This is a genomic window from Pseudoalteromonas sp. NFXS53, assembly GCF_056629255.1.
Genome location: NZ_JBWVBR010000002.1, coordinates 115,344 through 173,014, shown reverse-complemented (window position 1 = coordinate 173,014; position 57,671 = coordinate 115,344). Strand labels below are relative to the sequence as shown.

Genomic DNA, 57,671 nt, shown 5'->3' with positions numbered 1-57,671 from the left:
TGCTTTTGACTTGTTAGAAAAAGGCCGAGGCGAAACACCACTGACTTATTTTGAGTTTGGTACGCTAGGCGCTTTGGCGATTTTTAAGCGCTTTGAAGTCGATTATGTGCTACTTGAAGTGGGTTTGGGCGGTCGTTTTGATGCCACTAATATTGTTGAGCCGATCGCAAGCGTTATTACAACTATCGACCTTGACCATAAAGAGTACTTAGGCGATACGCGTGAATTAGTTGGCTATGACAAAGCCGGTATTTTCCGCGCAGATAAACCGGCGATAGTGGGAGACTTAAATATTCCACATACGGTTACAGAGTATGGTGATGAGATTTCGGCTGAGCTGATACTCTCTAAGCGAGATTTTTTCTTTGAACCAAAACAGTCATCGTTTGTTTGGCGTTATAAATCGCACGAGTTTGAGTTTGAAAAGCCAAGTATTCCAGCACAAAATGTCGCCACAGCTTTGACATTACTGGCACGTTTAGAGTTGCTCCCTGAGCTATCAGTAATTGAAAAATGTTTAGCTGATTTAAAAGTCGAAGGGCGCTTTCAAAAGCTAAGTGACTCACCAAAAGTATTTACTGATGTTGCACATAACCCTGAATCAGCTCGCTACTTAAAGCAAAAATTAGTAGAGTTGAAGCAGCAAGGGTTTAAAATCCATGCATTAATCGCTATGCTTGCTGATAAAGATAAAGCCAGTGTAATCAATGAAGTGTCTGAACTAATTGATTATTGGTCATTAGCGTCTTTAGATGGTCCACGTGCAGAGCAAGCATCTAATTTGTTACCTCTGCTAACACAAGCGCAACAGCAAAGCGCAAATATGTTCGATTCGGTCCATATGGCACTCGACAGTCAGTTATCGCGACTTGATAATCAGACGGCAATGATTGTATTTGGCTCCTTCTTTACTGTTGCAGAAGCAATTCAGTATTGGCAAAAATAGAGAGATAAGCTGTGAACTCAGGATTTTTAAACCGTTTAGTGGGTACTAGTATTGTGGTGGTCGCTGCCATCATTTTCATACCGAATATTCTTGATGGTGAAAAGGTTCACTTTAAAGACGGTTTTAAAGCTATTCCGGAGCGCCCTGAGTTCACTACAATTGAAATTCAGCAAGAGATTGACGCAAAAGCTGAGCTTGCCCTTGAGATTAAGCCTGAAGCTTTGCATGATGAGATTGCACTTGACGCTGAGCCTGCGTCTACAGAAAAAGCTGATGGCTCAGAAACTAAAGAAGTTGTGAACACCGCACGAAACGATTCAAGCTCACAACCAATACAAGTTGTTGAAGAGGCAAAACCAGAGGTTGAAGTGGTAAAACCTCAACAGCAAGTGGTAGAGGCAGAAATAGCGCCTTTGCAACGTTCAGAAGAATCTAACTTAACCAGCATGGCGTACGTCATACAGCTCGGTAGTTTTTCTCATAAAGCCAATGTTGAAGCATTGATGAAAAAACTAAAGAATGCAGGTTTTACTGCATTTACACGACCTATTAAAACGCGAAATGGCGAATTAACAAAAGTATTCGTTGGCCCTCAGTTAGATAAGGCCGATTTAGAACAAAAATTGCCAGAGTTAGAAAAGCTTACAAAACTAAAAGGCCGACTAACCCAATTCGATATAACAAAATGATCTGGTAATTGACCCTTGGCTCTTATAGAATGCGCCCCAAATTAACGACTTGTTGGTTATTATGAACTGGGTTGATTACGCGATTCTCGGTATAGTTGGTCTTTCCACCTTATTCGGACTAATGCGAGGCTTTGTAAAAGAAGCAATGTCATTGGTTGTATGGATCAGCGCATTCTTCATTTCTAGTTTATTCTATCAATATCTAGCAACCTTCCTTACATCCATTTCAGAACCCCTTTTAAGAAATGCGGCCGCAATTGCCATATTATTTTTTGCGACCATACTGTTGGGTGGGCTTGTTAATTATATTCTGTCAGAACTTGTACAACGTACAGGCCTGTCAGGCACCGACCGTATCATAGGTATTGTGTTTGGTGCACTTCGAGGTGTATTAGTCGTGAGCGCCTTACTGTTTTTTCTGGATGCGTTTACCGGTGCACCAGATGCACCTTGGTGGACAGCATCAACTTTGATCCCTGAATTTAGTTTTGTTATTGAGTGGTTTTTTTCTTACTTAGAAGACAACTCTAGCTTTTTAAATTCAGTGAACCGTTAATCGGAAACCGTTAATCGGCGAGGAAAAATTTAATGTGTGGTATCGTTGGTATAGTCGCAACATCTCCTGTTAATCAGGCTTTGTATGACGGCTTAACTGTTTTGCAACACCGTGGGCAAGATGCAGCAGGCATCATCACAATCGATAACAATACGTTTAGCTTAAGAAAAGCAAATGGTCTTGTTAAAGATGTGTTTCATACCCGCCATATGAAGCGCCTTCAAGGCAATATTGGTATCGGCCATGTGCGTTACCCAACTGCAGGCTCTTCAAGTTCTGCAGAAGCACAGCCATTTTATGTAAACTCTCCATTTGGTATTGCCTTAGCGCACAATGGTAATTTAACAAACGCAGAAGCGCTTAAAGAGTTATTATTCAGCCAAGCTCGCCGTCATGTAAACACCACTTCAGATTCTGAAATTCTTTTAAACATCTTAGCGCATCAACTTTGCAAATCAGGTAAGTTAAAGCTTGAAGCTGAAGATATGTTCAGTGCAATCTCAAATGTGAATGAGCTAGTTGTTGGTGGTTACGCAAGTATTGCGATGATCATTGGTCACGGTATTGTGGCTTTCCGTGATCCGAAAGGCATTCGCCCACTTGTTTATGGTAAGCGTGAAACAGAAAGCGGCACTGAATATATGTTTGCTTCTGAAAGCGTAGCACTTAAAGCTGACGGCTTTGAATTTGTGCGCGATGTAGCACCTGGTGAAGCAATTTACGTGACTGAAGATGGCCAACTATTCTCACAAATGTGTGCTGTTAATACACAACATGCACCATGTATTTTTGAGTTTGTATACTTCGCACGTCCTGACTCTGTAATCGATAACATGTCAGTTTACGCGACACGTGTAAATATGGGTACGAAGCTAGGTGAGAAGATTGCACGTGAATGGGCTGATAAAGACATTGATGTGGTTATTCCAATCCCTGAAACGTCATGTGATGTTGCGCTAGAGATTGCAACGGTTTTAGACAAGCCTTACCGTCAAGGTTTTGTGAAGAACCGTTATATAGGCCGTACATTCATTATGCCAGGTCAAGAAATGCGTAAGAAATCTGTACGTCGTAAATTAAATGCGATCGACAGAGAATTCGAAGGTAAAAACGTATTACTTGTAGATGACTCAATTGTACGTGGTACAACTTCAGCTCAGATCGTTGAGATGGCACGTGAAGCAGGCGCGAAAAACGTTTACTTTGCTTCAGCAGCACCAGAAGTTCGTTTCCCTAACGTTTATGGTATCGACATGCCATCAGCTGCAGAGCTAATTGCACATGGTCGTGAAGTAGATGATATCAACCAGAGCATTGGCTCAGACGGCTTAATCTATCAATCTATTGAAGATCTAATCGCTGCAGTTCGTCAAGAAAACCCTGATGTAACAGAGTTCGAAACATCTGTATTTGATGGTCAGTATATCACGGGTGATATCGATCAAGATTATCTAAACCGTATCGATGCACTACGTAACGACTCTGCAAAGTCTACACGTGAGCAGGCAATGTCAGCTTCACTTGAGTTACATAACCAAGAAGAGTCAGAAGGCGAGTAATTACTCCTTCAACAAAGCATATAAAAAAGGAGCGATGATTCGCTCCTTTTAACTTTTGGATAAAAGCAAAAATTTAGGGGCTATTTAAAGCACCCTAACTAAAGGTAGGGCTAATTATGCCATTAGTCCATAAAATAGCCGTTCCAGCCATAATAATTACAATTAAGACCAATCCACAAGTCACTACAGAGCTGGCATAGATAAAGCCTCGCTCCTCTGGGATGTGCATTAAAATAGGCACACCGGTATAAAGTAAGTAAACAGAGTAAGCCAGTGCGGCCATACCGACAGTCACTACAAACCACAACTCAGGAAAAACAGCAGAAACAGCTGACATAAATAATGGTGTTGCTGTATAAGCTGCGAGCTCTAAAGTTTGCGTATACGTTGGCTTAGCCCCAAATGTAACCGCCATCCAGTGTGCTAAATAGGCTAGAGCAAATACCCCCATAATCAGTGCAAAATACATAGCGACACCAATCAATAGGGCACTTTCATGTGTTAGAAACGCGACGTCAGATGTGCCGATACGCCAGCCAATGTGTACAGAAGAAATATATCCCATAATACTTGGGATTAATGCGATAAGCGCGATATGAGATAAACTATACTTCATGCTCTCATGACGATTATCTATGGTTTGCCACTCTTCGAGTGGGTGAGCGTACAAGCCCCATAAATGATTTAAAATCATAAGGCCTCCTTATCAGAATTTGGCAAAGGGTGTGTGTTTTTTATACATCTTTCATAGTTATTTATGCGTAAGAAGCATTTCTTTGTCAAGAAATGGTTAAACTTTCGTCTAATTGAAAAGTTTTGAATTCTTTGAACGCAATAATCTTCCTTTGATCCAATGCATTAGCCTGAGCCAGTTTTATGATACAATTTCCGGTAATTTTTATTAGAGCCACCTTGAGAGTCAGCCTTGGATAAGCTTTTAGAGCCAATAAATCAATTCTTGCAATGCGAAACCCCAATTAGTTGGATTGAAGCCGCAAAAGACCCTAAAAACCTACCAGTCATTTTAATTGACCATATGGTCTGCGAATTAAAAGCAGCACAATCTGCTATGTATTTGATTCGTAAATACGCAGTAGATAAAGACAGTGGCACGGCGCTTCTAGAGTGGCTTAAGCCTTATGAAGATTTTACTTATCGAAAAATTGGCAGTTGGCAAGAGCTAGCAGATTGCAATAAGCTGAATAAATCAATGGTGCCTAAAGCACAGACTGCTTATGGGCAAGATTTGATAGATAAAATGGTCTTGCTTATCAAAGAAGAGTTACATCACTTTTATCAAGTATTAGAGATCATGCATGACTGTGGCGTTGAATACGAATATTGTGCATCAAGTCGTTACGCAAGTGGGCTACTTAAACATGTTCGCACGTATGAGCCAGAAAAACTCATTGATAAGTTGATTTGTGGCGCTTATATCGAAGCCCGCTCTTGTGAGCGATTTGCAAAGCTAGCACCACATGTAGATAAAAAGCTTGGTGATTTTTATGTGTCGTTACTGCGCTCTGAAGCGCGTCATTATCAGGACTACCTGACGCTGGCAGAAGAAATTGCAGGGAAAGACATATCTGAGCGCGTCGCATTTTTTGGTGAGGTAGAAGCTGAACTAATAGCCTCTCCAGATGTAGACTTCAAGTTTCACTCAGGTGCGCCAACTCAACTCTAAGATACACAGACGTCTTCAAAAATAAAGGCACCGAGGGTGCCTTCTTTATTCAACATACGCAATTCTTGTCTCCAAATTAAGTTGAATTATATTTTATAAAGAAGCTTTGCTAGCTGGAGCGATGTTTAGTTTCTGTGCTAGTGTAAATATGTATATGAACTTATGTTGATACCAATGAGTGGTGTTTGAGAAATTAGTGCATAAGTTCGATGGGGTTCGGTGATTAACTTTGTTTATTTTTAAGCTGGTTATTCAGAACATCCGTACTACATACATAGCAGTTTTATAAGGAATAGGCACTATGAATGACGCATCAATGTTTGAGTTTTCTGAATCTGACTCCGCGCCAAGCCGTGAGCAACAAAAGTGGAAAATCTTAACCGTTGAAGACGACCCAAGCTATCAGCAGGCACTTATTCAGACAATAAAAGCAGTTTCAGTAAGAGACAACCTCGAAATAGAAATATTATCAGCGAGCTGTGTTTCTGAGGCTGCATATGTACTTTCTCAACATAAAGACATTGCAATTGTTTTCATTGATGTTGTCATGGAAACAGACGATGCCGGTTTAAGACTTGTCGATACAATTAGAAACGTCGTTGGTAATAGTCAAATTCGCATTGTATTACTCACCGGTCAGCCTAGTTTTTCGCCACAAAAAGATGTGATGAAATTACTCGATATTGATGAGTATTGGAACAAAGCAGATCTTTCTGCTGAAAAACTGCATTCTGTCATAAACAGTAACCTACGTACGTTTAAATATATTCAACAAATTGAAAATGCCAAGCAGGGGTTGCAGCTCATACTGGATGCAGCCCGAAGCATAAATGGCAAAAATGACATCGTGTCATTTTCTCAAGCTGTTTTACACGAAATAGCCAAAATTATTCAAGTCACGGATGGTGGCGGAATTTTGTTTTCGGGAAAAAGCCAAGCCGATAGTTTACCTGTTTTGTCTACCAGTGGTTGCTTTAAAAATTTTGAAGGTCATGAAGTATCAGAAGAGGTTGTTGGTTCTGAGATTTTTAATGATATCCAATTAAGTCAAAAGTCTAAAAGCCATCGTATTACAGAACATTACTCGATCTTCTTTTTTGATACTCACCATATTGATTTCAAGCACTATATTATCTTGGTCAAAACAGATACGCCGTTATCTGAACAAAGTGCCGCTTTATTACAAGTTTTTAGCGAAAATGTCGGCAGTGGCTTTTCAAATATTGCTTTGTTGAACCGCTTAACCGAACTTGCATACACCAATATTTCACTGAATTTACCGAATAGGAATTGGCTGCAAAGAGAAATCGAAAAAATGAATTCTATTGAGATTAATCAAGCTCAACTTATTATTTTTGAGATTCAAGACTTTGATGAAAAAGCTTATGCACTTGGTTTTCAATTCTGTAAGAAAATTCTGCTGCGCTTAGTTGCCAATATCCAAAAATCCTATAAAGAATTAAACCCAAGAGTTTCATTATTCAAAGATGACAGTATTGCAGTAATTCTGCCCAACAAAACTGAGCTAAACGAACAAAAGGTCGCACAATTAAAAAGGCAGGTGTTTGAAATTAATAACGTCGAGCAATTTATTGATGTGAGAGTGTTAGTATTGAATTTAAGTCAGTTACGAAACTTGTCATCAGAGAAAATGCTCAATCTTGCGGAGTCAGCTCTAAGTAACGTTGATCCACAAGAAAATGAAATTATTTTCTTTACTTCTCAGCATGCCGATGAGATCTCATCTCGTTTTGAGTTAATGCAAAAATTACGTCATGCCATTGCAGACAAAGACATAACAGTCGCTTTTCAGCCAAAAATTGACCTTGTTAGTCACCAAGTAGTGGGTTTTGAAGCGCTAGCTCGATGGAAATTAAAAGACGGTTCTTTTGTGAGCCCTGACGAATTTATTTCCTTGGCTGAGACGTCTGGGCTGATCACCGAACTAGACAACCTTATTTTTACGAAAATTCTCGATGCAATTAAGGTCTTAAATAAGGTCATAGTTAGTGACTATCGAGTGGCGTTTAATGTATCAATTCTTGATTTAGTTTCAGATAATTATATTTCAGAAATTAATAATAAGGTGACTAATTCGGGCCTTGAAACCTGTCAACTTGAATTAGAAGTGACTGAAACACAGGCAATCCATAATTATGAGAGAGTAAACCGTTGTTTAGAAAAGTTTGTTGAATTGGGCTTTCATATCAGTATTGATGATTTTGGAACCGGATATTCTTCTCTCGAACATATTTCTGAAATACCTGCCTCTACCCTCAAAATAGACCGCTGCTTTGTTAATAAACTAGAAGTTGATTCGTCGAGCCAACATATCGTTAATATGATAATGATGCTAGCCGATACTTTTGAATTTGATGTGGTTGCTGAAGGGGTAGAAACGGCAGAGCAAGCGCAGTGGTTGGCTAATATTGGCTGTAAATTTGCACAAGGCTACTATTTTGCTAAGCCAATGTTTATTGATGAGCTCATTGTTTGGTTAGAGCACAGGCATGCATAACGGCTTTGATTTAGTAAAAACACAAAGCAAAATAAAGAAGCAGTTTGTTGTTACTGCGTGTTTATTGATGGCTGCAGTACTTTTCTGCAGTATCTTGGCGTTTTATTGGCTATCGCAATCTGACTTAAAAAAGGTCAAAGAACAACAAAATGATGCTTTGCTACAAGCAAGTTTAGTCATAAACAAAGAGCTATCAAGTGTTAGAGAAATCGTTAAGTTGCTTGTTGCAGACAAAACGCTGTTTCAAGATAAACAGAGTGACAGCCTAAATTTAACCGCTTTGAGTGAGCACTTTTCAGAATTCGGCAGTGTTATAAATAACATTTCTCAAATACGCTGGATAGACTCGCAAGGGCAAGAGCAAATAAGAGTTAACTTTAATCAGGGATTGCCAGAAATTGTTGCCAGTGACGCGTTACAAAATAAAGGAGGTCGTTATTACTTTAGCCAAGGTATGGCAAGTGCAGCACCGGATGTTTACATTTCTAGGCTCGATCTAAATGTTGAATATGGTGAGATTGTAGAGCCCTTTGAACCGACAATTCGCGCTTCCTATCGCACTTCATCAGATGACTATCTTTTAGATGGCTTAGTTGTCGTAAACTTTAATCTAGCAAAAACATTTAACTTGCTAAAGGAAATGAAGACAAGTGCAGCGAAAATACAAATTTTAAATGAGACTGGGCAATGGCTACTTCATGAAAACCCCGAATTAGAGTGGGCGTTTATGTTGGATCCTAAAGCGAATAAAACAACAATTAATCCCCAACATTGGCAATTTATAAAGCACTCTGAAGTTAAAAAAATACGGCATTTCGACCAAGGGCAATTTTTTAGTGTACTAAAACTCAACCTACAAGCTGAAGGAAGCACTTCTAAAAATGAAGCGCTTTACTTGTTAAGTAAAGCTGAAATGCAGTCTATCAACCAAGTTTATAGGCGCGCATTTATGCAAGCAGGCATATTATTTATTGCGTTTGTCATTATTGGATATTTTTACCTGTCCAATGATATTAAGTTGAAATTGGCACTGCTTACAATATCAAAGCAACTTGTTGACGAGAAAGAAAAGCTAGCGGATTTAAATGTTCAATTAGAAGAGCGAGTTCAGCAACTAAAGCTACTTCAAAATGATTTAGTTGAGGCACAAAAGTTAAGCTCTTTAGGCATGCTTGCAGCTGGTGTTGCTCATGAGATGAATACCCCAATTGGCGGGGCGATAATGTCGATTTCAAATGCACAATTATTGAGCATGGATTTGGCAAAGAAAATTGATACCGGATTTAGCAAACAGTATTTACAAAATTGTTTAGAGCAGTTTGAAGCTAATCTGAGCTTATCTCGAGAAAATTTAAATAAAGCTGCTGAACATGTGAAAAGCTTTAAAAGGATGGCAATAGAAAGAGGAGATGAGAGTAAGGATGCGATTTTCTTTGAATCATTGTTTGAAGATTTATGTCGAGTTTTACATCCAAGATTTAAAAACACAAGAATAGAGTTAAAAACTCAGGTATCAATTTATAACGAAATACGAGCTTACCCTGGTGTTATTTCAAGGATAATTGAAAATCTCGTGTTAAATGCGTTAGAGCATGGCTTTGGTGAAGGGGCAATCGGCTTAATTATTGTCAAAGCCGAGCAAAAGAAAAAGGATAGCGTTATTCTGCGAGTACAGGATACAGGCAGAGGAATAGAAGAACACCAATCGAAAAATATTTTTGACCCATTTTATACTGGCGCCAGAAGTAAAGGGCATACAGGGTTAGGTTTATTTATGGTGAATCAGTGGGTGACTAAAGTACTTGATGGAACCCTAAGTTTAACAAAGCTCGAAGCCCTACCTGAAGGCATCTCTACGGAGTTTGTTATTGAGTTTCCAACCACTGAAAGTTAGTTTTTGTCACTTAAAATCATGATTACAAAGAGTTTGAGTTGTTTCAGTAGCCACTAAATAAGAACTCTGTGAATACCAATCACCAAGTACCGTTCTGGTTAGGGTCTCCCCATCTTTTTCAATTGTATGCACATTTGGTCTGTGTGTATGACCGTGGATCATGTGCTTCACATGGTGCTTTGCAAACATGGCTAACACAGCGTCAGAGGTGACATCTAAAATATCTAATGGTTTGCCTTTTTGGCTTTCAATACTTTTTTGGCGTGCTTGTTTGGCAACTTTTCTTCTATAACTAAGTGGCATGGCGAGCATCAGTTTTGGCCACCACCAGCCTCGACTCTTCTTGCGAAACTTTTGATAGGCAATGTCTTGGGTGCACATTTCGTCGCCGTGCAGAATGACTGTAGGTGTACCGTATAAATCAATGACTTTTTGTTCAGGCAATAAAGTCATGCCTGCTTGCTTGGCATATTTTTTCCCAAGTAAAAAATCTCGATTACCATGAGTAAAAAATACTTGAATGCCTCTGTTTGACACAGACTTTAACAGCGAAGCTACCTCGTCAGTCAGCGCAGTATGACCATCATCGCCTATCCATACTTCAAAAAAATCTCCAAGAATATATAAAGCATCGACGTCATCAGTCATGTGCGTTTCAAGAAAAAGCTTGAATGCATTGGTGATGTCTGTGCGGTCTTCGGTTAAATGTAAGTCAGAGATAAAGTAGGTTTTGCGAGATGCCATTCAAAAAGCCTAGAAAGAAAATGAATAGTGAGTATGAAAAAGACAAGGCTAGGTGCATACCTAGCCTTAATTGCTTAGCACTCAGATTTAAGCAACCGTCACTTTCTCGATGATCACATCTTCAAGTGGAACGTCTTGGTGGAAGCCCGCAGAACCAGTAGCAACAGATTTGATCTTGTTTACTACGTCCATGCCTTCTACTACTTCACCGAATACACAGTAACCCCAACCTTGCGATGTTTCGCTTGAGAAGTTTAAGAAGTCATTGTCGTTCACGTTAATGAAGAACTGAGCCGTTGCTGAGTGAGGATCTGGTGTACGTGCCATAGCAAGTGTACCAGTTTTGTTGCTCAGACCGTTGTTTGCTTCATTTTGAATTGGTGCTTGAACAGACTTTTGTTCCATACCTTGAGCGAAACCACCACCTTGAACCATGAAACCGTCGATTACGCGGTGGAAGATAGTGCCGTCATAAAAACCTGACTTTGCATAGTTTAAAAAGTTTTCAACTGTTGCAGGCGCTTCTTCTGCAAAAAGGTTTACTTTGATTTCACCAAAGTTTGTTTGAAGTACAACCATTGTGGTTACCTATTCGATATGTGTTTATTAAAGGAATGTATTTTATAGCAGAATATAAATCGGTTAAAGCTTTGTGTTAATGGCGTATTTATCGGGAAATAGCTGCAATCGGGTATAGAGCAGGGCGAATTCAAGTGTTATGATTGCGGCTTATGTCTATTATTGGATTAGGAAACAGACTCAATGTTGCAGATATACAACACACTTACTCGTGAAAAAGCGCCGTTTAAACCTCTTGTCGAAGGCAAAGTCGACATGTATGTGTGTGGTATCACCATTTATGATTTCTGCCACGTGGGTCATGCGCGTACTTACGTTTCATTCGATGTGATGAATCGCTACCTTCGCTATTTAGGCTTTGATGTTACCTATGTGCGTAATATCACCGATGTAGACGACAAAATTATCAAGCGTGCTGCTGAAAACAATGAAGAAATAAAGGACTTAACGGTTCGTATGACTAAATCAATGCACGAAGACTTTGAAGCATTGAATATGTTGCCGGCTGATATCGAGCCGACGGTAACGGGTCACATGAATGAGATCATCGACATGATCGAACGCCTTGTTGAGAAGAAACACGCCTATGTTGCACAAAACGGTGACGTACTATTTGATGTCTCTACATTTGAACAATACGGTCAATTGTCTCAGCAAGATTTAGATATGCTGCAAGCAGGTGCACGAGTTGAAGTGGCTGAAGGCAAAGATGATCCTCTAGATTTCGTACTTTGGAAAAAAGCCAAAGCAGGCGAACCTTCTTGGTCATCACCTTGGGGCGAAGGTCGTCCTGGCTGGCACATCGAATGTAGTGCAATGAGCCAAAAACATTTAGGTGAGCACTTCGATATTCATGGTGGTGGTTCAGACTTACAGTTCCCGCACCATGAGAATGAAATTGCCCAGTCATGCTGCGCTAATAATGGTAACTACGTAAATACTTGGATCCACACGGGTATGGTACAAGTAAATAAAGAGAAGATGTCTAAATCATTAGGCAATTTCTTTACAGTGCGTGAAGTATTAAAGCAGTACGACCGCGAAACAGTGCGTTACTTCTTAATTAACGGTCACTACCGCAGCCAGCTTAACTACTCACAAGAAAACCTAGATCAAGCACGTTCTTCTCTTGAGCGTATTTACACCGCATTACGTGGTGTTGAGCTCGTTGAATTTGATTACAAGCAAACTGAGTTTGCTAAGCGTTTTGAAACAGCAATGAACGATGACTTCAATACGCCAGAAGCGCTGCCAGTTATCTTTGAATTAGCAAAAGAAGTGAACTTGCTAAAAGAAAAGGATGCAAAAGCGGCGGGCGAGCACGCGTTTATTCTTGTGAAGCTTGCAGAAGTGCTAGGTATTGCACAGCAACAGCCAGAGCAATTCTTACAAGGCGACCAAGACGATGATGAAGTCGCTAAGATTGAAGCGTTAATTGAGCAGCGTTTAACAGCGCGTGCGAATAAAGATTGGGCTGCTGCGGATGCAGCGCGTGATGCGTTAACGGCGATGGGTGTAGTACTAGAAGATAGTGCTGGAAAAACGACTTGGCGCAAAGCATAAATCAGCTTTAAGTTAAAAGTTTATACAGAGGCTCGATGTTGAATTATCGGGCCTTTTTTATGATTGTTTCTTAGTTAAGTCGAGCGGGCTTTTTTCTTAACATCACAAATCTTGCTTACTATGCCTAATAAAGAACCAAAAAGAGTGTTTCACTTATGAAACGGCTCTGTTATTATGCTGTAAATTTTTAGTCATGTATGACTCAACTTAATAAGACAGTTTTATTGAAAAAGCTAAGGATATAGCTTTTCTTGGAAAGGAAATAATGAAAGCAACCGAGCGCAAAAGGAAGACTTTTAGCTTCAAGGTTGAAGCACAGCGATTTATTCGCCAAATCAGGCAAGAACTAGGCTTAAGCCAAGCTGAGCTTGCTAAGCGTATGATATCTGAGTGCGACCAATCAACTATCTCAAATTGGGAAAGCGGTAAAAACGAAATCCCTCTCAGCAAATTTATCGACATACTGTTGATCAGTGGTCGCGATCCTGCCTCATACTTTGATATTTTTGGTAAGAAAAATGACAAAGAAAATAAGAATAATAAAGATGTTGAAGAGGTGAAAGAATGAGTTCTTATTTATTGGATTATTTAATTCCATTTACATTGATAATCTCTCTGTTTTTTTCATGGAAAGATATTAATGCTAGGTTCTTAGTATTAACTTTTCTTTTTGTAGAGTTTATAAGTCTATTAACCGTAGAATGGGCATTAGAAATGCCAATTGGTTTTTATGTATGGTCAATGCTAATTTATTCAACATTTTTGATTTTTGTATTCGGCAGGAGATTTTGGGCTTCAAAACTTAGTTCAATAAATTTATTTAATCTAATTTATGATAACCACAGATATACACCTCAAGAAGCTATTCTTGTTATTATTTTCGGTTTTTCAGTAGTTATAAATCTAGTGACTTTAATTGAGGTTTATTTATATCAAATTTACCTAATTGATAATGCATTTTTTAAGTTATACATCCGAGATAACTTACAGCATTTTTTACTATTTTTAGCTGCATTTTTATGTTTGTCGTTTGGTCTTAAAGTTTTCTCTAGAAAAAGCAAATTATCGGCAAGAACGGAAGTTTAATCTTATTAAGGGTTTAAAATGATTTTAGATAATGAAGTTGTAAAGATGGTCGTTGGTGGGCTAGGAACTGGTAGAAGCCCAGAACTTCCTCCAAGGGAAGAGCAAGCAGCAGAACAGCAAAAAGTTGAATTATCTTCAACTGATCCAATTGCTCCTGTAGAACCACCTAAGCCTTAACTTAAGTTGTTCTAGAGTAAAATACAAAAAAGCCGTTCTTTTCGAACGGCTTTTTTATGTCTTCTTGAGCATCGAATAATTATAAAAATTTGATTAACCTAGAACTTCGATCTCTAGTTTTGATTCTTTATCGTCACCACACGTTGCGGGAACGGTATTTCAACATCAGCGGCTTTAATCTGTGCATAGATTTGTTGGTTAATGTCGAGCTTAGTATCAATCAGCTCGGTAGTGGGTGCCCAGTAGCGGTAGCTAATAATCACCGCGCTATCATCGAAGCGTTCTATGCCAATTTTAGCGTGCGGCTCGTTGGCGACTTTGTCATGAGATGAGAGAATATTTTTAATAACGTTAATGGCTTTATCGCTGTCAGCGCTATAAGCAATGCCGATTTCGCCCATCACCAATGAGTTGTTAAATGAGTTATGCAATACTTCTCCAACGATATGCTTGTTAGGAATGGTGATCTCGACGTTTTCTTCATTGATTAAAATGGTATGGCCCAGCTCTATCATTTTAACCTGACCTGACTCACCCTTTACAGAAATCGTATCACCGACAACAAATGGGCGCGTAGCAATTATCGCAAGGCCCGACCCATAGTTTGAAAGCATTCCCTGTAAAGCCAAGCCCGCACCGAGTGAGGCTGCACCTATGGCTGCAACAAACGGCGTAATACTGATCCCGAGTTTTCCGAGGGCAATCACCACAAACATCACAATAAGCAGCACTTTCACCACATTGGCAATAAAGTTGGTTAATGCAATATCAATATTATGCTTTAGTAATAAACGTTCTACCGTTTTAGAGAGCTTCTTAGAAACCCACAAACCTATTATGAGGATTAAGATTGCAGCAGCCACTTGCATGCTGTAGTTGACTAAATAGTCTTTAATAATGGTGTAGTAACGTTCAACTTGTTCTATTTCTTGTTGGATCACGGTCAATACCTAATAAATTTAAAACAAATAATGGAGTTAATCAGAGGTTAGCATAAGAAATAAAATAACCCATTGTTTTATAATACTTATGAGTTGCTTTATTCGTTAAATAAATCAACCACCACTTAGTTGCGTCAATATAGCATAAAGCGTGGGCACCCAAATTGCGGTGATCAATGCACTGATTATCATGGCAGCCGAAGCAAAAGCACCAGCCTGAGGGTGGTGTTCAATCGCAGCTGCGGTGCCGATACCATGGCATACCACACCAAGAGCAAGGCCTTTTACTCTTTGATCTTTAACTTTGAATAGATGTAGTAAAGACAACCCAAACACAGCACCAAACATGCCGATCAAGATAACCATAAAGGCGGCGATAGCTGGAATGCCGTTTAATCCGTCAGTGATAATGAGTGTTATTGGAGTGGTTACTGAGAGCGCCATTAAAGAGTTTAACAGCTCATCAGGTACAGCAAAGAGTTTGCATAGTATGAAGGCAATTAATGTGGCACTGGTGACACCTATAAAACCACTTAGTAATAGCAAGCCCAAGCTGCGCTTAATTTCATGCACTTGTTTATAGAGTGGGTAGGCGAGTGCGACAACTGCCACTTCTAGAAAGAAATGAATGGGATAACTGGCTTTAGAAAAATCTTTATAATTAATATCTGCAAAAATCAGTACTGCACTCAGCATTACAATACAAAGCAGTAGAGGGTTCAGTAGAGGTGAGGGGAACTGACTATTCAGCCTTCTGGTAACTAAAAATAGCCCAGTAATGAACGCACAAACAAACATTGTGATAAGCAAGTCAGTTAGCATGCTTGCCTCTTAAACTAGTAATGAATGAAATCAAGACAAGCCCTATCAAAGGCACCAGCAGCAATACCAGCAACAATAATGACCAATGAGTCGTAAAGACATCTATATGCTCAACTAACCCAACACCCGCAGGTATAAAAAACAACGCCATATACTTCAAAATAGGCTGGCAAGCAGGTGCAAGCCAAGATTCTTTCACGATATCCGTCATTAATAATACAAACACAATCAACATAGCCAATAACGCGCTAGGAAAAGCAATTTGAAAATATGAGGTAGTTAGCTTTGAGATAAACAAAAAGCCAATAAGTAGCATCAAACTGGCGCTGAATTTAAACCAAGCTAAAAGGTATGTTTTAGTATTTTTCATAGCCCAAGTATAAAGAGTCAGTAAGGTGTGTCGATGCGACCTTCTTACCATTTTCCTCTTTGATTATATGGTTTGGCTTCGTCCTTAGTCGCATTATACATGGCGATACGCGTATTTTTACTTAATAACAGTTTGATTTGGGACCAAGTTTCTTTTGCGAGAATGCGTCTGCGGTTAAAATGAAAACTTGCTTGATGTATCAGTTTAATTGCAGCGAGTGCATCTGGAGAGCGTGTTTTGAGTTGCTCTATGATCTCATCACAGCGCTTTTCAGGGTCTTCGACTATTTCTGTGATCAAACCAAGTTTAAAGGCCTGCAGGGCATCAATTGGTTCTCCTTGGCTACTAAGCAATAAAGCTTTGTCGTATTGCGTTAACCCAAGTAATAAAGGTGAGCTGCCCATGTCAGGGCACAAGCCCCAGCGTGATTCCATAATGGCAACTTGTGTGCTGCTTTTGGCGATGCGCATATCTGCACCTAGCGCAATATGAAGGCCCCCACCAAAACTATTACCTTGCATGAGAGCAATAACAGGTACAGGGATAGTGTGCCAGCCAAGTACGACCCTCTGCACAAGGTTCGCGTTTCCTGGTAGCCATTTAAAAAGTAACTTAACGATATTCAGAGGTTTAGCCATGACAGACTTCACATCTAGCCCTGAGCAAAAATGCGCGCCCGCTCCGCGAATAACAACAGCGCGAATTTCACGCTGTTTTTTGATTTTTTTAATGCATTTATCAAGCTGAATAAACATTTCAACACTTAATGCGTTTTGTTTATCAGGGCGGTTCAGGGTGACGTAAGCAACATTGTTTATTATTTCGAGTGAAACCATAGGGAACCTGTTTTTATTATAGTTTTAGAGTTAACACTCTATATGGCTTTGTTTACCATGTAAATTCATCAATTCGACTCAAGACCATAGCCAAGTAATTGACGGTTTTGTATGATAGCCACAATATTTGTTAGTGAGACCTTCTATGCCAGCACGTCTTTGTAGTATTGAAGAAGCAACCCATCAAGCTTATGAAATTTTTCAAGAGTTAGCACCACAAAATTTATCAGAGTTAGATATTGCTGAATTTAACCAACATCATGAAGAGTTTGGTTTTATTGAAGACAGTGAACCTGATGATAGCTGGCAAGAATTTGTATCTCTTGAAAGTGATCTTGAAGATTTTGTACAAGTTTTAGTGGGCATTGAATACGAAGATGGTGATGAAGTGCTTGCTAAAATTCTTATCAGTCGCGACTTGGATGCGCCGTTCTGTCATGTGTTATGGAAGCAAGAAGCCGAAGAAAACATTCAATAGATAAGCATGTTAATAAAAAAAATAAAAATACCGGCACTCATAGTCGGTCTCTGCTTTGCTACTTTCAGCAACCCTACCTACGCGGTAGATCCATTTGAAGATTTCCATGAATACGGAGAGCTATCAGATGAAGAAATACATGAACTTCACAAAGGTGAGTTTTTATATGGCGATACTGAGTTTGGTTTGATCATCAACAAAGGTAACGCTGAAAATACTGCGTTTAAGTTGAAGGGCAATTTGTATCAAGATTTCACCCACTGGCGAAATCACTTTAAGTTTGATGGTCTTTACCGTGAAGACACTGATGCAGAGACTGGGACTGAAACGGTATCAGCGGAGCGTTACTTTGTGTCAATGCAAGGTAACTATAAAATTGGTGAAGATAATGAGTCGTTGTTTTTATACGCTGACTACGAAGACGACGAATTTAACGGTAAAGAATATACCGCCACCTTTGCACTCGGATATGGCACGCGTTTATTTGAGGGTAGAAAGAACACCTTTGATTTAGATGTAGGTCCAGGTTTATCAATAACGCGAACCAGTGATGAAATTGATCTATTCGAGGGTGCAGATCGTGTCCAGCAAGGCCAATTATTACGTTTGGCATTACAGTGGGAGCGCAAAGTCTCTGAGAGAACGCGCTTTAATCAAGATATCAGTATTGAGCGTTCACTATCAGGGTTAAATACCCGAGTTTTGAGCGAAACGGCACTGGTTACACAAGTGTTAGGTGGCATTGGTTTTAAAGTGGCTTATACCTATAGACACAATTCACAGCCTGAAGAGAATAAGCTTAAAAAAGACACTGAAATCAGCGCGACATTGATTTACAGCTTTAGTGGTGGACTGCAAGACTTCAAGCGTCCAACCCCAGTTAAAATTGAAGATTAATTAAAGAGAGTTTATGTACAAGCATACACAATTTGCATGGGTGATTTGGGCAATTTTATTGTGGATCAGTAGCTTTTTAGCCGTTGCTGCACAATTAATCGGGTTTAATGCGGGCATCGTTGGGTTTGCTGGAATACTTGTTTTGGTTGCCATTTCTTTTTATGGCCTGACTGTTGAAGTGAACCAAAGCCGCCACTCAGTCAGTTTTTGGTTTGGCCCAGGCGTTGGCAAGAAAACACTAAATTTTGATGATATAGAGTCTGTGAGAGCGGTCCGTAACTCGTTACGTCATGGCGTCGGAATGCGTATTAGTCATGATGGGTGGGTGTATGCAGCTGCTGGTTTCTCTGCTATCGAAATCCTGATAAAGGATGGCACTAAGTATCGTATTGGTACCAATGATCAAGAAAGCTTACTTGCTAGTTTTCCTGAAGCGTTAAAGCATGTTCCTGAAGCGATTAATACGTCTGAACAAGCAGACATTGATGAAGACGATGAAGAACATGAGCCAGTTAAAAAGCGCAAAGATCCATTTGATTTTAGTTAGACATAGTTAGCTCATTTAGCCTAAATAAAAAAATAGCGCCGAACATAACATTGGCGCTATTTTTTTGCTTACAGCTTACAGCTTACAGCTTATAGCTTACAGCTTACAGCTGAATTAGTGATCGTGACCACAGCCGCCTTCTGCATGAACATGACCATGCTCTAGTTCTTCAGCCGTTGCTTTACGCACATCAACAATTTCAACGTCAAAAGTCAGCGTTAAACCAGATAGCGGGTGATTGCCATCGATCACCACTTCATCACCTTCAATGCCAATGATGATCACAGTGTGCTCACCTTCGTCTGTGGTCGCTCTGAATTGCATACCCACATCAATGTCCATACCTTCGAACATTGACTTCTCAACGATCTGCGTTAAGTTGTCGTGACGCTCACCATAGCCTTGATCTGGCTCAATAGTCACAGAGAAAGTGTCGCCAGCCTGTTTGTCCGCAATAGCTGCTTCTAAGCCAGGTACTAAGTAACCGTGACCTGAGATGATCTCAAGTGGCTCACCGTCGTAAGTGTTATCTATGGTATTTTGCTCGTCATCCATTACAGAGAAGTGCAATTTTACAACGGCGTCTTTAGTGATTTTCATAATAGGATCCAATTATTGATCTTCAAGAGAATAAGGAAGCGGTTGGATTGAAACCAACTGCTCTGGAGATTGTTTTAACCTAAGTGTAGCATCTGATTGTGTATCATTTGGTAATACAGCCAGTGCAGAATAGGTGTTTGAGTTGGCATTGAACACTTGGCAAATGATTTTGCCAGCACGACGCCAGTTGTCTTCAAGCTGAATTTCTAAATCTGTGTCTTCAACGGCTTGAGAAGCATCGCCTTGTACTATGTACATAGCGCGCTTGTTTTTACCTAAATAGCGCATACGAGCAACGGTTTCTTGACCTGTGTAGCAGCCTTTTTTAAAGCTAATACCACCGATTGCTTGAAGGTTGATCATTTGTGGTACAAACTCTTCAATGTAGTCACTGCTCAGAGCAGGCTCTCCGGCTAAAATGGCAGCTTCTGCAAACTCAGTTGCATCGTTTTCAAGCGTAATGCCATTAGGTAATTCTGCGTCATCATTTAATAAAACAATCAAACGAGTTTCATCGAGTTTCAGTGCAATACCGCCTGCAAACTCACAACTATTGTTTTCATCTGAGAATGTGATCTCAAATTGCGCACAGGTTGCAGAAAAGTCGTTAGTTAAAAGCCCGAATAGTTTTGGACTTTCGTGAAGTTCTATTTCTACCTTTGCGAAAACACCATATTTCTTAAGTTCTTTCGCTGAGGCTTCGCATTCAGCAGGGCTGCCTAATAAATAAAACTTTGATTGATGTTTAAATAGCTTAAATGCACCCCAAAGCTTGCCCTTAGGTGAGCAATGACCTGCCCATAGAAATTGCTGTTCATTGATTAAATTCAAATCTTGTGTCAGTTGGCCATGTAAATAGTTAAGCTGATCTTGGCCTGAGACTGAAATGAGATGTTGGTTCAAAGGAAAAGCACGTGTGTGCGACATAGTATTCATCCCTATGAAATGATTTGTGTTAATGGTAGCGCATTTGAGAATATGCTTAAATGGCTATAACTTAAAAGCTGCAAATTAGCCCAAGATTATATGCGGTACGAAGCGGCTCAGATCTTGTGTGATTAAAGAGCTGTCTTCTCGAATACTCATAGCCACAGCTTCATCTTTTACCATCCAACTGCCAATTAAAGGGTAGTAGCCATCAAAATTAGGTAATGCATGAAAAGCTTGATAAATAAAACCTTCATCACCATAGTCGCCGCCAGAGCGAGCGAGTGTTTTACCTGCTTTGGTAATTTCTATGTTTGCCCCTTCACGAGAAAAAAGCGGCTTCTTAACAATACCAGCGGCCGTATCGAGTTTGTGTTTATCTTTTGAAAAATAAGCTGGTAATAGGTTTGGGTGGCCTTCATACATTTGCCAAAGCAAAGGTAGAATCGCTTTGTTCGAGATAATTGCTTTCCAAGCTGGTTCTAACCACTGCATTTTTAAATTCGATAACGCTGGTGCGAACTCATCAGTAAACATAAACTCCCAAGGATAGAGTTTAAACATCCAACTCATGGGGTTATTGTTCAAGTCGGTTAATTGGTTGGCGTTATTGAGGCCAATGTCTTCGACAAAACAAAAGCCTGTTTTTAAACCCGCCTCCATGGCACAGCTGCGCATGTATTCTACTGTGCCTAGGTCTTCTTCTGTGTCTTTGCAGCACGAGAAATATAAACGTTGGGCACGATGGAACCGATGTAGCTGTCGAAAATGTTTTATCAGTGCTTCTTGTAAGGCATTAAATTGGTCGCTTTGTCTTGGCAGATGTCCAGCATCAACCATATCTTCGAGCCAACGCCATTGGAAATAGCCAGCTTCAAATAATGATGTGGGCGTATCAAAATTTGCTTCGAGTAATTTGGCAGGGCCATTGCCATTGTAACTAAAATCAAAACGGCCGTATAAATGCGGATCCCGTCTAAACCAAGAACGACGAATTAAATCCCATTGCTGTTCGGGGATAGCAAATAACTGCATCAGTTCGTCGTCGTCACAGACCTTAGAAACTAACTCTAGTAGCATTTGATTGAGCTCGACACTCGGATCTTCTATGTCTTGCTCTATTTGTTGCAGAGTAAATTGGTAATAAACACTTTCATCCCAATAAGTCTCACCGTGCATGGTATGAAAGTTAAAGCCAGTTTCTTTGGCGAGTTGTTGCCAGTTTGGGCGAGGTTGGGATGATCTTCTAAACATAATGTGAAACTAGAGGTTAAGCTTTCGCTTAACCTCCCCAGCTACTTCTTGAAGCACTACGACCAAACCCCCCCCGTTTTCGAGTAACGGGTTTTCGTTTTGCTTTGTAGTTCACTTTACTTGATTTGACGAGCGTAGAACCACTGCTGCTCGCACTGGCCACATAGTCATTGTTTGAATTACGATAGCTAAAGAAATCGTCACGGCTACGGTATAAAGGTTTGGCACCTGAATAGTATTTTCCGCCTAACATTGCACGCTTATGCTTGCGTTTTTTCTTTAATGCATCGAGCCCTTCGTCAACGGCTTCAGCGACTAAGCCAATCATGAAGCCTGCCATTAAAGGCTGCCAAATACCGCCATTTGACTCGCATCTATCGAAACCAAAATCACCTTCACACAATTGCTCGGTGGCGTAACGCGGTGCTTCATTTAAATGTTGTTCAAGTGCTTGTTGATACTCAGCTTGGCAGGTTTCTAATTCAATACCAAAAGAGTTACATTCCATCGTATCTTGGAATAATAAAGCAGACTCTTCAGTATCACCACAGCCGGCTAATGAGCCTGTGGCGCCCATGAGTAAAGTCAGTTTAATGCGTTTGCTACGTTTCATCAGGCCTCCTAGTATGTCATACAGGCGGCGTTTAAAACTCCCGTAGCCAGTGAGGCTGCACCTAAAAATAAACCGGCACTCAAATGTTGTGCTTCAATTTTTTCCGACAGCTTTGGCATATATAAGCGAACGGTAAAGAAAGTAACTAGCTGCATAACGCCCGCAATCACACCCCAAACAGTAAAATCTATAAGTGACACAGCATTCACTGCTGCACTGGCGATAGGTAAAATAAAACCAATTAATGTACCGCAGAATGCGACCGCAGCAGCAGGGTTGTTTTCTTTCATTAAACGCCACTCACAGTGCGGCGTTATGAAGGTGTATACAAACAAAAAGCACAAAGTAATTGCATAGCCAATTACGAAATAACTAATAAAAGGCAAAAATCCTTGTAAAGATTCCAAAATCATTTTTTATCTCTTCTTATATCTGATAGTTAATTTTTAAGTTGTTTAAGTGTTTTTAAAGGCAAGTTGTTCGATTTCTCGATGAAGAACAGCATCGTCACCCACATTGAGTTCAATTAAGCGTTTAAGGTGAGTCACACTTTCAAGGTCGATTTGATTACAGTGAAGGCCTAAATATTCACTCTCGACATGTCTTACTTCGACTTCCATTGAAATCAGTACATCACTGTCTGGTAAATGAAACTTTAGGTTAGCGGCTTCACCTTGAAGGGGAACATAGCCTACAGGCAAGGTAATCAATGCGCCTTTTAATGAAAGGTCGAGTACTTGGCAATTGTAATCACCACTGGCAGTCATCAAGGTCGCCGGGTTTGAAAACAAAATACGCGTAAAACGTCTACGTTCTTCCATCATCATTCTCTCAATATTCTAGATAATCTAAGCATAGATAGTAATACACTTAGGCTCCAGTGTAAAAAAAGCCCTGCATAAAAAGGGCTTTTAATATCAATGATTTGCAAAAATTAGCTAATGTGTGGGTTATTTAGCCAATTTTTTTGTACTTAATACGCTTAGGCTCGGCAGCTTGTGCACCGTAAGTCTTTTTCAACCAAGCCTCATACTCTGTATAGTTACCATCGAAGAAGTTCACTTGGCCTTCGTCACGATAATCAAGAATATGAGTAGCAATACGGTCTAAGAACCAACGGTCGTGCGAGATACACATTACACAGCCTGGGAATTCTAAAATCGCATTCTCAAGGGCACGAAGCGTTTCAACGTCTAGGTCGTTGGTTGGCTCATCCAGAAGTAATACGTTGCCGCCAGCTTTTAGAAGCTTAGCTAGGTGAAGACGATTGCGCTCACCACCAGATAGCTCTTTTACAAACTTTTGCTGGTCGTTACCTTTGAAGTTAAAGCGGCCAACATAGGCACGGCTTGGGATCTCAAAGTTACCAATTTTTAGTACGTCTTGACCGTTAGAGATCTCTTGGAAAACAGTGTTGCTGTCGTCCATGTTGTCACGGAACTGGTCAACTGCAGCGAGTTCTACAGTTTCACCAACATCAACAGTACCAGCATCTGCTTTTTCTTGACCTGAGATCATTTTGAATAACGTTGATTTACCTGCACCGTTAGCACCGATAATACCGACGATTGCACCTTTAGGTACACTGAAGCTTAGGTTATCGATAAGTACACGATCGCCATAGCCTTTAGTTAGGCCATTAACTTCAATTACTTTATCACCTAGGCGAGGACCAGGTGGAATGAATAGCTCATTTGTTTCGTTACGCTTTTGGTAATCACTTTGCTGAAGCTCAGAGAACTGTGCCATACGCGCTTTAGATTTAGCTTGGCGACCCTTCGGGTTTGAACGCACCCATTCAAGTTCTTGAGCAATTGATTTTTGACGTGCTTTTTCAGATTTTTCTTCTTGCTTAAGACGTGCATCTTTTTGCTCAAGCCAAGAAGAGTAGTTACCTTCCCAAGGAATACCATGGCCACGGTCAAGTTCTAAGATCCAACCAGCAACGTTGTCTAAGAAGTAACGGTCGTGGGTAATAGCCACAACAGTCCCTTCATAGTCATGTAAGAAACGCTCTAACCATGCAACAGATTCAGCATCTAAGTGGTTGGTTGGTTCGTCTAGTAAAAGCATATCTGGCTTTTCTAGAAGTAAACGACAGATAGCAACACGGCGACGCTCACCACCAGATAAGTGCTCAATTTTTGCATCCCACTCAGGTAGGCGAAGTGCATCAGCGGCGCGCTCTAGAGCGTTATCCAGGTTATGACCATCATGCGCTTGAATAATAGCTTCTAATTGACCTTGCTCTTTTGCTAGAGCGTCAAAATCAGCACCATCCATTGCGTATTCAGCATAGACTTCATCAAGGCGCGCAAGGGCGTTTTTAACTTCGCTTACAGCTTCTTCAACAGTTTCACGAACTGTTTTGTTTTCGTCTAATTGAGGTTCCTGAGGAAGATAGCCGATTTTAGTACCAGCAAGTGCATTCGCCTCACCTTCAAACTCTTTATCAACACCCGCCATGATGCGTAAAAGAGTCGATTTACCTGCGCCGTTTAGACCAAGTACACCAATTTTCGCACCAGGGAAGAAAGATAATGAAATATCTTTTAAAATCGTACGTTTAGGTGGCACCACTTTGCTAACGCGGTGCATTGAATAAATAAACTTATCTGGCAATGCCATAGATGAAACCTTTCATGTTCAAAATTAACTAGCATATTGTAGAGTTTACCTAGCGATTTCGTCAATCAAACAGCAAGTTATCTCTTTTTTAAACTCATGAAATTAACTCAAAACCAACAACGCCACACCTGAAAAAGCAATTAACCCACCCAATATCATATTTCTTGTCATGGGCTCTTTGCGTAGGGCACCAATGGTCATCACCATCAGTGGGGCGGTTGCGAAGATAGTTTGTGCGATAGCCGGATCGGTGTGTTTGACTGAAATAAGCTGCAACCAAAGGCCAATAAAGGTGCCAAAAAACACCGCGACAAAAAGCCATTGCTTTTGACTTATGCCATTCAAGGTAATGGCTTGTTTGAGATTTTGTTCTTTTAGACATGCGACAACGCAAGCGACAGCCAGTGTGCCTGAAAATAAACGAATAAAAGCAGCCCACAAACTACCAATTTGTTCAGCGTTCATGGCGCCTTTTGACATCACCATGCCTGCCGCTTGGCAAGTGGCTGCAAGCAACGCAAAACCAACGCCTTTGATGTAAATGCTGTGCTCAACTTGAGGCAATGGATTTTTAGGTTTAATTGCCAATAAAACGCCTAAAGTTGTGATCACAATACCTAGCCATGCAAGGCCACTCAGCCATACGCCGAGCAATACAATATTTAGTACACCCGCAATGGCTGGCGCGAGTGATTCAATGACCAGAGTTCGTGCAGGGCCAATATTTCTAAGGGCTGCAAAATAGGCACTGTCACCAATGGCAATACCCAAGATGCCGCTGACAATAAGCCAAGCCCAAGAACTGGCTAATTGTGGTAAAGGGCTGGCAGGCATAATTAGCAAAATTAATAACATCAGCGCACACGCAATTATGCCCTTACTGACGTTTAATTGCAGGGGCGATAAATGATGGCTAAAGCGTTTGTATAAAATTGTAGATGACGCCCAGACTATGGCTGCGCTGATTGCGGCAAGTTCACCGATCCCCATTTTTTTCTCTTTTTATAATGATGTTTGACGCGTGAATTATCTAAGTAAATTTTTCAGTTGCAAACAAATGAGTTGAGATTTTAGACATCTAAACATCTAGAGGTTGAATTTTTCGACTTTACGTTCATAATGACACCCATAAATTAAGTTGGGGAGAATTGTATGCCGATCACCGTAAAAGATGAGCTACCTGCCATTGCTACACTCAGACATGAAAATGTCTTCGTGATGCCTAAATCACGGGCAAGAACGCAGGAGATCCGTCCGATGCGCTTGGCGATTCTTAATCTCATGCCCAACAAAGTTGAAACCGAAGTGCAGTTTATTCGTTTACTGGCGAATACACCGCTTCAGGTTAACGTCGATTTATTACGTTTAGATACGCACCGTAGTTCAGAAAATTCTGAGCAACACTTAGATATGTTCTATCGCTATTTTTCTGATGTAAAAGAGGAAAACTACGATGCCATGATCATCACAGGTGCGCCGCTGGCTCATCTGGAATATGACGATGTCATTTACTGGCAAGAACTCAAAGAGCTATTTGATTGGGCTGAAAACCATGTGACCTCAACATTATTTTCTTGTTGGGCAGCTCATGCGGGTTTGTACCATCATTACGGTTTAAAGCGTGAACTTCGTGATGATAAATTATGCGGCGTATTTAAGCACCGTTGTTTGTTTGAGCATGGTGCGCTTACTCGTGGTTTTGACGATGAGTTTTTAGTACCGCATTCTCGCTATGGTCACATTGACCTGGCTAAAATACAAAATACGCCTCAACTTGCGGTGTTAGCTGGCTCTGAAAAGGTTGGTGCTTATTTAATTAAAAACCAGTCGGGCAGTCAGGTGTTTTTAACCGGCCACCCTGAATATGATGCTGATACTTTACAAAAAGAATATTTACGCGACCTAGCCAAAAGCCCAGATGCGCCCAAACCAGAAGGGTATTTCCCGAATAACGATACTGAGCAAAAGCCGAGTAAAACATGGCAAAGTCATGCCTTTTTGTTATTCTCAAATTGGCTGAATTATTATGTTTACCAAACAACCCCATACGATATTAACCTAGTTAGCCAAGATGTAAGGACTAACAACTATGCCGAATAAAAGTGCAGCCTTAAAAGAGGCTTTAAAACAACGTATTCTTATTTTAGATGGCGCCATGGGTACCATGATCCAAGAATATAAATTTGAAGAAGAAGATTATCGCGGCGAGCGCTTTAAAGATTGGCATGTGTTAGTGAAGGGCAATAACGATTTACTAAGCCTAACTCAACCTGATGTCATTGCAGATATTCATCGTAAATATCTAGCTGCAGGTGCTGACATTATTGAAACAAACACCTTTAATGCTACGACTATTTCGATGGAAGATTACGAAATGGGCAGTTTGAGCCGTGAAATCAACCTTGAGTCGGCTAAATTAGCACGTAAAATCTGTGATGAGTTCACTGAGAAAGAGCCGCACAAACCGCGCTATGTTGCAGGTGTATTAGGTCCAACTTCTAAAACGTGTTCAATCTCACCAGATGTAAACGACCCTGGTTATCGTAATATTACCTTCGATGCATTGGTTGAGGCCTATATTGAGTCGACGCTTGCTTTGATTGAAGGAGGTGCAGATTTAATTTTGATTGAAACGATTTTCGACACTTTAAATGCCAAAGCTGCGTCATTTGCTGTAGAAGAAGCGTTTGAACAAGCGGGTATTACGTTGCCAGTAATGATCTCAGGTACTATTACCGATGCTTCTGGTCGAACACTGTCAGGCCAAACAACAGAAGCATTCTATAATTCAATTCGTCACATTAAACCTATTTCAATTGGTTTGAACTGTGCTTTAGGCCCAGACTTATTGCGTCCTTATGTTGAAGAGCTGTCGCGCGTGTGTGAAACCTTTACTTCAGTGCATCCTAATGCGGGTTTACCGAATGAATTTGGTGAGTACGATTTAGAAGCCGATGAAATGTCAGTAGAAATCATCGATTGGGGCAAAGAAGGCTTCATTAACATTGTCGGTGGTTGTTGTGGTACAACACCTGAACATATTAAGGCATTTGCTAATGGCCTTGCGCAAATTAAACCAAGATCTCTGCCTGAGCTAGATGTGCGTATGCGCTTAGCGGGCCTTGAAGCGTGTAACTTGAATTAGGAAGTATCAGATGACGCAACAAAATACCGCAATTTTTACCAACGTTGGAGAGCGAACCAATGTTACCGGTTCTGCAAAGTTCAAACGCCTAATTTTAGAAGAAGATTACGAAACAGCCCTTGATGTTGCGCGTGAACAAGTAGAAAACGGCGCGCAAGTTATCGATATTAACATGGATGAAGCCATGTTAGATTCGAAAGCAGCAATGACTAAATTCTTAAATTTGATTGCTTCTGAACCTGACATTTCTCGCGTGCCTATCATGGTTGATTCGTCTAAATGGGAAGTCATTGAAGCGGGATTAAAGTGTATTCAGGGTAAGGCGATAGTTAACTCGATTTCACTGAAAGAAGGTGAAGAGCCGTTTATTCGTCAGGCTAAAATTATCAAACGCTTTGGTGCTGCAGCTGTCGTTATGGCGTTTGATGAAACAGGGCAAGCCGAAACAGCCGACCGTAAATTTGACATTTGTGAGCGCTCTTACCGTATCTTGGTCGACCAACTAGGTTTCCCACCCGAAGACATCATCTTTGACCCGAATATCTTCGCAGTTGCAACCGGTATCGAAGAGCACGATAACTACGCGGTCGACTTTATCGAAGGCACACGTCGCATCAAGCAAAATTTGCCACACTGTAAAGTGTCGGGTGGTGTATCGAACGTGTCGTTCTCGTTCCGCGGCAATAACCCAGTTCGTGAAGCCATTCACTCAGTGTTCTTATACCATGCTATTCAAGCAGGCATGGACATGGGCATTGTAAATGCCGGTCAGCTGGCGGTTTATGATGATATTCCTCTTGAGCTGCGAAAAGCCGTCGAAGATGTTGTATTAAATACTGACCCTGGCGCGGGTGAGCGACTGGTTGAGTTGGCACCTAAGTACTCTGGTTTAGCGCAAGCTGAAAAAGTGGAAGACTTAGAGTGGCGAACTTGGCCAGTAGAAAAGCGTTTAGAGCATGCCCTAGTAAAAGGCATTACCGAATATATTGAAGAAGATACCGAAGAATGTCGCGCCTCGATGGATAAGCCTATTCAAGTCATTGAAGGCCCATTGATGGATGGCATGAATGTCGTAGGTGATTTATTCGGTGCCGGTAAAATGTTCTTACCTCAGGTTGTAAAATCAGCCCGAGTGATGAAACGTGCGGTTGCTTACCTTGACCCGTATATCGAAGCGGAGAAAGAAGAGGGGGCTACTAACGGTAAAATCATCATGGCAACGGTTAAAGGCGACGTACACGACATTGGTAAAAACATTGTGGGTGTTGTACTTCAGTGTAACAACTATGAAGTGGTCGATTTAGGCGTGATGGTACCTGCTGAGAAAATTTTACAAACTGCCATAGACGAAAAAGCTGATGCTATTGGTCTATCGGGCCTTATTACGCCATCGCTCGATGAAATGGTACATGTTGCGAAAGAAATGACCCGTCGTGGTTTTGATATTCCATTATTAATTGGTGGTGCAACGACATCTAAAGCTCACACTGCGGTTAAAATTGAGCCTCAGTACGACAAAGGCGTAGTGTATGTGAATAATGCCAGCCGTGCAGTAGGTGTGGTATCAAGCCTATTAAGTAAAACACAAAAGCCAGAGTTTTTAGCTAAGACTACCGCTGAGTATGTAAAAGTGCGTGAGCAACAAGCGCGTAAAAAGCCACGCAATAAACCTGTTACTATCCAGCGTGCCCGTGATAATGCCGCAAAACTTGATTGGGATAACTACACCCCGCCTGTGCCGAAAAAGCTGGGTGTCACAGAGTTTAGAGATGTCAGTATCAAAACATTACGTGAATACATCGACTGGACACCTTACTTCATGACTTGGTCATTGGCTGGTAAATTCCCTCGTATTCTTGATGACGAGATTGTCGGTGAAGAAGCGAAAAAGCTTTATCACGATGCTAATGCGATGCTTGATGAGTTTGAAAAAACACAAGCGCTGAAACCACTTGGCGTGATTGGTTTATTCCCAGCAAACCGTGTAGGTGATGACATTGAAATCTACACAGATGAAACTCGCTCTGAAGTATTAGCGTTAAGTTGTCACTTACGTCAGCAAACGGAGAAAACAGACTTTCCAAATTACTGTTTAGCCGACTATGTCGCGCCGAAAGGCACACCTGACTACTTTGGTGCATTTGCTGTAACTGGTGGCCTAGAAGAAGACGACTTAGCTGAAGCGTTCGATGCACAGCAAGATGACTACAACAAGATCATGGTTAAAGCGGTTGCTGACCGTTTAGCCGAAGCGTTTGCTGAATATCTTCATGAGCAAGTTCGTAAAGAGTACTGGGGTTATGCAGCCGATGAAAACCTCAGTAATGAAGAGCTTATTCGCGAAAACTATCAAGGTATTCGTCCTGCTCCAGGGTATCCAGCATGCCCTGAGCACACAGAGAAGAAAAAGATCTGGTCGTTACTGCAAACTGAAGAACGTATCGGTATGCAGCTTACTAGCTCATATGCAATGTGGCCAGGTGCTGCTGTATCGGGCTGGTATTTCTCTCACCCTGATTCTAAATATTATGCGGTGGCGCAAATCCAAAAGGATCAGGTTGAAGACTACGCGCAGCGAACCAATATGAGCCTTGAAGAGGCAGAGCGCTGGTTGTCACCAAATCTTGGATACGAGCCTGAATAGGCGTTCAAGCTAAAATCAAACCATTCTAAAAAGCACTTACTTAGTTAAGTGCTTTTTTATGCCTGGTTAATTAAGTAACGGAGTTTAATACAGCTTACTGAGCCTTTAATTAAAGGCCAAGATTACTTTTGTACGAAAACTTCATATAATTAGTTAGATGTGAAATTAAATATTCATGGCGCTTTTATCTATTTCTTTATTTTTTCAGTTTAAAGCGTGCAACTTAAATTGATATTTTTACTTATAGATAAAAGCTTTTCTTAGCGAAATAAAAGGTGTTCCATGCTCGGACAACAAGCAAAATTTAACAAGGCGGTGTTTTACCCAGCCTCTTTGGTGATCCTCTTATTGATGATTATCACTGTTTCAGCCCCAAATATGGCAAAGTCATTATTTGCAGATATTCAAAACGCTATTACAGTCAATGGCAGTTGGTTTTATGTGCTTACCGTCGCCATCATTTTGGGCTTTGTCTTATATTTAAGTTTATCGAGATTTGGCTCGGTAAAACTAGGGCCTGACCATGCAACTCCCGATTACTCTTTAGGTACTTGGATCTCCATGCTCTTTGCTGCAGGAATGGGGATTGGCTTAATGTTTTTTGGGGTGGCAGAACCAATTATGCACTATTTGTCACCGCCAACGGCAGAGCAGGGCTCACTAGAAGCAATCAAAGAAGCAATGAAGATTACCTTTTTCCATTGGGGCTTTCATGCTTGGGCGATTTACGCCATCGTTGCTTTGGTTTTGGCTTACTTTAGTTATCGTCATAAGCTACCTTTAACATTACGCTCTGCGCTTCATCCAATCATTGGCGATAAAATCTATGGCTGGCAAGGGCACTTAGTGGATATCTTTGCGGTTGTCAGTACAGTTTTTGGTGTGGCGACTTCTTTGGGGTTAGGTGCAAGTCAGGTAAATGCTGGGCTTAATTATTTATTCGAATTTGATGTAACCCAAACCAATCAAGTTATTATTATGGTGGTCATCACTGCATTGGCGTCAGTGTCGGTTGCAACGGGGTTGGATAAAGGCATTAAAATACTCTCTGAAGCGAATATGCTCTTGGCGATAGCGTTACTTGCATTTATCTTCATACTTGGTCCCAGCGTATTCTTACTTCAAGCCTATGTGCAAAACGTCGGCGCTTACCTTTCAGAAATTGTCTCGAACACATTTAACTTATTTGCTTATGAGAAAAAAAGCTGGATTGGCGGTTGGACTATTTTCTATTGGGGCTGGTGGTTAGCTTGGGCACCATTTGTAGGTTTATTCATAGCGCGGATATCAAAAGGTAGAACTATTCGAGAGTTCGTATTAGGCGTGATGGTAGTGCCTACTGCATTTACACTGCTTTGGATGACCGTATTTGGTAACAGTGCGATTTACATGGTAGTTGAACAGGGCGCTCAGCAAGTTGCAAATATGGTAAGCGAGAACTCTTCGGTGGCATTATTTGTGTTCTTAGAGCAGTTTCCTTGGTCAACGATATTGACTGTATTATCTGTTGCTATGATTGTTATTTTCTTCGTCACATCTTGTGATTCGGGCGCTATGGTAATCGATATGCTGTGTTCGAATGGTGAAAGCGATACGCCGGTCTGGCAGCGCCTATTCTGGGCGATTAGTGTTGGAGTTGTTGCTGCAACATTGAGTTTGGTAGGTGGTTTAGAAGCCTTACAAACCATGACGATTGCCAGTGCCTTACCTTTCTCTCTAGTTCTACTGTTCTCATGCTTTGGTTTAGTAAAAGCCTTAGAAGTTGAAAGCGCGAAACGTGAAAGTTTACAACATCATGCGGTGCTAAACATGAGCAGTGAAGAAACCTCCGACTGGAAAGAAAAGCTGAATAACATAGTGTCAACGCCTGATAAAAAAGACATCAATCAGTTTTTAAACAAAGAAGTGAAACGTGCGTTTAAAGCATTAAAAGCTCAGTTTGAACTAAACGATATTGAAGTAGAAATTAAAACTTCAGACAAGAGTATTTCTCTTGTCGTTAACCATGGAGAAGAACACGACTTTATCTATGGTGTGTATAAGAAAGAACATGTGCAACCAAGCTTTAGTCATGATCAAGAAGAAGGCTGTGAAAGTTATTATCGTGCGGAGGTGCATTTACTTGAAGGCGGGCAAGATTATGACATTATGGGCTGGTCAGAAACTGCAGTGATCAATGATGTGATAAATCAATATCAAAAACATATGCACTTTTTACATATCCTTCGTGATGAAGGGCCTGTCTTATAGAATCTGAGTCTTTATCAGAATATAGCACTAACAAATTAAAAACCGCCGTTTGGCGGTTTTTTTGTATTAAAAATTTTACACTCGTCATAACCTTTACGTTAACGTAAGCTCCTTATGTCGCTTGAGTAACTATTTTTAACTTAAGCAAATATTTACTGGTTTCAATTTAACTATAATTTTCGTTGATTTTGCTTTTGTTGAATTAAAATTGTCAATTAAGATAATTGTAGGGGATGATTGCCTCAATTTATAGAGAATTTGAAAATATAGTGATAGAGTCAGAGCAGTTTCAGCGCTATGCCCGGCTATTGGGTAAAAATTTCGGAGAACTATAAAGTGGCTGTATTTAACCAAGTTGAATTTGATAACCATGAACAAGTGGTATTTTGCTCTGATAAAGAGTCTGGCTTAAAAGCAATTATTGCTGTTCATAGCACAAAATTAGGTCCTGCAGTGGGTGGCTGTCGCATGTGGGATTATGCAAAAGATGAAGATGCTGTTTATGACGTATTGCGTCTATCTAAGGGCATGACTTATAAAAATGCGGTTGCTCGTTTACCATTTGGTGGTGGCAAGTCTGTGATCATTGGCGATGCGAAAACAATTAAATCAGAAGCTTTATTTAGAGCATTTGGTAAGCAACTTGAGCGTTTAGGCGGTACTTATTACTCAGCAGAAGATGTGAACATCACAACTGGTGATGTAATGACGATGCACAAAGAAACAAATTATGTCATGGGCTTAGAAGGAAAAAGTGGTAATCCTTCGCCATTTACTGCGCTTGGTACATTCCTTGGTATTAAAGCTGCGTTTAAACACAAGCACGGCCATGAAGATTTAAACGGTGTTAAAGTATCTGTTCAAGGTCTAGGAGCAGTAGCTTACACATTATGTAAATACTTACATGAAGCAGGCGCACAGTTATTCGTTACGGACATCAATCAAGAGTCTGTGGACAGAGTAGTAAATGATTTTTCTGCAACAGCAGTTAATATCGACGAGATTTATGACTTAGACGTTGATGTATATGCACCTTGTGCGCTGGGTGCAACGGTGAATGACGAAACAATTCCACGTTTGAAAGCACAAATCATTGCTGGTTGTGCAAACAATCAGTTAGCAGAGTCTCGTCATGGTGAGATTTTACGTGAAAAAGGCGTTTTATACGCACCAGATTATGTGATTAATGCCGGTGGTATTATTAACGTTTACTACGAAACTAAGCCGGCTGGTTATAATGAAGCAGATGCGACTAAGCATGTGGAAGGCATTTATGACACACTGGCTGAAATCTTCAAGCGTTCAGAAGAAGAACAAAAGTCGACACATATTATTGCAGATGAATTAGCACAAGAAATTATCGCAAACGGTCTATAATTCCTTTGCTTTAAATAATGTAATTGTTCTAATAGAGGGATGTAATCAAACATCCCTTTTTTTATGAAAAAAATTGATCTCGACACTTGGCCTAGAGCCGAGCACTTCAAGTTCTTCTTACCTTTCTCACAACCCTACTTTAATGTTGTTATTGACCTTGAAATGAAAGCGCTGTTTAAGTTTGCAAAATCACAGCAATTGAGTTTCACAGCCTGCTACTTATATTGCTTACATGAATCGGTGGAGCGTTATGCGCCAATAAGGTATAGAATAGTTGACAGTAAGCCTGTTGAAGTAACAGGTATTACCTTGAGCACAGTATTTTTGCGCTCAGATGAGAGTTTTAGATTCGTTCCGTTAGAAACACAAAATTCATTATTAGAATATTGTGAACATTACACACAGCAAAAACAGACCTTTTTAGATAAACCGTTGTTAAACCATTCTTTTATTGAAGGTGCCGATAAAATAACGCAAATGTATATTTCAATTTTGCCTTGGTTTAAATTCTCAGGCTTTAAACACGCAGAGCATACCCCGATTGCTTCGGGCATTCCGAAAATTGTATTTGGACAATATCAAAAAGAGCAAGGAACATTACCCGTTTCAATTGAAGTACATCATGCATTAATGGATGGATTGCATATATCGCAGTTCATCGATGTTTTTAATCAAGTCGTCGCAGAAATTTGTACAGAAAACTGAGTCGTTTAAATGTAATTTTACTATCACAAGTAAAAAAAACACAAAAAAACAAAGATTAATAAAAACTCATTAAAAACATAGGTTTAAATTTAAAGTCCGGTATTTTAAAACTTCAGTTACAGGATGTTTTTACCCTGTAACAAAATGTAAAAACAATGTGTGCTTTGTCCGTTTTTTATAGGCAAAATGCTTCGGTGAATGATTTGTGATGTTAATATTATGTTTTATATAAAAAATATTAATCCATTTTCAAAAAATTAGTTTTGCCTATGAAGTTGACACATGGCCTTGCATTTAGCATTATTGGAAAGTTGATATCTATAGAAAGATATCAGGGTAGCTCTACTATAAAGAGCAAAAAATTATAAAAGTAACATTACTTAATTGGTTGGGAACTATGTCTGTTAAAATCAGAAAGAGTCTTGTAGCTACAGCACTTCTAGGTGCAACAGCTTTCGCAAGCAGCAACGTGATTGCAGATCCTTTGAATGACATACAGAAAGTAGGTCAGCAAACTCAAACGGCTGCAAAAAAATCACAAGAAAAAATTGATAACATTTATGGTCAAACTCAAGAGATGATCGGTGAGTACCGCAGTGTTGTTGATGAAACAGAATTATTAAAAGTTTATAACGACCACGTAGCACGTTTGGTAGCTGACCAAAATGCTAGCATCGAGTCACTTAATCGTCAGATCGGTACGATTGAGAAAACTAAACAGGACGTTGTGCCTCTGATGTATCGCATGATCGATACGCTTGAGCAATTCATCAAAGCGGACGTTCCGTTTGACACTGAAACTCGTTTAGGTCGTGTTGAAAAATTACGTGATCTTCTTTCTAACTCTAAAGTAACGACTTCAGAGAAATTCCGTCAGGTTCTTGAAGCATACACAATTGAGACTGATTACAGCTCAACGATGGTTGCATCTCAAGGCTCACTAGAAATCAACGGTAAAAACATCAACGTTGACTTCGCACGTATTGGCCGTGTTGCATTTGTTGCTCAATCATTCGACCTTAAGCACGCTTGGGTTTGGAACAACAGCGCAAAACAGTGGGATGAGCTAGGCGAAGAGTACATCAAGCCAGTTAAAACTTTCATCCGTATCGCACGTGGTCAGGCAGCTCCTGAACTACTAGCACTTCCAATCTTTGGCGCGGAGTAATAAATAATGAAGAAATTATTTAAAGGTTTTGCAGTAGCGGCTGCTCTATCTGTTTCAGCTGGTGCAGCTTTAAACGCGCACGCAAACACTGAAACTCTAGACAAAATCCTTCAAGAAGTTAAACAAAACCGTATTTCTGAAGGTAAAATCAACAAGCAACGTGAGCAAGAGTTCCTTTCTGCTCGTGCTGACAAGCAAGCACTTCTTAATAAAGCTAAGCGTGATTTAGCAAACGAGAAGGCTCGTGGTGAGCGTTTAAACAACCAGTTTAAACAAAATGAAATCACACTTGCTGAAAAAGAAGTTGAGCTTCAAAACGCAACTGGTACTTTAGGTGAGATGTTCGGTGTTGTTCGTCGTTCAGCTTCTGAAGCGATCGGTTCAATCGAAGCATCACTAGTAAGTGCTCAAAAACCAGGTCGTGCAGAAGTTCTTCGTTCATTAGCAGCTGCTAAAGAACTACCGACTACTCGCGAACTAGAAGAGCTTTGGATTGCATTCCAAACTGAAATGACTGAATCTGCAAAAGTATCTACTTTCGAAGCACAAGTTGCTGAGCTAAGTGGTGAAATCAATACTAAGCAGGTTACTCGTGTTGGTAACTTCAACTTAATCACAAAAGACGGCTACGTAGTATACGATGCAGCTAACAAAGCTATCGTTCCACTAGGTAAGCAGCCAGACGGTCACATCTTCAACACTGTTGCTGACCTTCTAAATACACAAGCTGGTTCATACACTAAGTTCTATGTTGACCCTGCGCGTGGCGGTATCCTTCGTCTAAACACTCAACGTGCAACTGTTGAAGAACGTTGGCACCAGGGTGACACAGTTGGTTACATCATCACTGCATTACTTGCAATTGGTGCGTTACTAGCGTTAGTTCGTTTCCTAGACCTACTTATGGTTAGTGCAAAAATCAAAGCACAGGTTAAGAACATCAACACGCCAAACGAAAACAACCCACTTGGTCGTATTCTTAAAGTTTACCATGACAACAAAAACCAAGACGTTGAAAACCTTGAGCTTAAGTTAGATGAAGCAATTCTACGTGAAACGCCTCGTATCGAAGCTGGTATCAACATCATCAAGATCTTAGCTGCTATCGCACCGCTACTAGGTCTACTTGGTACAGTTGTTGGTATGATCTTAACGTTCGAATCAATCACACTATTCGGTACTGGTGATCCGAAGATCATGGCAGGTAACATCTCTCTAGCGCTTGTAACAACAGCTCTAGGTCTGATTGCTGCACTACCACTAATCCTATTACACGCAATCGTTTCAGGTCGTAGTAAAGCAGTTCTACATATCCTAGACGAGCAGAGTGCAGGTATTGTTGCTGCGCATGCGGAGAAGGAGAAAGCCTAATGCTAGTCCTGATGGAGATTTGGGAATCTATCAGGGATTTTGTTGGCACAGGCGGCCAGGTATTATACGTGGTCGCGATAGCACTCTTTCTAATGTGGGTATTAATGATTGAGCGCTATTGGTTCCTACTCGCCGAGTATCCGAAAATGAAAGCGGATATCGTAGCGAAGTGGGACGCCCGCCAAGACACTACGTCTTGGTACGCACACAGAATCCGCGATGCATGGATTTCTGAAGCGTCTGAAAAATTAGAAGCGCGCATGTTGATTATCAAAACATTGGTAGCCATGTGTCCATTAATCGGCCTACTAGGTACTGTAACGGGTATGATCAGCGTTTTCGAAACGATGGCTACTCAAGGTACTGGTAACGCTCGTCTAATGGCATCGGGTATTTCAATGGCAACGATACCAACAATGGCAGGAATGGTTGCGGCACTATCTGGTGTATTCTTCAGCACTCGCCTAGAAGCTAGAGCGAAAATGGCTAAAGAAAAGCTAGTAGATAGTTTGCCTCATCACTAAAGAGAGATATTAATATGGCACGTAAACAACGTTTTCGTGAGGAAGAAGAAGCAGCAGTAGATATGACACCGATGCTAGACATCGTATTCATCATGCTTATCTTCTTCATCGTAACAACTTCTTTCGTGAAAGAAGCTGGTATTGAAGTACAAAAGCCAAAGGCTGCACAAGCTCAAACTAAGAAAAATGCGAACGTATTCATCGCTATCCGTGAAAACGGTGAAATCTGGATGGATAAGCGCGCAGTTGATGTTGAGCGTGTTAGTGCAAACCTTGAGAGCATCCTAGCTGAGCAACCAACAGAAACTATCATTATTCAAGCTGATAAAGGCGCGAAGCATGGTGTGGTTGTTAAAGTTATGGACCAAATCAAGGCGACTGACGATCAACTAAAAATCTCAATCGCTGGAGCTAAGTAATGATTCGTTTTCTGTTTTCACTTGTAACAGGTGGGGCAGTTACTTTCGGCTTATTTTATTTTATGGCATTTCTGATCTCTGGCGGAGCAGATAGAGCTGAAAATGAAAAAGAAGAAATTGTAGTCGAAATTTTGACGAATCCACCTGAATCTGAGGTTCAAGAGCGCAGACGTGTTCCGCCTCCACCTCCGCCGCCGCCGCAGCAGCCGCCTAAACCGCAGCCGCCGCAGCCTGACAATGCTAACCCAAATCCGGGTGCTATTGGCTTTAACATGCCTAGCATCGACATTGGTGGTACTGCAGGTGGCCTAAGTGGGCCTGGTGAATTTGGTCGTGATGGTGATGCAACACCTATCGTACGTATTGAGCCAAAATATCCGACTCAAGCGGCACGTGATGGTAAAGAAGGTTGGGTACAACTTTCATTCACTATTAACGAGCTTGGTGGTGTTGAAGATGTAAAAGTTATTGATGCTGAACCAAAGCGTGTTTTCAACCGTGAAGCGATGAGAGCATTACGTAAGTGGAAATATCGCCCGAAAATCATCGATGGCAAACCACAAAAGCAACCTGGTCTTACTGTACAGTTAGACTTTAAACTTAACCAAGATTAATAAGGAGCGAAGAAATGAAGCAATTACATAAAGCAACAGCTCTTGCGCTACTTATGACGCTTACAGGTGTATGCAGCAACGCTGTTGCTGCACCTGACCCAGCTAAAATCGAAGCTCGTAAAAAAGCTAAGACAAAGATCATGGGCGAGCGTACTGGTAAGAAAGTTGTTAAAGCATTTGAACTTTACAACAACGACCAACTTGATGAAGCAATTGCTTTAATGGAAGAGTTAGACCCGTCTAATGATTTCGACAAAGCAACTGTAGATAGGTACTTAGGTAACTTCTATGCTCAAAAAGAAGATTATACTAAGGCCCTTGATTTCGTTAAGCGTGCTGTAGAAAAAGATGTTCTAAACTTCAAAGATCAGGCTGATACCCTAAAATTTGTTGCAGACCTTTACTTTGGCCAGCAAAAGTATGTTGAGGGTGTTAAAGCCTACAACGACTGGATGGACTTTACTGGCGAAGAAGATGACAAGGTATATGCGAAAATTGCTCAGGCTTACTTTGAGTTAAAGCAATTTAGCAAAGTTATCGAACCAGCAGACAAAGCAATTAAATTGGCAAAAGAGCCAAATAAAAATTACTTCATGCTGAAGGTCGGTTCATACTTTGAACTTAAGCAGTTTAATAAAGTTGTAGAAGTTGGTGAGACTCTAGTTAAGTTGTTCCCTGATGACAAACAAAACTGGACTCGTCTAGGTTCTTTCTACATGTCTACCGAGCAGTTCACTAAAGGTCAGACAATTATGGAAGTAGCTTACAGAAAAGGCTATTTCGAGAAAGAGAACCACTACAAAATTTTAAGCAGCTATTACTCGCTAAACGATATTCCTTATAAAGCAGCCATCGTTATGGAAAAAGCTTTAAAGGAAGATAAAGTTAAGCGTACTAAGCAAAACGTTACAGCTGTTGCGAGTTACTTCCACCAAGCGAAGCATCTTGTAACTGCAGCTAAATACTATGAAGAAGCAGCTAAGTTTGATGACGACGCAGATCTTTTTAGAAAGGCAGGTAACTTATTACTTACTGAGCAAAAGTACAGTGCTGCAGTCGAGCGTTTAAATAAAGCGCTTGAGTTAGGTACTGACAAGAAGGGGTCGACTTACTCTGACTTAGCTGAAGCTTACTTATACCAAGAGAAGTATAAGCAAGCCTATAGAGCGATTGTCAAAGCACAAGAAGATCCACGTACTCGTAAGTTTGCTAGAGGTTGGGCAACGTTCATTAAGGACAAAGCACAACGTAAAGGCATAAGCTTATAAATAGAAAGCCCCGAAAGGGGCTTTTTTTATAGTTGGAAGTGAAGGTGAAAAATAAATTTTATTTAATATTACTCCCCATTCTGATTTTGTTATCCGCATGTACAGAGCAGCAGAAACTTAGTTCTTTTGAAGAAGTGCAATCACAACTTAAAAATATCAATGCTGTTTTATTGTCCAAGAGTAAAGGTGAACTGTCTGAAGTTTTACCATTCAGTGAAGTTTATTTAAAGCAAAGGCATACAGCTTTAAACTCTGCTGATCTGGAGTTACTTAATGACTCCCAAGTAAATGAACTGCAATATTTGATAATTCAAGAACGTTACCCAGAGAGGTATTTACCTTGGCCTGCAGCGGTAAATGTTGCATTGAATCTCAGTGAAGCACAAAAACAGAAATGGCAAAACCTAGTTCTGACTAGGTTAGAAGATGCGAAACAAAGCAAGATACTTTATAACAGGTATGAACTGGAAAAGTTAAAAACGTATTCTGAATCTGAATCACTAACTGATCTAACTGACTACTTCAAAACATACAAGCCAAGAAGCCGTTTAGGCATTTACCAGCTACCTAACGGTAAAGAGTGGTATCAAAGTAAGGTGAATCACTATTTAGGTAGTGTAAAAGATCCTCAGGTTGTTTTAGCCAATATTCAAGCTTTAACAAATGAGTATGATAATCATGAAAATGATTTAGAAACACTAAACTTAGTTGAGATTGCACAGAAACACTGTTCAATTATCGAAGGTTTAAACTGGCAGCATACGTTTGTTAACTTACATGCGACTTTCGAGCAGTGTGAAAAACAGAAGCTAGTAGCCTATAAACATCTAATATTAGTATTGGCTGAGATAGATTTGGGCATTCACTTTCAGGCTTGGTCAGAACAACAAGCCATGGTGGTATTAAATCAAAAGTTATCACTGCAACCAGAACAAGCAATAGATTTCTTAGATTATATCGTCATGAAACCCGCGGCTGTTTTATCTTTAGCTAGGATTTATTTTTAGAGTGCAGCTGTGAGTGATAGACAATTAAAAGGCCTTTTCTTACTAAGGCCTTTTCAATCAGTTATGTGCTTTTTTTCGCTTTTTCTCTTCACAAATCGAGCAACGTTGTTTAGCCGGATCTTTTGAAAGCTCCAGAAGATCAAGTTTTGCCTCACAATCACAGCAATAACCAAATTGGCCAATATCTATTTGGCACAAAGCAGCTTCTAGCTCCATAAGCCGCTGAAAGCGGGGAAACTGATTTGGGTTAATTTTAGTGACCGCTAGGTCAATCCACTCTCCTGGTGTTGAGTTTTCTAACATTGAAGCCAATTCGCCAGTAAACTCATGTCGTGCGTCTTTAAGCTCATTTAAAAACTCACATCGAACAGAGTCTAATTCAATTTTTAGCTTGCTTTGAAAGTCTTTAGTTTGATTTGCATTCATGATCGCTCTCCTATGAGCAATCATTATGGTACTTCTAGGCGAAATCGTTATGATTTGAATCAATGCTAGGACACTTTGCATATTTCTCTAGCACAGAGACAACCTCGTCTTTATTTTTAAGTTTTCTAATTTCGTCAAAAAGATCATTGGCTTGTGGATATTGCAGTTTGAGATACCCGAGCCACTGTTTAGTTCTCGATGAAAAGTATTTTTCACTTACAGAAGGATCTTGGTGCATAGATGAATGTAAAATATGGTAAATCACATTTTCCCAAGATAAAGGTGTGTAAGGCTGATTTTCTCGATGTGCTTTAATTTTTGCAGCTAAGTCTGGTGTTGCCAATGCTCCTCGTCCAAGCATTAAATCTGAACATCCACTGCGTTCTTGACAGCGATAAGCATCTTCGACTTGCCAAATCTCGCCGTTTGCAACAATGGGCATTGTCACTCGCTCAAGTAGAGGTTTTATTTTCTCCCAGTAAGCAGGTGGCTTATAGCCATCTCGCTTGGTTCTCGCATGAATTGCCAAGCTTGAAGCCCCCGCACTTTGAACTGCATCGACAATTTCGGCGGTATTACTGTCATCATCAAAACCTAAACGTATTTTGGCGCTGACTTCATGCTCGGCTGGAACGCCTTCTCTTACCGCTTTTATAATTTGATACATGAGTTCAGGCTCTTTTAACAGCACCGCACCACCTTTACTTTTATTCACTGTTTTTGCAGGGCAGCCAAAGTTAAGGTCGATACCATGTGAGCCAAGCATGACGGCTTTACGTGCATTTGCAGCAAGCGCATGGGGAACTTGACCCAGAAGCTGAATGCGAACAGGTGTGCCAGACTCGGTATAGCCATTATTTAATAGTTCAGGGCAAGTTTTGATAAACACTCTACGTGGAAAGGTTAGATCGACAACGCGAATAAACTCAGTTACACATAAATCAAAGCCACCAAGGTTTGTTAAAAGCTGGCGCATTTTAAAATCTACAACGCCTTCCATTGGTGCCAAAATTAGTTTCATAACTTGCTCTATACTGCTTAAAGGGCGCTTATTTTAAACGAGAGACTCATTGTTGCTAAGCTAAAATTGAATTTTTTTAGATTTTCTGAAATATTCTTTTTTGAAGTAGGGTCTACTAAATGAATTGAACGAAATATCCCAAAGGGTCGAGTATGAAAAATTTAAAAACAAAATCAATCGCTGCTACGTTAGGTGCTGTTGTTGTTGGTACTGCGAGTTTAACTGCATCAGCAGAAGTAAATGCTAACCCATTTGCATTCACCACTATGTCTTCTGGTTATCAATTAGATGCTTCAGAAGGTAAGTGCGGAGAAGGCAAGTGTGGCGGTAAAGCTGAAAAAGAAGGTAAGTGCGGCGAAGGTAAATGTGGCGGTAAAGCTAAAAAAGAAGGTAAGTGCGGCGAAGGTAAATGTGGCGGCAAAGCTAAAAAAGAAGGCAAGTGCGGCGAAGGTAAATGCGGTGGCAAGGCTAAAAAAGAAGGCAAGTGCGGCGAAGGTAAATGTGGCGGAAAAGCTAAAAAAGAAGGCAAGTGCGGCGAAGGTAAATGTGGCGGCAAAGCTAAAAAAGAAGGCAAGTGCGGCGAAGGTAAATGTGGCGGCAAAGCTAAAAAAGAAGGTAAGTGCGGTGAAGGTAAATGTGGTGGCGCTCACTAATTCTTAGTTTTCTTCTTTGAGGCAGATTATCTGCCTCAAACTTCTTAGCAAAATTTCCTCTTATTTTAATACAAGCCATGAACTCAAAGGTATTAATATGGTAGTTAATGACATAGGCATGGTCGGTTTAGGCCTCAGACGAGAAATGTTGGATGACTTTCTTGAGTCTCCACCGAGTCAAGTCGATTTTCTAGAAGTGGCGCCCGAAAATTGGTTAAAAATGGGCGGGAAATTTGGTAAGCAGTTTAAGCAACTTACCGATAAGCATACATTTATTTGCCACGGCTTATCGCTCTCATTAGGCTCTCCAGAACCACTTGATATAGAATTTGTAAAGTCTCTTAAAAGCTTCTTCAAAACTCACAATATTAAACTCTATAGTGAGCATTTGAGCTACTGCTCGGGTACAGGTCATATGTATGATCTGATGCCAATTCCATTTACTGAAGATGCAATTAAACACGTAGCTGGTCGAATTAAACAAGTACAAGATATTTTAGAGCAGCGGATCGCTGTCGAAAATGTTTCTTATTATGCCGCACCCGGTCAAGAAATATCAGAGCAAGAATTTACGCTCGAAGTTTTAAAGCAAGCCGACTGTGACTTACTACTTGATGTAAATAATATTTATGTAAACAGTGTCAACCACGGTTACGATGCAATCGGGTTTTTACATGCCATGCCAAGTGAACGTATTGTGTATGGTCATGTTGCAGGGCATTATGAAGAAAGTACTTCTCTGCTAGTCGATACACATGGTGCGGATGTATGTGACCCAGTTTGGGATTTACTCTCAAAAGCCTATGATTATCACGGTTTGTTTCCTACTTTACTCGAACGTGACTTTAATATTCCGAGCATGCCAGAAGTGCTGAGCGAAGTAGACATCATTAAAAAACTTCAGTCTGAGTTTTTAGCAAAAAGTAAAGGGGTTGCCTAGTGTCATTCATCGATGTTCAAAATGCATTTATGGCTTATATTCGTGATCCCGATAATGTAAAAAAGCCTCATGATGTAACTGAAGAGAGAATGACAGTTTATAAAGAACTGTTTTTTAATAACGTTGAAGGGTTTGTTAGCTCAGCTTTTCCAGTGCTTAAAAGCTTATACTGTGAATCACATTGGCAGACACTTATCCGCACCTTTTTTGTTAGCCACGATTGTTCATCTCCGTATTTTTTAGACATCAGCGCAGAATTTTTAGCTTTTCTTCAGCATGAATATACTATGCAAGCAAACGACCCCGTATTTATGTTAGAGCTCGCACATTACGAGTGGGTTGAATTAGATGTCTCGGTTTGTTTTGAAGATGAAATGCAAAAACAGCTTACAAACATAGATAATCAACCTTTGTATCTGTCAAACACCGCGCGTAACCTGTCTTATCAATACCCAGTTCATCAAATTAGTGAAGACTTTCAACCAACTGAACCCAGTGAACAACCCCATTATTTTGTTGTGTATCGCGACGAAGAGGATGATGTAGGCTTTATCGCTTCAAACCCAATGACCGCGATTTTGTTAGAGCATCTAGATGATAACCCGGGTATTAGCTTGTTAGAACTTGTTTCAAAAGTGCATGAAATTATTCCACAATTTAGTGAAGAGCAGCTTATAGGTGGTGCAACTCAAACATTAAACGCTTTGGCAGAGTTGGGCGTTGTAGTCACCAAATAACCTTTTTGTGTAACCAGCTTAGCGATTTTTTGCACTTCTCACTTTAACGCATAGCTCGGATCGTCTATTATGAGCGCCGTTTTTTCGTGCTTAAAAATTTATAGGTGTACTATGTCAAAGGGTGATTTTAAAGATCCGTTTAACGCTAAATACTTCATTGCTTTCTTAGCTGTTTTTGTAGGTATTGGCTGTCTAAATGCAATTCTTGGTTTAGCAACGGCTTTTGCAGCTTAATCATCAAAGGAACAAAAGAGATTTTGTTTTGACTAAAGGCTACGTTATGTAGCCTTTTGCCGTTTTATTGCGCAAACAAGCTAAAAACATGGCTTTGTGATTTCTCAAAGTTTCAACTTTTCTCATTCTTGTTATAATCACTTTCTTTACAAAATAGAAAGCTTCATTATGACACAAGCTAATCTCACGCTGATCAAAGACAGTATCGCTACGGTACCTAACTATCCTAAAGAAGGTATTATGTTCCGTGACGTAACCACTTTACTTGCTGATCCTAAAGCGTTTAAAGAAACGATTGATGCATTCATTACAGCATACAAAGATCAAGGCTTCACTAAAATTATTGGTACAGAGTCGCGCGGCTTCATCTTTGGCGCACCTTTATCTTATGCGTTAGGTATTCCTTTTATTCCAGTGCGCAAGCCAGGTAAATTACCTCGTGAAGTGATAAGCCAGTCTTACCAGTTAGAGTATGGCGAAGACGTGCTTGAGTTACACACTGATGCAATTGTTGAAGGTGACAAAGTATTGTTAGTTGACGACTTACTTGCAACAGGTGGTACCATTGAAGCAACAGCTAAGCTTGTGCAAAAGCTTGGCGGTAATGCAACAGACGCAGCTTTTGTTGTATCGCTACCGGAGCTAGGCGGTGAGCAACGTGTTGCAGACTTAGGTATTAATATTCTTAAGTTAGTTGAGTTCGAAGGCGAATAATATGAGTTATCAAGTCCTAGCACGGAAGTGGCGTCCGCAAACCTTTCACCAACTTGTCGGCCAAGAGCATGTTAAACAGGCGCTCGTAAATGCCCTCAATGAGCAAAGGTTGCACCACGCTTATCTTTTCACTGGGACTCGGGGCGTTGGTAAAACCACCATCGCCCGCATATTCGCGAAAAGTCTGAACTGCGATGAAGGGATCACTTCAAACCCGTGTGGAAAGTGCCAAAGCTGTTTAGATATAGAAGCGGGTAAATTTATTGATTTAATAGAAATCGATGCTGCTTCTAGAACGAAAGTTGAAGATACGCGAGAGATCCTCGACAACGTTCAATATGCGCCGACTCGCGGTCGCTATAAAGTGTACCTCATCGATGAAGTGCACATGTTGTCAAAGCACAGTTTTAACGCGCTTTTAAAAACACTTGAAGAGCCGCCTGAGCATGTAAAGTTTTTATTGGCGACGACAGATCCACAAAAACTACCGATCACTATTTTGTCACGTTGCTTACAGTTTAATTTGAATGCAATGTCGCAATCGCAAATTGTATCGCAGCTGACTCATATTCTGCCGCAAGAGCAAATTCAGTTTGAAGAGCCTGCCTTAAAGGCACTGGCGAAAGCCGCTGATGGCAGTATGCGTGATGCGTTGAGCTTAACTGATCAAGCCATAGCACAAACCAATGCTCAACTTACTCTAGCTGCTGTTCAAGATATGCTTGGTTTGATGGATATTAGTCATGCCGTGAGTATTTTAGCTTCTGTACTTTGTCAAGATGCACCCGCAGTCTTAGAAGAAGTAGAGCAAATTGCGGTTAAGAATGGAAATTATCTTGCCGTACTGGACGATTTAATTGCACTCCTACATGCTATCCAGCTCACGCAACTGGTGCCACAGGCAGCAAAAATATCGGCATTTTCAGAGTCTGATATTGCAACGCTCAGTGAACAGATTAACCCGCAGCAAGTACAGCTGTTTTATCAATTGTTGTTAAATGGTAAAAAAGATCTTCAGTGGGCGCCAGAGCAAAAACTTGGCTTTGAGATGGTGTTGCTGCGTTTAATTGCGTTTGAGCATGCAGATAGTCAACCTTCTGCCACGTCTAATGTTCAAGCTGGCTCGGCATCAAACAGCTCTGCTCAAGCACAAGCAGCACCTACTGCGTCACCAAGACAAGGTTTGCAAGATATACGCGCTCGCTTAAAGCAAAATAATGCTTCAGTAGGTGGCAGTACCACTCAGCAACCTGATGCTACATCTGAGATACCTGTACAATCAGCAACGCCTCAGATTGAAGCAGAAGCTGTGCAAGTTGAACCAATTCAAGCGGAACCTATTCAGGCCGAACCTATTCAGGCCGAACCTATTCAGGCCGAACCTAGCCAGCAGTCGGTGGTAGAACATAGTGTTACTAATCAGCATTCAGAATTAACTCAATCGGTTGCACAAAGTTCACAAGTACATTCGCCTGATGAACAGCAACACAATCAACTGAATGTTGAAAGCAATGCGTTTAATCAGCAAGCTCAGCAAAATCCGCAAGCACTAGCGCAACAAGAATATGCGCCAGAGCCTCAAGAGCAAGAATTAGCTGCGCAATATGAGCAAGTGATGCATGATGCACAAGAGCAAGGCTATACGCCGGCTTATGAACCTCAGGCTACACAAGAGGTGCAGCAAGACGCTAGCTCTCAAAACTCAGAGTCAGCTTCTGCACGCTTACAAGCTCAACAAGGGCAAGCACAATCTGCCATTGCTCGTATTTTGCAGAATCGAAATATCTCAGGGGCTGGGCAGTTATTATCTGCTCGAGGAGATGAGCCAAAAAAGTCTGAGGCGCAAAACGCGCCCGACTCACATGTGGCGCCAGTAACACCGAAAAAAAAACCAGTCCCATTTAGCGAACGGCATAAAGCGGACGAAAGCAAACTAGCGCCTGAGTTGTTAGAGCAAATTGCACCGCAAACTTCTCAAGCGCAAGAAACGCCTAAAGAAGAAGCTGTGCCTGTGCCTGAAGGCTTTGCGAGCCCAATCAGTGAAATTCGTTTTGCCCATCAGCAAGATGACTGGGCGAAGTTGATTGAGAAAATGGCACTCGGTGGTCGTATGCGTCAATTTGCGCTGCATTCGATTTACCACTACGAGAATAACCAAGCCAACATTCAAGTTGATATCAGTCAGCGTCATTTAGACAGTGCTGTTTTAAGACAAAAGCTTCAAGCAGCGTTGAACGATATGTACGGCTCAGAGGTTGAACTTATCGTTGAATTTGCTGAAGGGGTGATAGACTCACCGTATCTAATTCAACAAAAAATAGATGCACATAGGCATCAACAAGCGATAGAAACAATTAATCAAGATCCTATTGTATTACAACTTATCGAGCAATTTAGTGCCGAGGTCGATGAAAATACCATACAGGCATTGTAATCGAGTACAATAGACCTTATCTTTTAGCCAAATAAAATATATGTAAGAGAGCGTATTATGTTTAAAGGTGGAATGGGCAATATCATGAAGCAGGCTCAGCAGATGCAAGAGCGCATGGAAAAAGCCCAAGAAGAGATCAAAACTCTAGAAGTAACAGGCGAAGCAGGTGCAGGCCTAGTTAAAGTAACTATGCTAGGTAGCCACAACGTTAAGCGCGTTGAGATTGACGAAAGCTTAATGGAAGACGACAAAGACATGATTGAAGACCTTCTAGCTGCTGCTGTAAACGATGCTGTGCGTCGTGTAGGTGAAGAGTCAGCTAAGCGTATGTCTGATGTTACTGGCGGTATGCAGATGCCTCCAGGCTTCAAAATGCCGTTCTAATCTTAAAGCTATGAATTAAAAGGTTTTTATTCTATTTATCCCCGCGCGGGGACAAATGGGGGACAAAAACTAATGAAAGCTCAGGCAATAAATCGCCTGAGCTTTTTTATTTTTTATGGGAAAAATAAATATTTAACTCCCGCTAATACTAAACAGTAATATTTGTAGCATCTAGAAAAGCTAGGAACATTAATGTACTGATCAAAGGCTGACAGCAAACCTAATACTATTAACCTTGCAAAAACATCATTTCATAGTGTTCGGAAACGAACTTATAGTTTTAGTGTTTTATGCTTAATAGCCTGTCATCAATTAAGTGATGTTACTAACTCAATTCTTAAGCTATGAGAAAATAGGACAGAACTACAACCGTCAATCTAAATATCATTGAGCCTTGTTTAAGGCTTGCCCAAGTTTGTTTCGAACCTAGCGGCCGGATTGAATGCATCAGCCCTAATTCGTTGCAGATCTTCGAGGTTAGGAGTATTAGACTTGCTTTATTTGCTTTAATTTAAAAAGCGCACGTCTCAATAACTCATTTATGCCCCAAAATGAGTTAGAGCAATTGGTCCATTGATGTCACTTTTTCACAATTTTGCATAACATAATTTATGAGATATCTGGATTAGGGTTGATGAAGTTAAAGTTCCAAACTCTATGGTTTCACAGTTACTCTAGTTGTGCAAACATCAGCATATTGCTAGTCTATTCACCTTAAAAACAGTAGCCTACTGAGATTTCTACTTTTGTAAAGTCAGAACAGGTACGTTTTGAAATCATCCGTTTTTTATGATGACGGTATAATTTGTTAGCATTTAAAGGTAGATAAAAATGGAACCAATTACATTGGCAATTGGTGGGGCGTCATACTACGTTGCTGTCAAGTTTGTAGACCAATTTATATCTCAGGAGGGATATGGCTGGTTTCGAAAGCAGCTTTTTCCTAAGGAAAGGTATGTAGACAGGCTCTATCAGCTTATCGAGGAAACCGCTTTAGAGTTTGAAGTTGAATATCCAACAGATTCAGACAAGGTTCCGTTCTATCAATCTCAGCCATTATTTGACGTGCTAAACGAATATACTTTGTTTAAAGAGTTTCCTGATAAAGCTGAGGTAGTGAATAAGTTTAGTGATTGTCCTAATGTGCTTCCTCCAACTCAAAAACAACTTGAACGTTTTTATGCGATTCTAGCGCTTAAAATAAACAAGTGTACAACGTTAAAAAAGCTCCATATCGAAGAAAGTTATAAGGAAAAGATATTCGATATCAATGAAGAGCTGATTCAAATGAAACTTCTATTACGCTCTATAGACGAGAAGCTCACGTTTCACCTAAGTGATGATTGGTTAAATGAGAAAAACAGACAGGCAATAGCTGATTTAGGTGGACGATACACACCTGAATTAAACTTAAAGTTAGAAATAGCAAAGATCTTTGAGGGTCTTGGGAGAACTCAAGATTTTTCAGAACTCTTTTTTTCACATATAGATAGCTTTCTGATTAAAGGAAACAAGCTCTGTAGGTGTGATGAAATATCCTCACAGCAATCTGTAATATCTAAATCTCTAACTGAAATTACAACCTTATACCAAGCAATTGATTTTTCTATATTAACTAAAATACCAACAGATGAACTTTGTAACAGTATTACTTCCTGCAACAATGCAGTAGCAGAATCTGAATCGGTACTGTGGAAACTGCGTGAAGAAGCAAAAGCAGCCGGAGAGTCTAATTATTACAGTGATAAATACTCATCAATTTTAAGGGAACTTAGGGATTTTGATTATGAGTGTAACAAGTTAAGTACTTTCTTAAACTCCATAACAGTAAACTTGTCGAACAATCCGTTTTTACTTCTTGAAGGGGAAGCTGGCATTGGTAAGTCTCACTTACTTGCCGATGTTGTTGAAACAAGAATTAAAACTGGTTCTCCATCTCTTTTCTTATTAGGGCAACAGCTCACTTCTGATGAATCTCCTTGGGTGCAAATTTTTAAAAGGTTACAGGTCGATACCACATCCAATGATTTTCTAGAAAAGCTTAATTTATATGCTCAAAAAAATAATAAGAGAGTTTTGATATTTATCGATGCGATCAATGAAGGGAATGGCAATAAGTTTTGGGATGATAATATAAATAGTTTTGTTGATGAGATTAAACAATTTGATTGGCTTGGTTTAATAATGTCAGTTAGGTCAACGTATAAAAATATTACCATTTCTGATGAGAATGTATCACGCAATAACTTTGAAACTCATGAACATATTGGATTTAAAAACATTGAACTGGAAGCTGTTAATTTATTCTATGACAATTACAATATAGAGAGACCCTCTTCTCCCAACTTAAACCCAGAGTTCAAAAACCCATTATTTTTGAAATTACTATGCGATGGAGTTAAGAAAAGTGGATTAAGTAAAGTTCCAGTAGGTTTTCATGGGATATCTAAAATTCTCAGTTTTTTCATTACTGGTGTCAACAAGTCGCTTGCATCACCTAAAAAGTACAGTTTCGATTCCAGCTTTCCATTGGTTAATGACGCATTAAATGAATTAATCAAGCTTAAGGTGGGCTCCGGGGCTAAGAGTATACCTCTTAAAAATGCGCATGTTGCCGTCCAATCTGTTGTTCGAGACTATGTCAACGATAAAACTTTTCTTAACGCATTAATAGATGAAGGGTTGTTAACAAAAGGAATTACTCGAAATGACGAAAACGTTGTTGAAGAGGTAGTATATATATCTTTTGAAAGGTTTGATGACCATTTAACAGTAAACTACTTACTTGACGGCGTTGAAAATATTGAAGATGAGTTTAAGGCGGGAGGCCGTCTAAGAAGTTACTTTAAAGAAGAGTATGACTTTTACTACAACCAAGGAATTGTTGAGGCTCTTTCGATTCAATTGCCTGAAAAATACGGAAAAGAACTCTATGAGTTACTGCCAGAGTTCAGTGAGCATGATTACTTAATAAATTCTTTTATTGATAGTTTAGTTTGGAGAGAAATTTCTGCGATAGATTTCGAAAAACTTAAACCGTTTATAAATAACAACGTGCTTCAGTTTAGGCGTACATTTAGCCACTTTTTAGAAATACTGATTTCAATTTCAGGTATTGAAGGACACCCATTTAATGCTAATTTCTTACATTATTGGTTATCTAAGCATTCCTTGCCAAACAGAGATGCATTTTGGACTACTCAATTAAAATATAAGTATAGTGAAGACTCTACGTTCAGGCATTTAATAGATTGGGCTTGGGATGACTTTGATAAGAGTTACATATCTGATGATTCAATTGAGTTAGTTGCTACTGCGCTTTGTTGGATTTTCACTTCAACCAATCGAGAATTGAGGGATTGTTCAACTAAAGCTTTAGTTAACTTGTTAGAAAATAGAATTCCAGTATTGGTTAGGATAATCGATAAATTTGATGCCGTAGATGATCCTTATGTTTGGGAGAGAGTGTTAGCTGTTGCCTTAGGTTGTGTACTGCGAACAAAGGATCATCATGAGCTAGGCGCTGTAGCTGAAATAGTTTATACAAAGGTCTTTGATACAGAGGATGTATATCCACATATCCTCTTAAGAGACTACGCAAGAGAGATTATAGAGTATGTTTCACACCTTGGATTGATAACAGAAAAGATTGAATTGTCCAAAACTAAGCCCCCATACAAAAGTGAATGGCCTGATGACATACCAACTAAAGATGAGCTGAAAAGTCTTTATGATCAGAAAGACTACCGGGAATTGTGGAGTTCAGTTATGGGGGGGGACTTCTCTAGGTACACCATAGGCACTAACTCTAATCATTCAGATTGGTCTGGGTGTAGATTTGGCCAATCCCCTGTAAATAGGAAAGAAATATTTAAAAAATTTAAGAGCGACTTATCGGAAGAACAGCTTGAGTTATTTAGTTCATTAGACCCTATTATTTATGCTGAAGACTCTGATGATTTGGTTATAGGTGAAACTATAATCCGAATGGGAGTCGCTTTAGGCAGAAAAACAGAAGAAGAGCTACTTTCGAATAAATTAGCTTTTAAAAATGCTTTACCAGAAAACACTTTAACTATTTATGAAAGAGATATTGAACCATACCTTGATCATAACAACAATTTATTAGATACAGATACTCATTTTGATCTTAGGCTAGCTGAATGTTTTATTTTTAATCGCGTAATAGATCTAGGTTGGTCTCCTGATAAGCATGGTGATTTTGATAAAAGCATTGGCACAGGCAGGGGACGGCATGAATCCCATCAAGAACGAATAGGTAAAAAATACCAATGGATTTCATTTCATGAATTTATAGCAAGACTTTCAGATAATTACATCCGCTATGAGGGATACGGCGATGAGCGAAAAGAGTCTCCTTACCTAGGCCCTTGGGAACCCTATGAAAGGGATATAGATCCAACAATTCTGCTTAAAAATACAGGAGATAAATGCATACCTCTTGAAGATAAGTGGTGGGTTAGTAAAGAATCTTTTCAGTGGGATTGTACTTTTGAAAATTGGGTAAAGGATTCTTCTACGTTGGATAACCCGCAGGGGTTGATTGAAGTAAAAGACAATAATGGTGCTGACTGGCTTGTTCTGGAAAGTTATCCGTCTTGGAAAGAGCCTAAAGAAGTAGGTAAGGAAGACTGGGGACACCCACGGAAAGAGGTTTGGTGTCATCTTAGAAGTTACTTAGTTAAGTCATCTGAATATGAACATTTTAAAAACTGGGCTGAAAGCCAACATTATATGGGGCGATGGATGCCTGAAAGTACAGATAGATATCAGTTGTTTAATAGGGAGTATTACTGGTCAGAGGCTTTTAAGTTCTTTAAATCTGATTACTATAGCGGCGCGGACTGGGTAACAGTTACAGACAAAAAGATAGGGACTAAGATTGCTGATGTTGGTGTTACTACTATCGGTTATCGTTGGGAAGAAGAGTTCGATCAATCAAAGGCTGAAACTTTAAGTTTTCTTAAACCTAGCTCTCTAATTTTTGACAATATGAAATTAAAACATGGTTCTCAAGAAGGTAGCTATATCGATGAGGCTAACAATGTTGTTTGTTTTGCTGCTGAAGCTCTACACGATACAAAAGCACATTTATTGGTAAAAAAAGAACCATTTTTGAAGATGCTAAAGGATAATGATTTGGAGGTTGTTTGGACTTTGTTAGGTGAAAAAGGTGTGATTGGTGGCTCTTTTTCTTCGAACCATAATTATGGATGTATAGAGTTTAGCGGTGCTTTTTACATTAATGAAGATCACATTGAAGGAAAGCATAAGATTATCACTACAACCTGTAGTGGATAAGAGAATGTGGCCAGCCACATTTAGGCTGGCCACATGGCAGCAATACCAAAAGCAATCCGAAAAGTCAGAGTGCTTTATTGTTCGTAACTCGGAATTGTCCAATAATGAGCTAGCTAGAACGTCCGTTATTTTAAATTTATTAGTTGAATATAAAACTAACTGAAGACTCTAAGTAGAAAGTTTATGACGGTTCTCCTTAATTGAACCCTATCGTGCGAATTGACTGGCAAACTAAAACTTGTTCAACTATTTCTAAGAGGCCTGAAAGCTCTTTTTAAGTGCATTACAGGCTTCTAAGTTGTTGTACTCTAATATGACTGTCCTAACCCTGCGGCTAGCTGCTCCATAAATTCAGGCTCATCATCAGCAATCCATTTACCGTAGATCTTGAAAATCATGCTTGTATCTGAGTGTCCCATTTGCCGCGCAAGCCACGTTGGTGGAACTCTTTGCATTAGCATACGGCTTGCATAGGTATGTCTTAACTGGTACGCAGGCCTGTGTGAAATACCAGCCTTAATTAACCAGTTAGCCCATTGTTTGGGTGTTGTTGTGAGTTCTGGTCGCTTGTACGGCTTGTTTTCTCTACTTAGAAAAACCCGCCTTCTTTTTTCAATAATTGTTTTTTTGTTGTTAAAAAATACAGTTTCAGTGATGGCTGGTAAGTGGTATGTCTCTTCTTTTATCTGATTCAGAGCTTCAACTGCTGCAGGCAACAGATCGATAGTTCTCTTTGATGCTCTTGTTTTAACTGGTTTTAATGCCCCTTGGCGGTCTAAATTTAATCTGAGATGGATCTGACGTCTCTCCAAATCAATGTCTTCCCATGCCAGTGCTTTTAGTTCTCCAGGTCTCATTCCCGTCCATGCCAGCATCTGCACCATTAATCTAATTTTTGGTACATGTATCGTTTCTAGCAAATTGGTTAGTTCCTCCCTGCTGAATGGATTAACATCCTCGTCATGCATATGCAGCGCGAAATTATCCACTGCTAATTTTTTTAATCCTTGTGCGGGGTTCTTTGTTATGTATTTCTGTTCAACGGCGAAATCCAGAACTGATTTCAGGTTAATTGTGTAATCCTCAATTGTAGATTTTGCACACCCAACAAATACAATAGGGTGATCTTTGAAATAGTTTTTCTTGAGTATTTCCAGTTCTGAATTATCAATAAAATCCAGTGCATTTTCACCATAATCCATTTGAAAATTTCTTTCAAATGCTATCTCTCGTGCAAAAAATAGCTCTTGTCTGCTTCCACTAACAGAGCTTTGTCTCATTTGATTGAGTTGGCTAGCAGTAATGCTAGCAATGTCGTCAACCCCAACATTGTAGTATAGAGCCCAGTTTAGGCATGTGTTCAGTTTGTTTTTTATTGAACTGGTAATATAGTTAACATGTGCGATGGAATACTCATGAAATAATTTTTCTATGCCGATGTTTGATTGGAGATGTGTCGTATCTAGTGGGAAATTCTTTCGCCAGAACATATCATTCTTATGCTCGTAAAATCCGTTTGTAATATCCAATTTGATTGATTCGAGGATATAACTGGCTTTTTTGATGTTTTTTACCGATACGTTTAATCCTGTTGATTTCTTTTTGGGTTTTATTCTATCTGGCAGTTTAAATTGTACATACAATTTGTTTCTTTTTACGAACACGCCAGGAGCCGCTTTCAGAGCATTTTTTATCTCCAGTTGAGGATTCTTTTTTGTCATCACATATGCTCCCTGAATGCACGCAGATTCACGTATATCGGAGCAAATTTGGAATGTTGTTTCCAAACAATACCTTCAGGCATTGGTTGCTTTTTGTGTTTTATCTTTTGTCGAATAGCTGCAACAGTTTTCCCTAATTGTTGAGATGCTTGCTCGAGAGTCATCCAACCGTCATGATTTTGTAGGTCATGTTGAGATTCTAAATATTGAATTCTCCTATCTAAAATTTTTATTTGTTGTTTCGCTAAGAAGGCTGCTTCAACAGCTTCGGTGATTGCTCTAATACTCATGTGTTTATTTGTTTCTGAATCGCTTAATTGGTTTAGATTGCCATTCGCATCAAACCTGTCAAAAAGTGACAATTGTGTTTTTTTATTATTGTTTCCCATTGTGGTGCCCTTTATTTAAGGTACTGCCCATTATTGACACATATCGTTTGCACTCAATTATGAGTAAATTCAGAATAAACAACGGAGCTTTCTCCGAACGCATAAAGAGAAAGAGAAGTTTCGTTTTCAGGAGATATTAAACACGCTATGAAACAGTTCTAGTTGTGTAGCAATGACATTAATTATTTGAGGCCTTGTTTTGAATTGATAACAACGATAGAAAAAGATCTTTCTTTTATCATTAGATCTTTATTCATTACGCTGAAAATTAACATTGATTTATCTAAGAAAAATTCAAATATCGGTTACAAATACATTGAGATTGGGAAACAAAAACTATGAGTTTCTATACATTTCGGATTACTGATTTAGTGAGTTTGGGTTACAAATGTAATAGAAAAACCTCTAACAAAAGTAATTTGTAGCCGAACTACTTTTGTTAGCGCTAATTTTTGTAGCGCTACAAAACTAAGAGCTGCTACATAAATCAGATAGTTAAATTAGAGGGAATGTATCTCTACTGATATTGATAGACAGAGTTTAGGAAAGTTATTTTTAGGTAATGTGTGCTTTTCTTATGTTGTTACAAATAATTGAGAAGCTAATACTAAAAAATCCCCAATTTCAGAAAATTGATTTGTACTCAATTAAATATTTCTTCTTAATTTTCTGGCAAAGAGTATCGAAAATATTTTTCAGAAAATTGAAAACACAATCAGCTTTGTACATCAATTATAAAAGTTCCTTAGAAAACTTCGATTGATTGAGGTTGGAGTGTATTAGTTTTAATTCCACAAAAAAATACCTAGTCATGCAATAGAGGTTATTTTTTTCGAAACATATCTCCAAAATAACTCGTTTATGAGGTGGGGATGATAGAACTGGGGATTGAGCTGAAATCGTCCCCAAAAAATAAAAGTGATGATTCATAGAATAATCACTACTAATTTTTAATAACTCAATTTTTACCAATTTTGTGATGATGTGAGGGAGGGGCTTGGCTTCTATATTCTGACGAAAGTTTTAAATTGAAAATCAAATTTAGCCTGAAAAGTTCAATTAATGAACTCGGCTGAAGTTTGGGGTGATTTAGCAGCTTCCAGCAGCCTGCGAGACTATCGCAGAGCAACAGGTAACCTCACTTAACACGGTTTTCAAGAACAAGTAACTCTCTGCAAGGTATTGCAGACTGTGGTTTAAGTACCTCTATGAAGCAAGCCCAGCCATAAAGCTAATTTGCCCCATTTCCTGCAATATCATGCAGAAACTCTTTTACTAGCTTTTATGCCGCTTATA

Annotated in this window: 54 protein-coding genes (1 of these 54 only partly in view); 35 read left to right on the top strand and 19 right to left on the bottom strand. The window is 39.9% G+C overall.

Features of this window, described 5'->3' with window-relative positions; all coding sequences use genetic code 11:
- The 4 genes from folC to purF form a co-directional block, all read left to right on the top strand.
- Positions 1 to 946, top strand: partial view of a bifunctional tetrahydrofolate synthase/dihydrofolate synthase gene (gene folC / locus AC1HJP_RS03610; RefSeq protein ID WP_480360403.1) — the 3' portion only. The gene continues 317 nt to the left of window position 1, outside the view; only the last 946 of its 1,263 coding nucleotides appear in the window; its start codon lies beyond the left edge, outside the window; the stop codon is at positions 944 to 946.
- An 11-nt stretch (positions 947 to 957) separates the two neighbouring features.
- Positions 958 to 1,635: an SPOR domain-containing protein gene (locus tag AC1HJP_RS03605; protein ID WP_480360402.1), complete on the top strand. Its 678-nt coding sequence runs from the start codon at positions 958 to 960 to the stop codon at positions 1,633 to 1,635.
- A 61-nt stretch (positions 1,636 to 1,696) separates the two neighbouring features.
- Entirely contained in the window at positions 1,697 to 2,191 is a 495-nt protein-coding gene (locus tag AC1HJP_RS03600) for a CvpA family protein (RefSeq protein WP_058030237.1), read from the top strand.
- Between the two features lie 32 nt (positions 2,192 to 2,223).
- Positions 2,224 to 3,750, top strand: coding sequence for an amidophosphoribosyltransferase (purF, locus tag AC1HJP_RS03595; RefSeq protein WP_480360401.1), 1,527 nt, complete (start codon positions 2,224 to 2,226; stop codon positions 3,748 to 3,750).
- A gap of 94 nt (positions 3,751 to 3,844) precedes the next feature.
- Here purF and AC1HJP_RS03590 read toward each other — a convergent pair whose 3' ends face one another.
- Positions 3,845 to 4,444, bottom strand: coding sequence for a Yip1 family protein (locus AC1HJP_RS03590; protein WP_349286235.1), 600 nt, complete (start codon positions 4,442 to 4,444; stop codon positions 3,845 to 3,847).
- A gap of 231 nt (positions 4,445 to 4,675) precedes the next feature.
- Here AC1HJP_RS03590 and miaE point away from each other — a divergent pair, with 231 nt between their 5' ends.
- The 3 genes from miaE (at position 4,676) to AC1HJP_RS03575 (ending at position 9,846) form a co-directional block, all read left to right on the top strand.
- Positions 4,676 to 5,434 (top strand): tRNA isopentenyl-2-thiomethyl-A-37 hydroxylase MiaE, encoded by a 759-nt coding sequence (miaE, locus tag AC1HJP_RS03585; protein WP_480360400.1) that lies wholly within the window; start codon positions 4,676 to 4,678, stop codon positions 5,432 to 5,434.
- 301 nt (positions 5,435 to 5,735) lie between these two features.
- The gene (locus AC1HJP_RS03580) at positions 5,736 to 7,952 is read left to right on the top strand and encodes a GGDEF/EAL domain-containing response regulator (RefSeq protein ID WP_480360399.1); all 2,217 of its coding nucleotides are present in this window, start codon (positions 5,736 to 5,738) and stop codon (positions 7,950 to 7,952) included.
- Positions 7,945 to 9,846, top strand: coding sequence for a sensor histidine kinase (locus AC1HJP_RS03575; protein ID WP_480360398.1), 1,902 nt, complete (start codon positions 7,945 to 7,947; stop codon positions 9,844 to 9,846). The genes AC1HJP_RS03580 and AC1HJP_RS03575 overlap by 8 nt, the downstream gene beginning before the upstream one ends.
- 6 nt (positions 9,847 to 9,852) lie before the next feature.
- Here the strand turns inward: AC1HJP_RS03575 and AC1HJP_RS03570 are convergent, their stop codons facing one another.
- Positions 9,853 to 10,590, bottom strand: a complete 738-nt coding sequence (locus AC1HJP_RS03570) for a UDP-2,3-diacylglucosamine diphosphatase (RefSeq protein ID WP_480360397.1) — start codon at positions 10,588 to 10,590, stop codon at positions 9,853 to 9,855.
- 87 nt (positions 10,591 to 10,677) lie between these two features.
- A complete protein-coding gene (locus AC1HJP_RS03565) occupies positions 10,678 to 11,169 on the bottom strand; it encodes a peptidylprolyl isomerase (protein WP_480360396.1) in 492 nt (163 codons plus the stop codon).
- A gap of 183 nt (positions 11,170 to 11,352) precedes the next feature.
- Here AC1HJP_RS03565 and cysS point away from each other — a divergent pair, with 183 nt between their 5' ends.
- From cysS to AC1HJP_RS03545, 4 genes are all read left to right on the top strand, one after another.
- Positions 11,353 to 12,732, top strand: coding sequence for a cysteine--tRNA ligase (cysS, locus tag AC1HJP_RS03560; RefSeq protein WP_480360395.1), 1,380 nt, complete (start codon positions 11,353 to 11,355; stop codon positions 12,730 to 12,732).
- 265 nt (positions 12,733 to 12,997) lie between these two features.
- Positions 12,998 to 13,300 (top strand): helix-turn-helix domain-containing protein, encoded by a 303-nt coding sequence (locus tag AC1HJP_RS03555; protein ID WP_138480905.1) that lies wholly within the window; start codon positions 12,998 to 13,000, stop codon positions 13,298 to 13,300.
- Positions 13,297 to 13,818 carry a hypothetical protein gene (locus tag AC1HJP_RS03550; RefSeq protein WP_480360394.1) on the top strand — a complete coding sequence of 174 codons (522 nt, stop codon included), beginning with the start codon at positions 13,297 to 13,299 and terminating at the stop codon, positions 13,816 to 13,818. The genes AC1HJP_RS03555 and AC1HJP_RS03550 overlap by 4 nt, the downstream gene beginning before the upstream one ends.
- 18 nt (positions 13,819 to 13,836) lie before the next feature.
- Entirely contained in the window at positions 13,837 to 13,995 is a 159-nt protein-coding gene (locus tag AC1HJP_RS03545) for a hypothetical protein (RefSeq protein WP_480360393.1), read from the top strand.
- 113 nt (positions 13,996 to 14,108) lie between these two features.
- On the opposite strand, the gene AC1HJP_RS03540 is transcribed toward AC1HJP_RS03545, so the two are convergent.
- The 4 genes from AC1HJP_RS03540 to AC1HJP_RS03525 all read right to left on the bottom strand — a co-directional run bounded on the left by AC1HJP_RS03540 (position 14,109) and on the right by AC1HJP_RS03525 (position 16,964).
- Positions 14,109 to 14,936, bottom strand: a complete 828-nt coding sequence (locus AC1HJP_RS03540; RefSeq protein ID WP_480360392.1) for a mechanosensitive ion channel family protein — start codon at positions 14,934 to 14,936, stop codon at positions 14,109 to 14,111.
- Positions 14,937 to 15,050: 114 nt separating this feature from the next.
- Entirely contained in the window at positions 15,051 to 15,758 is a 708-nt protein-coding gene (locus AC1HJP_RS03535) for an LrgB family protein (protein ID WP_480360391.1), read from the bottom strand.
- Positions 15,748 to 16,179: a CidA/LrgA family protein gene (locus AC1HJP_RS03530; RefSeq protein ID WP_480360389.1), complete on the bottom strand. Its 432-nt coding sequence runs from the start codon at positions 16,177 to 16,179 to the stop codon at positions 15,748 to 15,750. The genes AC1HJP_RS03535 and AC1HJP_RS03530 overlap by 11 nt, the downstream gene beginning before the upstream one ends.
- The gene (locus tag AC1HJP_RS03525; RefSeq protein WP_480360388.1) at positions 16,173 to 16,964 is read right to left on the bottom strand and encodes a crotonase/enoyl-CoA hydratase family protein; all 792 of its coding nucleotides are present in this window, start codon (positions 16,962 to 16,964) and stop codon (positions 16,173 to 16,175) included. Before AC1HJP_RS03525 ends, AC1HJP_RS03530 begins: the two co-directional genes overlap by 7 nt.
- A 145-nt stretch (positions 16,965 to 17,109) precedes the next feature.
- Between AC1HJP_RS03525 and AC1HJP_RS03520 the strand changes: the two genes are divergently transcribed.
- From AC1HJP_RS03520 to AC1HJP_RS03510, 3 genes are read left to right on the top strand one after another with little or no spacing between them, the layout of a single operon-like run.
- Positions 17,110 to 17,442, top strand: coding sequence for a DUF440 family protein (locus AC1HJP_RS03520; RefSeq protein WP_349286222.1), 333 nt, complete (start codon positions 17,110 to 17,112; stop codon positions 17,440 to 17,442).
- 6 nt (positions 17,443 to 17,448) lie between these two features.
- The gene (locus tag AC1HJP_RS03515) at positions 17,449 to 18,339 is read left to right on the top strand and encodes a DUF481 domain-containing protein (RefSeq protein ID WP_480360387.1); all 891 of its coding nucleotides are present in this window, start codon (positions 17,449 to 17,451) and stop codon (positions 18,337 to 18,339) included.
- A 13-nt stretch (positions 18,340 to 18,352) separates the two neighbouring features.
- The gene (locus AC1HJP_RS03510; protein ID WP_480360386.1) at positions 18,353 to 18,886 is read left to right on the top strand and encodes a hypothetical protein; all 534 of its coding nucleotides are present in this window, start codon (positions 18,353 to 18,355) and stop codon (positions 18,884 to 18,886) included.
- 114 nt (positions 18,887 to 19,000) lie between these two features.
- Here AC1HJP_RS03510 and AC1HJP_RS03505 read toward each other — a convergent pair whose 3' ends face one another.
- The 8 genes from AC1HJP_RS03505 to AC1HJP_RS03470 all read right to left on the bottom strand — a co-directional run bounded on the left by AC1HJP_RS03505 (position 19,001) and on the right by AC1HJP_RS03470 (position 25,898).
- Positions 19,001 to 19,486, bottom strand: coding sequence for an FKBP-type peptidyl-prolyl cis-trans isomerase (locus tag AC1HJP_RS03505; RefSeq protein ID WP_480360385.1), 486 nt, complete (start codon positions 19,484 to 19,486; stop codon positions 19,001 to 19,003).
- 12 nt (positions 19,487 to 19,498) lie between these two features.
- Entirely contained in the window at positions 19,499 to 20,413 is a 915-nt protein-coding gene (gene ygfZ, locus AC1HJP_RS03500) for a CAF17-like 4Fe-4S cluster assembly/insertion protein YgfZ (protein ID WP_480360384.1), read from the bottom strand.
- A gap of 84 nt (positions 20,414 to 20,497) precedes the next feature.
- Positions 20,498 to 21,667, bottom strand: a complete 1,170-nt coding sequence (locus AC1HJP_RS03495; RefSeq protein WP_480360383.1) for a glutathionylspermidine synthase family protein — start codon at positions 21,665 to 21,667, stop codon at positions 20,498 to 20,500.
- A 28-nt stretch (positions 21,668 to 21,695) separates the two neighbouring features.
- A complete protein-coding gene (locus AC1HJP_RS03490; RefSeq protein WP_480360382.1) occupies positions 21,696 to 22,280 on the bottom strand; it encodes a DUF1190 domain-containing protein in 585 nt (194 codons plus the stop codon).
- Between the two features lie 8 nt (positions 22,281 to 22,288).
- Positions 22,289 to 22,693 (bottom strand): DUF350 domain-containing protein, encoded by a 405-nt coding sequence (locus tag AC1HJP_RS03485; protein WP_480360381.1) that lies wholly within the window; start codon positions 22,691 to 22,693, stop codon positions 22,289 to 22,291.
- A 42-nt stretch (positions 22,694 to 22,735) separates the two neighbouring features.
- Complete coding sequence (locus AC1HJP_RS03480; protein ID WP_480360380.1) at positions 22,736 to 23,107, bottom strand: PilZ domain-containing protein; 372 nt, start codon at positions 23,105 to 23,107, stop codon at positions 22,736 to 22,738.
- 127 nt (positions 23,108 to 23,234) lie between these two features.
- Positions 23,235 to 24,908 (bottom strand): energy-dependent translational throttle protein EttA, encoded by a 1,674-nt coding sequence (ettA, locus tag AC1HJP_RS03475; RefSeq protein WP_480360379.1) that lies wholly within the window; start codon positions 24,906 to 24,908, stop codon positions 23,235 to 23,237.
- Positions 24,909 to 25,010: 102 nt separating this feature from the next.
- Positions 25,011 to 25,898, bottom strand: a complete 888-nt coding sequence (locus AC1HJP_RS03470; RefSeq protein WP_480360378.1) for a DMT family transporter — start codon at positions 25,896 to 25,898, stop codon at positions 25,011 to 25,013.
- A gap of 162 nt (positions 25,899 to 26,060) precedes the next feature.
- On the opposite strand from AC1HJP_RS03470, the gene AC1HJP_RS03465 reads away from it, so the two are divergent.
- From AC1HJP_RS03465 to AC1HJP_RS03405, 13 genes are all read left to right on the top strand, one after another.
- Complete coding sequence (locus AC1HJP_RS03465) at positions 26,061 to 27,008, top strand: homoserine O-succinyltransferase (RefSeq protein WP_480360377.1); 948 nt, start codon at positions 26,061 to 26,063, stop codon at positions 27,006 to 27,008.
- Entirely contained in the window at positions 26,998 to 28,053 is a 1,056-nt protein-coding gene (locus AC1HJP_RS03460) for a homocysteine S-methyltransferase family protein (protein WP_130255420.1), read from the top strand. The genes AC1HJP_RS03465 and AC1HJP_RS03460 overlap by 11 nt, the downstream gene beginning before the upstream one ends.
- 10 nt (positions 28,054 to 28,063) lie before the next feature.
- Positions 28,064 to 30,697, top strand: coding sequence for a methionine synthase (gene metH, locus AC1HJP_RS03455; protein ID WP_480360376.1), 2,634 nt, complete (start codon positions 28,064 to 28,066; stop codon positions 30,695 to 30,697).
- A gap of 282 nt (positions 30,698 to 30,979) precedes the next feature.
- The gene (locus AC1HJP_RS03450) at positions 30,980 to 32,947 is read left to right on the top strand and encodes a BCCT family transporter (protein WP_480360375.1); all 1,968 of its coding nucleotides are present in this window, start codon (positions 30,980 to 30,982) and stop codon (positions 32,945 to 32,947) included.
- A 336-nt stretch (positions 32,948 to 33,283) separates the two neighbouring features.
- Positions 33,284 to 34,324 carry a Leu/Phe/Val dehydrogenase gene (locus AC1HJP_RS03445; RefSeq protein WP_480360374.1) on the top strand — a complete coding sequence of 347 codons (1,041 nt, stop codon included), beginning with the start codon at positions 33,284 to 33,286 and terminating at the stop codon, positions 34,322 to 34,324.
- Between the two features lie 63 nt (positions 34,325 to 34,387).
- Positions 34,388 to 35,029 (top strand): CatA-like O-acetyltransferase, encoded by a 642-nt coding sequence (locus tag AC1HJP_RS03440; RefSeq protein WP_480360373.1) that lies wholly within the window; start codon positions 34,388 to 34,390, stop codon positions 35,027 to 35,029.
- Between the two features lie 397 nt (positions 35,030 to 35,426).
- On the top strand, positions 35,427 to 36,197 hold the full coding sequence (locus AC1HJP_RS03435) for a DUF3450 domain-containing protein (protein ID WP_058030195.1): 771 nt from the start codon (positions 35,427 to 35,429) through the stop codon (positions 36,195 to 36,197).
- Positions 36,198 to 36,203: 6 nt separating this feature from the next.
- Positions 36,204 to 37,568 (top strand): MotA/TolQ/ExbB proton channel family protein, encoded by a 1,365-nt coding sequence (locus tag AC1HJP_RS03430; RefSeq protein ID WP_058030194.1) that lies wholly within the window; start codon positions 36,204 to 36,206, stop codon positions 37,566 to 37,568.
- Complete coding sequence (locus AC1HJP_RS03425) at positions 37,568 to 38,092, top strand: MotA/TolQ/ExbB proton channel family protein (RefSeq protein ID WP_058030193.1); 525 nt, start codon at positions 37,568 to 37,570, stop codon at positions 38,090 to 38,092. Before AC1HJP_RS03430 ends, AC1HJP_RS03425 begins: the two co-directional genes overlap by 1 nt.
- A 14-nt stretch (positions 38,093 to 38,106) precedes the next feature.
- Positions 38,107 to 38,511, top strand: coding sequence for an ExbD/TolR family protein (locus AC1HJP_RS03420; RefSeq protein ID WP_058030192.1), 405 nt, complete (start codon positions 38,107 to 38,109; stop codon positions 38,509 to 38,511).
- Complete coding sequence (locus tag AC1HJP_RS03415; protein ID WP_480360372.1) at positions 38,511 to 39,125, top strand: energy transducer TonB; 615 nt, start codon at positions 38,511 to 38,513, stop codon at positions 39,123 to 39,125. The genes AC1HJP_RS03420 and AC1HJP_RS03415 overlap by 1 nt, the downstream gene beginning before the upstream one ends.
- Positions 39,126 to 39,139: 14 nt before the next feature.
- On the top strand, positions 39,140 to 40,393 hold the full coding sequence (locus tag AC1HJP_RS03410; protein ID WP_480360371.1) for a tetratricopeptide repeat protein: 1,254 nt from the start codon (positions 39,140 to 39,142) through the stop codon (positions 40,391 to 40,393).
- 44 nt (positions 40,394 to 40,437) lie between these two features.
- Positions 40,438 to 41,400 (top strand): hypothetical protein, encoded by a 963-nt coding sequence (locus AC1HJP_RS03405; RefSeq protein WP_480360370.1) that lies wholly within the window; start codon positions 40,438 to 40,440, stop codon positions 41,398 to 41,400.
- Between the two features lie 57 nt (positions 41,401 to 41,457).
- Here AC1HJP_RS03405 and AC1HJP_RS03400 read toward each other — a convergent pair whose 3' ends face one another.
- The gene (locus AC1HJP_RS03400; protein WP_480360369.1) at positions 41,458 to 41,826 is read right to left on the bottom strand and encodes a conjugal transfer protein TraR; all 369 of its coding nucleotides are present in this window, start codon (positions 41,824 to 41,826) and stop codon (positions 41,458 to 41,460) included.
- A 34-nt stretch (positions 41,827 to 41,860) separates the two neighbouring features.
- Complete coding sequence (locus AC1HJP_RS03395; RefSeq protein ID WP_480360368.1) at positions 41,861 to 42,847, bottom strand: tRNA-dihydrouridine synthase; 987 nt, start codon at positions 42,845 to 42,847, stop codon at positions 41,861 to 41,863.
- Between the two features lie 152 nt (positions 42,848 to 42,999).
- On the opposite strand from AC1HJP_RS03395, the gene AC1HJP_RS03390 reads away from it, so the two are divergent.
- The 8 genes from AC1HJP_RS03390 to avs2 all read left to right on the top strand — a co-directional run bounded on the left by AC1HJP_RS03390 (position 43,000) and on the right by avs2 (position 54,265).
- Entirely contained in the window at positions 43,000 to 43,500 is a 501-nt protein-coding gene (locus tag AC1HJP_RS03390) for an HvfA family oxazolone/thioamide-modified RiPP metallophore (RefSeq protein WP_058030186.1), read from the top strand.
- Positions 43,501 to 43,597: 97 nt separating this feature from the next.
- The gene (locus AC1HJP_RS03385) at positions 43,598 to 44,440 is read left to right on the top strand and encodes an HvfB family MNIO-type RiPP peptide maturase (protein WP_480360367.1); all 843 of its coding nucleotides are present in this window, start codon (positions 43,598 to 43,600) and stop codon (positions 44,438 to 44,440) included.
- Complete coding sequence (locus AC1HJP_RS03380; RefSeq protein WP_480360366.1) at positions 44,440 to 45,177, top strand: HvfC family RiPP maturation protein; 738 nt, start codon at positions 44,440 to 44,442, stop codon at positions 45,175 to 45,177. The genes AC1HJP_RS03385 and AC1HJP_RS03380 overlap by 1 nt, the downstream gene beginning before the upstream one ends.
- A gap of 111 nt (positions 45,178 to 45,288) precedes the next feature.
- The gene (locus AC1HJP_RS03375) at positions 45,289 to 45,411 is read left to right on the top strand and encodes a hypothetical protein (protein WP_276320054.1); all 123 of its coding nucleotides are present in this window, start codon (positions 45,289 to 45,291) and stop codon (positions 45,409 to 45,411) included.
- A gap of 168 nt (positions 45,412 to 45,579) precedes the next feature.
- Positions 45,580 to 46,125, top strand: a complete 546-nt coding sequence (gene apt / locus AC1HJP_RS03370) for an adenine phosphoribosyltransferase (RefSeq protein ID WP_138562170.1) — start codon at positions 45,580 to 45,582, stop codon at positions 46,123 to 46,125.
- A gap of 1 nt (position 46,126) precedes the next feature.
- A complete protein-coding gene (gene dnaX, locus AC1HJP_RS03365) occupies positions 46,127 to 48,559 on the top strand; it encodes a DNA polymerase III subunit gamma/tau (protein WP_480360365.1) in 2,433 nt (810 codons plus the stop codon).
- 57 nt (positions 48,560 to 48,616) lie between these two features.
- Positions 48,617 to 48,943, top strand: a complete 327-nt coding sequence (locus AC1HJP_RS03360; RefSeq protein ID WP_480360364.1) for a YbaB/EbfC family nucleoid-associated protein — start codon at positions 48,617 to 48,619, stop codon at positions 48,941 to 48,943.
- Positions 48,944 to 49,774: 831 nt separating this feature from the next.
- Positions 49,775 to 54,265: an AVAST type 2 anti-phage system protein Avs2 gene (gene avs2, locus AC1HJP_RS03355; RefSeq protein WP_480360363.1), complete on the top strand. Its 4,491-nt coding sequence runs from the start codon at positions 49,775 to 49,777 to the stop codon at positions 54,263 to 54,265.
- Between the two features lie 308 nt (positions 54,266 to 54,573).
- On the opposite strand, the gene AC1HJP_RS03350 is transcribed toward avs2, so the two are convergent.
- Together AC1HJP_RS03350 and AC1HJP_RS03345 are read right to left on the bottom strand one after the other, a co-directional pair.
- Positions 54,574 to 55,986, bottom strand: a complete 1,413-nt coding sequence (locus tag AC1HJP_RS03350) for a tyrosine-type recombinase/integrase (protein ID WP_480360362.1) — start codon at positions 55,984 to 55,986, stop codon at positions 54,574 to 54,576.
- Entirely contained in the window at positions 55,986 to 56,375 is a 390-nt protein-coding gene (locus tag AC1HJP_RS03345; RefSeq protein ID WP_480360361.1) for a hypothetical protein, read from the bottom strand. The genes AC1HJP_RS03350 and AC1HJP_RS03345 overlap by 1 nt, the downstream gene beginning before the upstream one ends.
- Between the last annotated feature and the right edge of the window lie 1,296 nt (positions 56,376 to 57,671).

Excerpts from the sequence above, each read along its gene's own strand:
- AC1HJP_RS03565 (WP_480360396.1), bottom strand. The coding sequence starts at position 11,169 with ATGGTTGTACTTCAAACAAACTTTGGTGAAATCAAAGTAAACCTTTTT.
- metH (WP_480360376.1), top strand. The coding sequence starts at position 28,064 with ATGACGCAACAAAATACCGCAATTTTTACCAACGTTGGAGAGCGAACC.
- AC1HJP_RS03530 (WP_480360389.1), bottom strand. The coding sequence starts at position 16,179 with ATGGTAAGAAGGTCGCATCGACACACCTTACTGACTCTTTATACTTGG.
- AC1HJP_RS03395 (WP_480360368.1), bottom strand. The coding sequence starts at position 42,847 with ATGAAACTAATTTTGGCACCAATGGAAGGCGTTGTAGATTTTAAAATG.
- AC1HJP_RS03590 (WP_349286235.1), bottom strand. The coding sequence starts at position 4,444 with ATGATTTTAAATCATTTATGGGGCTTGTACGCTCACCCACTCGAAGAG.
- AC1HJP_RS03555 (WP_138480905.1), top strand. The coding sequence starts at position 12,998 with ATGAAAGCAACCGAGCGCAAAAGGAAGACTTTTAGCTTCAAGGTTGAA.
- avs2 (WP_480360363.1), top strand. The coding sequence starts at position 49,775 with ATGGAACCAATTACATTGGCAATTGGTGGGGCGTCATACTACGTTGCT.
- AC1HJP_RS03440 (WP_480360373.1), top strand. The coding sequence starts at position 34,388 with ATGAAAAAAATTGATCTCGACACTTGGCCTAGAGCCGAGCACTTCAAG.
- AC1HJP_RS03360 (WP_480360364.1), top strand. The coding sequence starts at position 48,617 with ATGTTTAAAGGTGGAATGGGCAATATCATGAAGCAGGCTCAGCAGATG.
- apt (WP_138562170.1), top strand. The coding sequence starts at position 45,580 with ATGACACAAGCTAATCTCACGCTGATCAAAGACAGTATCGCTACGGTA.
- AC1HJP_RS03375 (WP_276320054.1), top strand. The coding sequence starts at position 45,289 with ATGTCAAAGGGTGATTTTAAAGATCCGTTTAACGCTAAATACTTCATT.
- AC1HJP_RS03400 (WP_480360369.1), bottom strand. The coding sequence starts at position 41,826 with ATGAATGCAAATCAAACTAAAGACTTTCAAAGCAAGCTAAAAATTGAA.
- ettA (WP_480360379.1), bottom strand. The coding sequence starts at position 24,908 with ATGGCATTGCCAGATAAGTTTATTTATTCAATGCACCGCGTTAGCAAA.
- AC1HJP_RS03470 (WP_480360378.1), bottom strand. The coding sequence starts at position 25,898 with ATGGGGATCGGTGAACTTGCCGCAATCAGCGCAGCCATAGTCTGGGCG.
- AC1HJP_RS03485 (WP_480360381.1), bottom strand. The coding sequence starts at position 22,693 with ATGATTTTGGAATCTTTACAAGGATTTTTGCCTTTTATTAGTTATTTC.
- cysS (WP_480360395.1), top strand. The coding sequence starts at position 11,353 with ATGTTGCAGATATACAACACACTTACTCGTGAAAAAGCGCCGTTTAAA.
- AC1HJP_RS03435 (WP_058030195.1), top strand. The coding sequence starts at position 35,427 with ATGTCTGTTAAAATCAGAAAGAGTCTTGTAGCTACAGCACTTCTAGGT.
- purF (WP_480360401.1), top strand. The coding sequence starts at position 2,224 with ATGTGTGGTATCGTTGGTATAGTCGCAACATCTCCTGTTAATCAGGCT.
- AC1HJP_RS03410 (WP_480360371.1), top strand. The coding sequence starts at position 39,140 with ATGAAGCAATTACATAAAGCAACAGCTCTTGCGCTACTTATGACGCTT.
- AC1HJP_RS03385 (WP_480360367.1), top strand. The coding sequence starts at position 43,598 with ATGGTAGTTAATGACATAGGCATGGTCGGTTTAGGCCTCAGACGAGAA.
- AC1HJP_RS03430 (WP_058030194.1), top strand. The coding sequence starts at position 36,204 with ATGAAGAAATTATTTAAAGGTTTTGCAGTAGCGGCTGCTCTATCTGTT.
- ygfZ (WP_480360384.1), bottom strand. The coding sequence starts at position 20,413 with ATGTCGCACACACGTGCTTTTCCTTTGAACCAACATCTCATTTCAGTC.
- AC1HJP_RS03510 (WP_480360386.1), top strand. The coding sequence starts at position 18,353 with ATGTACAAGCATACACAATTTGCATGGGTGATTTGGGCAATTTTATTG.
- AC1HJP_RS03490 (WP_480360382.1), bottom strand. The coding sequence starts at position 22,280 with ATGAAACGTAGCAAACGCATTAAACTGACTTTACTCATGGGCGCCACA.
- AC1HJP_RS03505 (WP_480360385.1), bottom strand. The coding sequence starts at position 19,486 with ATGAAAATCACTAAAGACGCCGTTGTAAAATTGCACTTCTCTGTAATG.
- AC1HJP_RS03575 (WP_480360398.1), top strand. The coding sequence starts at position 7,945 with ATGCATAACGGCTTTGATTTAGTAAAAACACAAAGCAAAATAAAGAAG.
- AC1HJP_RS03345 (WP_480360361.1), bottom strand. The coding sequence starts at position 56,375 with ATGGGAAACAATAATAAAAAAACACAATTGTCACTTTTTGACAGGTTT.
- AC1HJP_RS03480 (WP_480360380.1), bottom strand. The coding sequence starts at position 23,107 with ATGATGATGGAAGAACGTAGACGTTTTACGCGTATTTTGTTTTCAAAC.
- AC1HJP_RS03390 (WP_058030186.1), top strand. The coding sequence starts at position 43,000 with ATGAAAAATTTAAAAACAAAATCAATCGCTGCTACGTTAGGTGCTGTT.
- AC1HJP_RS03425 (WP_058030193.1), top strand. The coding sequence starts at position 37,568 with ATGCTAGTCCTGATGGAGATTTGGGAATCTATCAGGGATTTTGTTGGC.
- AC1HJP_RS03515 (WP_480360387.1), top strand. The coding sequence starts at position 17,449 with ATGTTAATAAAAAAAATAAAAATACCGGCACTCATAGTCGGTCTCTGC.
- AC1HJP_RS03350 (WP_480360362.1), bottom strand. The coding sequence starts at position 55,986 with ATGACAAAAAAGAATCCTCAACTGGAGATAAAAAATGCTCTGAAAGCG.
- AC1HJP_RS03535 (WP_480360391.1), bottom strand. The coding sequence starts at position 15,758 with ATGCTAACTGACTTGCTTATCACAATGTTTGTTTGTGCGTTCATTACT.
- dnaX (WP_480360365.1), top strand. The coding sequence starts at position 46,127 with ATGAGTTATCAAGTCCTAGCACGGAAGTGGCGTCCGCAAACCTTTCAC.
- AC1HJP_RS03420 (WP_058030192.1), top strand. The coding sequence starts at position 38,107 with ATGGCACGTAAACAACGTTTTCGTGAGGAAGAAGAAGCAGCAGTAGAT.
- AC1HJP_RS03545 (WP_480360393.1), top strand. The coding sequence starts at position 13,837 with ATGATTTTAGATAATGAAGTTGTAAAGATGGTCGTTGGTGGGCTAGGA.
- AC1HJP_RS03450 (WP_480360375.1), top strand. The coding sequence starts at position 30,980 with ATGCTCGGACAACAAGCAAAATTTAACAAGGCGGTGTTTTACCCAGCC.
- AC1HJP_RS03495 (WP_480360383.1), bottom strand. The coding sequence starts at position 21,667 with ATGTTTAGAAGATCATCCCAACCTCGCCCAAACTGGCAACAACTCGCC.
- AC1HJP_RS03525 (WP_480360388.1), bottom strand. The coding sequence starts at position 16,964 with ATGGTTTCACTCGAAATAATAAACAATGTTGCTTACGTCACCCTGAAC.
- AC1HJP_RS03600 (WP_058030237.1), top strand. The coding sequence starts at position 1,697 with ATGAACTGGGTTGATTACGCGATTCTCGGTATAGTTGGTCTTTCCACC.
- AC1HJP_RS03465 (WP_480360377.1), top strand. The coding sequence starts at position 26,061 with ATGCCGATCACCGTAAAAGATGAGCTACCTGCCATTGCTACACTCAGA.
- AC1HJP_RS03570 (WP_480360397.1), bottom strand. The coding sequence starts at position 10,590 with ATGGCATCTCGCAAAACCTACTTTATCTCTGACTTACATTTAACCGAA.
- AC1HJP_RS03580 (WP_480360399.1), top strand. The coding sequence starts at position 5,736 with ATGAATGACGCATCAATGTTTGAGTTTTCTGAATCTGACTCCGCGCCA.
- AC1HJP_RS03520 (WP_349286222.1), top strand. The coding sequence starts at position 17,110 with ATGCCAGCACGTCTTTGTAGTATTGAAGAAGCAACCCATCAAGCTTAT.
- AC1HJP_RS03415 (WP_480360372.1), top strand. The coding sequence starts at position 38,511 with ATGATTCGTTTTCTGTTTTCACTTGTAACAGGTGGGGCAGTTACTTTC.
- AC1HJP_RS03550 (WP_480360394.1), top strand. The coding sequence starts at position 13,297 with ATGAGTTCTTATTTATTGGATTATTTAATTCCATTTACATTGATAATC.
- AC1HJP_RS03460 (WP_130255420.1), top strand. The coding sequence starts at position 26,998 with ATGCCGAATAAAAGTGCAGCCTTAAAAGAGGCTTTAAAACAACGTATT.